Source organism: Aeromonas sp. ASNIH7 (assembly GCF_002903485.1).
GTDB lineage: Bacteria > Pseudomonadota > Gammaproteobacteria > Enterobacterales > Aeromonadaceae > Aeromonas > Aeromonas caviae.
Genome location: NZ_CP026226.1, coordinates 4,755,206 through 4,811,825, shown reverse-complemented (window position 1 = coordinate 4,811,825; position 56,620 = coordinate 4,755,206). Strand labels below are relative to the sequence as shown.

At 62.0% G+C, this 56,620-nt stretch carries 46 protein-coding genes, 4 tRNA genes, 3 pseudogenes and 1 riboswitch (2 of these 54 cut by a window edge); of the genes and pseudogenes, 27 read left to right on the top strand and 26 right to left on the bottom strand.

Annotation, left to right across the window (positions count from 1 at the left end):
* Positions 1-822, top strand: partial view of a LysR family transcriptional regulator gene (locus C2U47_RS22480; RefSeq protein WP_010675004.1) — the 3' portion only. 81 nt of this gene lie to the left of the window's left edge; 822 of the gene's 903 nt are visible here — the last part of the coding sequence; its start codon lies beyond the left edge, outside the window; the stop codon is at positions 820-822.
* 66 nt (positions 823-888) lie between these two features.
* Here the strand turns inward: C2U47_RS22480 and ribA are convergent, their stop codons facing one another.
* Positions 889-1,482 (bottom strand): GTP cyclohydrolase II, encoded by a 594-nt coding sequence (ribA, locus tag C2U47_RS22475; protein ID WP_010675003.1) that lies wholly within the window; start codon positions 1,480-1,482, stop codon positions 889-891.
* A gap of 263 nt (positions 1,483-1,745) precedes the next feature.
* On the opposite strand from ribA, the gene cmk reads away from it, so the two are divergent.
* The 6 genes from cmk to pyrF all read left to right on the top strand — a co-directional run bounded on the left by cmk (position 1,746) and on the right by pyrF (position 7,016).
* Entirely contained in the window at positions 1,746-2,438 is a 693-nt protein-coding gene (gene cmk / locus C2U47_RS22470) for a (d)CMP kinase (RefSeq protein WP_010675002.1), read from the top strand.
* Between the two features lie 93 nt (positions 2,439-2,531).
* Positions 2,532-4,202 carry a 30S ribosomal protein S1 gene (rpsA, locus tag C2U47_RS22465; protein ID WP_010675001.1) on the top strand — a complete coding sequence of 557 codons (1,671 nt, stop codon included), beginning with the start codon at positions 2,532-2,534 and terminating at the stop codon, positions 4,200-4,202.
* A gap of 92 nt (positions 4,203-4,294) precedes the next feature.
* Complete coding sequence (gene ihfB / locus C2U47_RS22460; RefSeq protein ID WP_005299934.1) at positions 4,295-4,579, top strand: integration host factor subunit beta; 285 nt, start codon at positions 4,295-4,297, stop codon at positions 4,577-4,579.
* A gap of 156 nt (positions 4,580-4,735) precedes the next feature.
* Positions 4,736-5,020, top strand: a complete 285-nt coding sequence (locus C2U47_RS22455; RefSeq protein ID WP_010675000.1) for a LapA family protein — start codon at positions 4,736-4,738, stop codon at positions 5,018-5,020.
* Positions 5,021-5,029: 9 nt separating this feature from the next.
* Complete coding sequence (lapB, locus tag C2U47_RS22450; protein WP_010674999.1) at positions 5,030-6,196, top strand: lipopolysaccharide assembly protein LapB; 1,167 nt, start codon at positions 5,030-5,032, stop codon at positions 6,194-6,196.
* A 121-nt stretch (positions 6,197-6,317) separates the two neighbouring features.
* On the top strand, positions 6,318-7,016 hold the full coding sequence (gene pyrF / locus C2U47_RS22445; RefSeq protein ID WP_010674998.1) for an orotidine-5'-phosphate decarboxylase: 699 nt from the start codon (positions 6,318-6,320) through the stop codon (positions 7,014-7,016).
* 86 nt (positions 7,017-7,102) lie between these two features.
* On the opposite strand, the gene rrtA is transcribed toward pyrF, so the two are convergent.
* Positions 7,103-7,681: a rhombosortase gene (gene rrtA / locus C2U47_RS22440; protein ID WP_223937785.1), complete on the bottom strand. Its 579-nt coding sequence runs from the start codon at positions 7,679-7,681 to the stop codon at positions 7,103-7,105.
* Between rrtA and C2U47_RS22435 the strand changes: the two genes are divergently transcribed.
* The 5 genes from C2U47_RS22435 (at position 7,647) to C2U47_RS22415 (ending at position 10,555) form a co-directional block, all read left to right on the top strand.
* Positions 7,647-8,300, top strand: coding sequence for a tRNA-uridine aminocarboxypropyltransferase (locus C2U47_RS22435; RefSeq protein WP_174217460.1), 654 nt, complete (start codon positions 7,647-7,649; stop codon positions 8,298-8,300). The genes rrtA and C2U47_RS22435 overlap by 35 nt on opposite strands.
* Positions 8,301-8,322: 22 nt before the next feature.
* Entirely contained in the window at positions 8,323-9,030 is a 708-nt protein-coding gene (queC, locus tag C2U47_RS22430) for a 7-cyano-7-deazaguanine synthase QueC (protein WP_010674995.1), read from the top strand.
* A gap of 61 nt (positions 9,031-9,091) precedes the next feature.
* A complete protein-coding gene (gene queE / locus C2U47_RS22425; protein WP_010674994.1) occupies positions 9,092-9,763 on the top strand; it encodes a 7-carboxy-7-deazaguanine synthase QueE in 672 nt (223 codons plus the stop codon).
* Between the two features lies 1 nt (position 9,764).
* Positions 9,765-9,995 carry a DUF3820 family protein gene (locus C2U47_RS22420; RefSeq protein WP_010674993.1) on the top strand — a complete coding sequence of 77 codons (231 nt, stop codon included), beginning with the start codon at positions 9,765-9,767 and terminating at the stop codon, positions 9,993-9,995.
* Positions 9,992-10,555 carry a cob(I)yrinic acid a,c-diamide adenosyltransferase gene (locus tag C2U47_RS22415; RefSeq protein ID WP_103261928.1) on the top strand — a complete coding sequence of 188 codons (564 nt, stop codon included), beginning with the start codon at positions 9,992-9,994 and terminating at the stop codon, positions 10,553-10,555. The genes C2U47_RS22420 and C2U47_RS22415 overlap by 4 nt, the downstream gene beginning before the upstream one ends.
* 77 nt (positions 10,556-10,632) lie before the next feature.
* Here the strand turns inward: C2U47_RS22415 and C2U47_RS22410 are convergent, their stop codons facing one another.
* Complete coding sequence (locus C2U47_RS22410) at positions 10,633-11,031, bottom strand: H-NS family histone-like protein (RefSeq protein WP_010674991.1); 399 nt, start codon at positions 11,029-11,031, stop codon at positions 10,633-10,635.
* A gap of 317 nt (positions 11,032-11,348) precedes the next feature.
* Positions 11,349-11,520: riboswitch (Lysine riboswitch) on the top strand.
* 87 nt (positions 11,521-11,607) lie between these two features.
* Here C2U47_RS22410 and C2U47_RS22405 point away from each other — a divergent pair.
* Entirely contained in the window at positions 11,608-13,188 is a 1,581-nt protein-coding gene (locus C2U47_RS22405) for a Na+/H+ antiporter NhaC family protein (protein WP_010674990.1), read from the top strand.
* 85 nt (positions 13,189-13,273) lie between these two features.
* A complete protein-coding gene (locus C2U47_RS22400; RefSeq protein WP_010674989.1) occupies positions 13,274-13,855 on the top strand; it encodes a thymidine kinase in 582 nt (193 codons plus the stop codon).
* Between the two features lie 70 nt (positions 13,856-13,925).
* Here the strand turns inward: C2U47_RS22400 and C2U47_RS22395 are convergent, their stop codons facing one another.
* On the bottom strand, positions 13,926-15,263 hold the full coding sequence (locus C2U47_RS22395; RefSeq protein WP_010674988.1) for a flavohemoglobin expression-modulating QEGLA motif protein: 1,338 nt from the start codon (positions 15,261-15,263) through the stop codon (positions 13,926-13,928).
* A 155-nt stretch (positions 15,264-15,418) separates the two neighbouring features.
* Between C2U47_RS22395 and C2U47_RS22390 the strand changes: the two genes are divergently transcribed.
* Together C2U47_RS22390 and C2U47_RS22385 are read left to right on the top strand one after the other, a co-directional pair.
* On the top strand, positions 15,419-15,874 hold the full coding sequence (locus C2U47_RS22390) for a YbjN domain-containing protein (protein WP_160839247.1): 456 nt from the start codon (positions 15,419-15,421) through the stop codon (positions 15,872-15,874).
* A 249-nt stretch (positions 15,875-16,123) separates the two neighbouring features.
* Positions 16,124-16,211: transfer RNA gene (locus C2U47_RS22385), tRNA-Ser, on the top strand.
* A 306-nt stretch (positions 16,212-16,517) separates the two neighbouring features.
* Here C2U47_RS22385 and C2U47_RS23585 read toward each other — a convergent pair.
* Positions 16,518-16,640, bottom strand: a complete 123-nt coding sequence (locus C2U47_RS23585) for a hypothetical protein (protein ID WP_258057335.1) — start codon at positions 16,638-16,640, stop codon at positions 16,518-16,520.
* Between the two features lie 456 nt (positions 16,641-17,096).
* On the opposite strand from C2U47_RS23585, the gene C2U47_RS22375 reads away from it, so the two are divergent.
* The 3 genes from C2U47_RS22375 to C2U47_RS22365 all read left to right on the top strand — a co-directional run bounded on the left by C2U47_RS22375 (position 17,097) and on the right by C2U47_RS22365 (position 20,928).
* A complete protein-coding gene (locus C2U47_RS22375) occupies positions 17,097-17,855 on the top strand; it encodes a MurR/RpiR family transcriptional regulator (protein ID WP_029314645.1) in 759 nt (252 codons plus the stop codon).
* Between the two features lie 118 nt (positions 17,856-17,973).
* Positions 17,974-19,482: a PTS transporter subunit EIIC gene (locus C2U47_RS22370; protein ID WP_010674984.1), complete on the top strand. Its 1,509-nt coding sequence runs from the start codon at positions 17,974-17,976 to the stop codon at positions 19,480-19,482.
* A gap of 42 nt (positions 19,483-19,524) precedes the next feature.
* On the top strand, positions 19,525-20,928 hold the full coding sequence (locus tag C2U47_RS22365; RefSeq protein ID WP_233735842.1) for a 6-phospho-beta-glucosidase: 1,404 nt from the start codon (positions 19,525-19,527) through the stop codon (positions 20,926-20,928).
* A gap of 322 nt (positions 20,929-21,250) precedes the next feature.
* Here the strand turns inward: C2U47_RS22365 and C2U47_RS22360 are convergent, their stop codons facing one another.
* The 6 genes from C2U47_RS22360 to C2U47_RS22335 form a co-directional block, all read right to left on the bottom strand.
* Positions 21,251-22,471 (bottom strand): DUF1254 domain-containing protein, encoded by a 1,221-nt coding sequence (locus C2U47_RS22360; protein ID WP_010674982.1) that lies wholly within the window; start codon positions 22,469-22,471, stop codon positions 21,251-21,253.
* Between the two features lie 96 nt (positions 22,472-22,567).
* Positions 22,568-24,085, bottom strand: coding sequence for a DUF1254 domain-containing protein (locus C2U47_RS22355; RefSeq protein ID WP_029314641.1), 1,518 nt, complete (start codon positions 24,083-24,085; stop codon positions 22,568-22,570).
* A 330-nt stretch (positions 24,086-24,415) separates the two neighbouring features.
* Entirely contained in the window at positions 24,416-26,590 is a 2,175-nt protein-coding gene (gene katG / locus C2U47_RS22350; RefSeq protein ID WP_010674980.1) for a catalase/peroxidase HPI, read from the bottom strand.
* A gap of 521 nt (positions 26,591-27,111) precedes the next feature.
* A tRNA-His gene (locus C2U47_RS22345) sits at positions 27,112-27,187 on the bottom strand.
* A 46-nt stretch (positions 27,188-27,233) separates the two neighbouring features.
* Positions 27,234-27,310 (bottom strand) — tRNA-Arg (locus C2U47_RS22340).
* Positions 27,311-27,346: 36 nt separating this feature from the next.
* A tRNA-Pro gene (locus tag C2U47_RS22335) sits at positions 27,347-27,423 on the bottom strand.
* A 203-nt stretch (positions 27,424-27,626) separates the two neighbouring features.
* On the opposite strand from C2U47_RS22335, the gene folD reads away from it, so the two are divergent.
* Positions 27,627-28,484: a bifunctional methylenetetrahydrofolate dehydrogenase/methenyltetrahydrofolate cyclohydrolase FolD gene (gene folD / locus C2U47_RS22330; protein WP_010674955.1), complete on the top strand. Its 858-nt coding sequence runs from the start codon at positions 27,627-27,629 to the stop codon at positions 28,482-28,484.
* An 85-nt stretch (positions 28,485-28,569) separates the two neighbouring features.
* On the opposite strand, the gene C2U47_RS22325 is transcribed toward folD, so the two are convergent.
* From C2U47_RS22325 to C2U47_RS22315, 3 genes and pseudogenes are all read right to left on the bottom strand, one after another.
* The gene (locus tag C2U47_RS22325) at positions 28,570-29,733 is read right to left on the bottom strand and encodes a trans-sulfuration enzyme family protein (protein WP_010674954.1); all 1,164 of its coding nucleotides are present in this window, start codon (positions 29,731-29,733) and stop codon (positions 28,570-28,572) included.
* Positions 29,734-29,825: 92 nt separating this feature from the next.
* Positions 29,826-30,853 (bottom strand): annotated as a pseudogene (locus tag C2U47_RS22320) (isopenicillin N synthase family dioxygenase).
* Positions 30,854-31,194: 341 nt separating this feature from the next.
* Positions 31,195-31,833, bottom strand: coding sequence for an NAD(P)-dependent oxidoreductase (locus C2U47_RS22315; protein WP_010674953.1), 639 nt, complete (start codon positions 31,831-31,833; stop codon positions 31,195-31,197).
* Positions 31,834-31,933: 100 nt separating this feature from the next.
* Between C2U47_RS22315 and C2U47_RS22310 the strand changes: the two genes are divergently transcribed.
* Positions 31,934-32,833 (top strand): LysR family transcriptional regulator, encoded by a 900-nt coding sequence (locus C2U47_RS22310; protein WP_010674952.1) that lies wholly within the window; start codon positions 31,934-31,936, stop codon positions 32,831-32,833.
* Positions 32,834-32,949: 116 nt separating this feature from the next.
* On the top strand, positions 32,950-33,849 hold the full coding sequence (locus C2U47_RS22305) for an AraC family transcriptional regulator (RefSeq protein ID WP_029314618.1): 900 nt from the start codon (positions 32,950-32,952) through the stop codon (positions 33,847-33,849).
* Here C2U47_RS22305 and C2U47_RS22300 read toward each other — a convergent pair.
* Together C2U47_RS22300 and C2U47_RS22295 are read right to left on the bottom strand one after the other, a co-directional pair.
* Positions 33,846-35,414: an EAL domain-containing protein gene (locus tag C2U47_RS22300; RefSeq protein ID WP_010674950.1), complete on the bottom strand. Its 1,569-nt coding sequence runs from the start codon at positions 35,412-35,414 to the stop codon at positions 33,846-33,848. The two genes, C2U47_RS22305 and C2U47_RS22300, sit on opposite strands and share 4 nt — an antisense overlap.
* Complete coding sequence (locus C2U47_RS22295; RefSeq protein ID WP_010674949.1) at positions 35,404-36,927, bottom strand: sensor domain-containing diguanylate cyclase; 1,524 nt, start codon at positions 36,925-36,927, stop codon at positions 35,404-35,406. The genes C2U47_RS22300 and C2U47_RS22295 overlap by 11 nt, the downstream gene beginning before the upstream one ends.
* 426 nt (positions 36,928-37,353) lie before the next feature.
* On the opposite strand from C2U47_RS22295, the pseudogene C2U47_RS22290 reads away from it, so the two are divergent.
* Positions 37,354-39,497, top strand: a pseudogene (locus C2U47_RS22290) (TonB-dependent siderophore receptor).
* Between the two features lie 38 nt (positions 39,498-39,535).
* A complete protein-coding gene (locus C2U47_RS22285; RefSeq protein ID WP_199766830.1) occupies positions 39,536-40,348 on the top strand; it encodes a siderophore ferric iron reductase in 813 nt (270 codons plus the stop codon).
* 73 nt (positions 40,349-40,421) lie between these two features.
* Here the strand turns inward: C2U47_RS22285 and C2U47_RS22280 are convergent, their stop codons facing one another.
* Positions 40,422-41,357, bottom strand: coding sequence for a LysR substrate-binding domain-containing protein (locus C2U47_RS22280; RefSeq protein ID WP_039041273.1), 936 nt, complete (start codon positions 41,355-41,357; stop codon positions 40,422-40,424).
* Between the two features lie 161 nt (positions 41,358-41,518).
* Between C2U47_RS22280 and metE the strand changes: the two genes are divergently transcribed.
* Positions 41,519-43,783, top strand: a complete 2,265-nt coding sequence (gene metE / locus C2U47_RS22275) for a 5-methyltetrahydropteroyltriglutamate--homocysteine S-methyltransferase (RefSeq protein ID WP_199766829.1) — start codon at positions 41,519-41,521, stop codon at positions 43,781-43,783.
* A 239-nt stretch (positions 43,784-44,022) separates the two neighbouring features.
* On the opposite strand, the pseudogene C2U47_RS23820 reads toward metE, so the two are convergent.
* Positions 44,023-44,178 (bottom strand): annotated as a pseudogene (locus C2U47_RS23820) (glycosyltransferase family 9 protein); the annotation flags it as partial.
* Positions 44,179-45,164: 986 nt separating this feature from the next.
* Here C2U47_RS23820 and C2U47_RS22265 point away from each other — a divergent pair.
* The gene (locus tag C2U47_RS22265) at positions 45,165-46,286 is read left to right on the top strand and encodes an HPP family protein (protein ID WP_010674943.1); all 1,122 of its coding nucleotides are present in this window, start codon (positions 45,165-45,167) and stop codon (positions 46,284-46,286) included.
* Positions 46,287-46,329: 43 nt separating this feature from the next.
* Here the strand turns inward: C2U47_RS22265 and C2U47_RS22260 are convergent, their stop codons facing one another.
* The gene (locus tag C2U47_RS22260) at positions 46,330-48,261 is read right to left on the bottom strand and encodes an amidohydrolase (protein WP_010674942.1); all 1,932 of its coding nucleotides are present in this window, start codon (positions 48,259-48,261) and stop codon (positions 46,330-46,332) included.
* Positions 48,262-48,444: 183 nt separating this feature from the next.
* Here C2U47_RS22260 and C2U47_RS22255 point away from each other — a divergent pair, with 183 nt between their 5' ends.
* Positions 48,445-49,143, top strand: coding sequence for a TetR/AcrR family transcriptional regulator (locus tag C2U47_RS22255; RefSeq protein WP_010674941.1), 699 nt, complete (start codon positions 48,445-48,447; stop codon positions 49,141-49,143).
* A gap of 62 nt (positions 49,144-49,205) precedes the next feature.
* On the opposite strand, the gene C2U47_RS22250 is transcribed toward C2U47_RS22255, so the two are convergent.
* The 7 genes from C2U47_RS22250 to nrfE all read right to left on the bottom strand — a co-directional run.
* On the bottom strand, positions 49,206-50,459 hold the full coding sequence (locus tag C2U47_RS22250; RefSeq protein WP_010674940.1) for a D-amino acid dehydrogenase: 1,254 nt from the start codon (positions 50,457-50,459) through the stop codon (positions 49,206-49,208).
* Positions 50,460-50,612: 153 nt separating this feature from the next.
* Positions 50,613-52,133 carry a cryptochrome/photolyase family protein gene (locus C2U47_RS22245; protein WP_010674939.1) on the bottom strand — a complete coding sequence of 507 codons (1,521 nt, stop codon included), beginning with the start codon at positions 52,131-52,133 and terminating at the stop codon, positions 50,613-50,615.
* The gene (locus C2U47_RS22240) at positions 52,133-52,273 is read right to left on the bottom strand and encodes a DUF2256 domain-containing protein (protein WP_010674938.1); all 141 of its coding nucleotides are present in this window, start codon (positions 52,271-52,273) and stop codon (positions 52,133-52,135) included. The genes C2U47_RS22245 and C2U47_RS22240 overlap by 1 nt, the downstream gene beginning before the upstream one ends.
* Before the next feature lie 162 nt (positions 52,274-52,435).
* Positions 52,436-53,356, bottom strand: coding sequence for a serine hydrolase (locus tag C2U47_RS22235; RefSeq protein WP_029314613.1), 921 nt, complete (start codon positions 53,354-53,356; stop codon positions 52,436-52,438).
* A gap of 350 nt (positions 53,357-53,706) precedes the next feature.
* The gene (nrfF, locus tag C2U47_RS22230) at positions 53,707-54,897 is read right to left on the bottom strand and encodes a heme lyase NrfEFG subunit NrfF (protein WP_103261924.1); all 1,191 of its coding nucleotides are present in this window, start codon (positions 54,895-54,897) and stop codon (positions 53,707-53,709) included.
* Positions 54,894-55,481 carry a DsbE family thiol:disulfide interchange protein gene (locus tag C2U47_RS22225; RefSeq protein WP_103261923.1) on the bottom strand — a complete coding sequence of 196 codons (588 nt, stop codon included), beginning with the start codon at positions 55,479-55,481 and terminating at the stop codon, positions 54,894-54,896. Before C2U47_RS22225 ends, nrfF begins: the two co-directional genes overlap by 4 nt.
* A protein-coding gene (gene nrfE / locus C2U47_RS22220; protein ID WP_103261922.1) for a heme lyase NrfEFG subunit NrfE crosses the window boundary here: on the bottom strand, positions 55,478-56,620 show its 3' portion. It continues 819 nt past the right edge of the window; 1,143 of the gene's 1,962 nt are visible here — the last part of the coding sequence; the start codon falls outside the window, past its right edge; the stop codon is at positions 55,478-55,480. Before nrfE ends, C2U47_RS22225 begins: the two co-directional genes overlap by 4 nt.

Genomic DNA, 56,620 nt, shown 5'->3' with positions numbered 1-56,620 from the left:
GCCCAGCCTGCCGTCAGCATGGCCATCGCCAAGCTGGAGCAGCAGCTCGATCTGCGGCTGTTTGACCGGCAGGACCGCAGCGTGCGCCTCACCCCGGAGGGAGAGGTCCTCTGCCGCCACGCCGAACGGCTGCTGCGCCAAATGCACCAGGCCGAGGCCGAGATGGCCGAGCTCAAGGGGCTGGAACGGGGGGAGGTGCGCATCGGCATCCCCTACATGATGGGATCCTATTACTTCCCGCCAATCCTGATGGCGTTCAAGCATCGCTACCCCGGCTTGAAGATCCGGGTGGAGGAGGCGGGCACCCGGGAGCTGCTCAGCCGCATGGTGGATGGCAGTCTGGATCTCGCCATCCTCATCACCAGCGATCTGCCACCGGCCCTCGAGGGGGCGCAACTGCTGCGGGAAGAGATGCTGATGGTGGTGGGGGAGGAGCACCCGCTGCGCGGCGCTGAGTCGGTCTCGCTGCCACAGTTCTTCGGCCAGGAGCTCGCCATGTTCCGGCGAGGCTTCTACCACAGGGAACACATGGAGGTGTTGGCGCAGGGGTTGGGGGTAGAGCCTGACATCGCGTTCGAAAGCAATCTCATCCCGCTGCTCAAGGCGGTGGTGCGTCAGGGATTCGCCGTGACCACCTTCCTGCGCATGGCGCTGGAAGAGGAGCCGGCCCTCACCGGCATCCCTTTTTCACCCCCTATCTTCCTGGATCTCTGCGTAGCCTGGCGACGGGGGGATCCGCTCTCCATGGCGAACCGGGCATTGCGGGATTTTTTGCTGGCACAAGGGGATGTTTCTCACCATTGCGCTACAGATACTCAATGATTGAGTGGTATCACCAATAAAAACGCCTCCAATCTGGAGGCGTATGCTGACAAGGTGGATGCAACCTTATTTCTTGAACAGGTGATCCAGCTTGTTTGCCTTGGTGGAGAGATAAAACTCGTTGTGGGGATTGCGACCTTCCTGAAGGGGCACGCGCTCCGCCACCGGGATGCCAAAGGATTCCATCGCCTTCAACTTGCGCGGGTTGTTGGTCATCAGGCGCAGGGACTTGACCTCGAGCGCCTTGAGCATGTCGGCGCAGATGGTGTAGTCACGCATGTCGGCGGCAAAGCCAAGCGCCACGTTGGCCTCCACGGTATCGGCCCCCTGATCCTGCAGATGATAGGCCCGGATCTTGTTGAGCAAGCCGATGCCTCGCCCTTCTTGACGGACATACAGCAGGACGCCGCGGCCCGCCTTGGCGATGTTTTCCAGAGCGGCCTGCAATTGGAAGCCGCAGTCACAACGCAGACTGAACAGGGCATCCCCGGTCAGACACTCGGAATGAATGCGTCCCAGCACGGGTTCGCCGTCTGCGATATCGCCCATCACCAGCGCGGCATGATCCTTGCCTGTGCCGGTTTCCTGAAAACCAACCAGCGTGAAAGTGCCCCAGGGGGTCGGCAACTTGGATTTGGCCACGAGGGTAACGCTGCTCATATGGTTGCTCCTGACTACAGCTGCTTAAAAAAGGGCGGCCAGTTTAGCGCGCATTGTCCGGAACAACCATAAGAACAAAACCTTGCGTGAGAAGTGGGTTAACCCGATTGGTCAGAATAGGTGCAATCACGACGACTTTTGCGCAATTGTGTGCCCTGACAACTGCCAGAGACGGCGCATTCGGGTATAATCGGCGCCCATTAACCCATCCCGACAGGGATGTGTGCAACCAGTCAAGATGCCGAGTGCGCAGGAGAAACGTTATGGCTCAGATGGCCCCCGTGATGACTATTGATGGCCCAAGTGGAGCAGGAAAAGGCACCTTGTGCCAGTTGCTGGCTGAAAAACTGGGCTGGCACCTGCTCGATTCCGGTGCCATCTACCGGGTGCTCTCCCTGGCAGCCCTGCATCACGATGTGGAGCTCGATTCCGAAGCCGCATTGGTTCCCCTGGCCGCCAATCTGGATGTGCAATTCCAGGTAGAAGGGGCGCTGGTCAAGGTGATCCTCGAAGGGGAGGATGTTTCCCGTACCATTCGTACTGAAGAAGTGGGCAACGCGGCCAGCAAAATCGCGGCGTTTCCCCGGGTACGTGAAGCCCTGCTGCGCCGTCAGCGTGCATTCCGCCAAGCCCCCGGTCTCATCGCCGACGGTCGCGACATGGGTACAGTGGTTTTCCCCGAGGCGGATGTGAAGATTTTCCTCGACGCCAGCGCCGAGGAGCGGGCCCAGCGCCGCTATAAGCAGTTGCAAGATAAGGGCTTTGATGTTAACTTTGAGCGTCTTTTAACCGAGATTCGGGAACGTGACGATCGCGACAGAAATCGCGCCGTCGCTCCCCTGAAACCCGCGGAAGATGCTCTTGTTGTAGACTCAACGTCCATGACCATAGATGAAGTGCTGGCAACGGTGCTTGCCTATGCAGAGCAACAACTTGGTGATGTCAGCGCAAACTGATGTCAGTCGTCTGCACCAAGGATGGCGCAGATAATTTAAAACAACCCCGCTTGTGCCGGATTGCAAGTGGATGTTTCATTTGTGACATAAACAATGATCGAATCTTTTGCTCAACTCTTTGAAGAGTCCCTGAATGCCGTTGAAACCCGTCAAGGTTCCATCGTCAAGGGCACTGTCGTTGCTATCGAGAACGGTTTCGTACTGGTTGATGCCGGTCTGAAATCCGAGTCTGCTATCCCGGCTGAAGAATTCAAGAACGCCATGGGCGAGCTGGAAATCAACGTAGGTGACTCCGTTGACGTGGCTCTGGACTCTATCGAAGATGGTTTCGGCGAAACCAAGCTGTCCCGCGAAAAAGCCAAGCGCCACGAAGCCTGGCTGCAGCTTGAAAAAGCTTACGAAGAGCAAGCTACCGTTATCGGTATCATCAACGGCAAGGTCAAGGGTGGTTTCACCGTTGAGCTGAACGGCATCCGTGCCTTCCTGCCGGGTTCTCTGGTTGACGTGCGTCCGATCCGTGACACCGCTCACCTGGAAAACAAAGAACTCGAGTTCAAAGTCATCAAGCTGGACCAGAAGCGCAACAACGTTGTTGTTTCCCGTCGTGCCGTGATCGAGACCGAGAACACCTCCGAGCGTGAAAGCCTGCTGGCCAACCTGCAAGAAGGTCAAGAAGTTAAGGGTATCGTCAAGAACCTGACCGACTACGGTGCATTCGTAGATCTGGGCGGTGTTGACGGCCTGCTGCACATCACCGACATGGCGTGGAAGCGCGTTAAGCATCCTTCCGAAATCGTCAACGTTGGCGACGAGATCGCTGTCAAGGTTCTGAAGTTCGACCGCGAGCGTACCCGTGTATCCCTGGGCCTGAAGCAGCTGGGCGAAGATCCCTGGGTTGCTATCGCCAAGCGTTACCCGGAGACCACCCGTCTGTCTGGCCGCGTGACCAACCTGACCGACTACGGCTGCTTCGTTGAAATCGAAGAAGGCGTGGAAGGCTTGGTACACGTATCCGAGATGGATTGGACCAACAAGAACATCCACCCGTCCAAGGTTGTCAACGTTGGCGACGTGGTTGACGTGATGGTTCTGGACATCGACGAAGAGCGTCGTCGTATCTCCCTGGGTCTGAAGCAGTGCAAATCCAACCCGTGGCAGCTGTTTGCCGAAACTCACGCCAAGGGCGACCGTGTTTCCGGCAAGATCAAGTCCATCACTGACTTCGGTATCTTCATCGGTCTGGATGGCGGCATCGACGGCCTGGTTCACCTGTCTGACATCTCCTGGAACAACCAGGGCGAAGAAGCCGTGCGTGAATTCAAGAAGGGCGACGAGATCGAAGCCGTTGTTCTGCAAGTGGACCCGGAGCGTGAGCGCATCTCCCTGGGCGTCAAGCAGATCGAAGAAGACCCGTTCAATAAGTACCTGTCTGACAACAAGAAAGGTGCTATTGTGAAGGGCAAGGTTACCGAGGTTGATGCCAAGGGTGCCGTGATCGAACTGGCTGACGGCGTAGAAGGCTACCTGCGTGCCTCCGACGCTGCTCGTGACCGCGTAGAAGACGCCACTCTGGTGCTGTCTGTTGGTGACGAAGTTGAAGCCAAATTCATGGGCGTTGATCGCAAGAACCGTACCGTAAGCCTGTCTGTCCGTGCCAAGGACGAGGCTGACGAGCGTGTTGCCATCGACAGCCTGAACCAACAAGAAGAAGTTGTGTTCAGCAATGCCATGATGGAAGCGTTCAAAGCCGCCAAGGGTGAGTAATCCTTGATGCAAGAAAAGGGCGGCATTGCGCCGCCCTTTTTTATCTTGGCAAAATGATTATTGCATGTGATCGGGGAAGGAGATTTAACCTTATGACCAAATCAGATCTCATCGAACAACTGGCAGCCAGCCGCATGCATATGCCGGCCAAGGATGTCGAAGCCGCTATCAAGGAGATCCTTGAGCAGATGGCATCGACCTTGCAAAACGGCGACCGGATTGAAATCCGAGGATTTGGCAGTTTCTCGCTGCACTATCGTGCGCCCCGCGTGGGTCGCAACCCCAAGACCGGGGACAAGGTTGAACTGACCGGGAAATATGTCCCGCACTTCAAACCTGGCAAAGAGTTGCGCGAACGCGTCAACATCATCGAATAATGCAGAAAACGGCATACCTGAGTATGCCTTTTTCATTTTTATGTTCTGGAGTCTGCCCGTTGTCGGGTTTCTCACACTCTTTTCCCATTCGCGCTAGAGTCTGCCTGTGATTTTAAGGATAATCAGTCACTCATTCGCTACAGACAGGGAGCTCCCATGAAGCGTATCTTGGCCCTCATTCCACTGGTGCTGGTGTTTGTCCTGACCCTTGCCATCGGTTCTCAAAATGGTCAGCTGGTGCAGTTCAACTACTTGATCGCCCAGGGGGAGTTCTCGCTCTCCATGTTGCTGGGGTTCTTCTTCGCCGGCGGTTTTCTGCTGGGCTGGCTGGTATTTGGTCTGCTGTTCCTGCGTCTCAAACTGCAAAATCGCACCCTGAACCGAACCATGCGTCGTCAATCTCGCGAGTTGGAGCTTGCCCGGTCGACAACCAAGGAATAATGTCCCTCGATGCTTGAACTGCTTTTCCTGCTGTTGCCCATCGCCGCCGGTTATGGCTGGTACATGGGCCGCAGGAGTGTTCGCCAGGACACCCAGCAACAGAGTAACCAGTTTTCCCGCCAGTACGTGGCGGGCCTCAACTATTTGCTCTCTGACGAGTCGGACAAGGCGGTGGATCTCTTTATCCAGCTGCTGGAAGTCGACAGCGAAACCATCGAAACCCACCTCTCCCTCGGCAACCTGTTCCGTCAACGGGGCGAGGTCGATCGCGCCATCAAGATCCACCAGAACCTGGTCGCCCGTCAGCTGACCCGTGAGCAGCGTCAGCTTGCCTTGCAGGAGCTGGCCCGTGACTTTCTGGCTGCCGGATTGCTCGATCGGGCCGAAGCACTCTGGAAAGAGCTGTGTGATGACAGCGATTTCGAAGAGACGGCTCTGGCACAGCTCCTGATCATTCATCAGCAGTTGCGTGACTGGGACAATGCCATCGCCGTGGCGGTGCGTCTGCAGAAATTCCAGGGCAAGAAACTGGCCGAGCCCATTTCCCACTTCTATTGCGAACAGGCGGAGAGTGCCTTGCGCGATGGCGACAAGCCTGCGGGCATCGCCAAGCTCAAGCGTGCGCTCGGTGCCCACCCGGCCTGTGCCCGCGCCAGCCTGCGGCTGGCCGATCTGGCGATGGAGGAGGGCAGGTTCGAGGATGCGGCCAAGGAGCTCCTGCGGGTGTTCGAGCAGGACATCGACTTTGCCTCCGAAGCCATGCCAAAACTGCTCGAATGCTATCGCCAGCTTGGTCGCAGCCAGGAGCTGATCCCGCTGCTTGAAAAAGCGGTAGAGGATCATGCGGGGGTCAGCGTGACCCTGGCGCTGGCCAATCTGGTGGAGGCCCGCGATGGGTTGAGTCAGGCCCGTGCGCTGGTGCTGCGCCAACTGCGTCGCCACCCCTCCATGAAGGGGTTTTATCAGCTGGTCGGTTTCCAGTTGGCCAGTGCCGAGGAGGGGCCTGCCAAGGAGAGCCTGGAGCTGCTGCAACAGTTGGTCGGTGAGCAGATCAAGATCAAGTCGACCCACAAGTGCCGTCAGTGCGGCTTTGCCACCCATTCGCTGTTCTGGCAATGCCCTTCCTGCCGGCAGTGGGGCACCATCAAGCCGATCCGAGGGCTGGATGGGGAGTAAACGCCAGCGAGGCCAACACGCCCGGGCGAGCACGGATACCCAAGAATTTCAGATGCCAGCGTGCAACCGGGCCCCGGCTCTGCTGCGCCTGGCTGTGGCATAACAATCCATAGGAAGTGACATGCAAGACCCCAAAGTACTGGTCGCGCTGGATTATCAGCACGAAGCCGACGCCTTTGCCTTCATTGAGCAGATCTCACCGGCCCAGTGCCGCCTCAAAGTAGGCAAGGAGATGTTTACCCTGTTTGGTCCCCAGTTCGTTCGTCAACTGGTGGCCAAGGGGTTCGACGTCTTCCTGGATCTGAAATTTCACGACATTCCCAACACCGTCGCCAAGGCGGTGGCGGCCAGTGCGGAGCTGGGCGTCTGGATGGTGAATGTCCATGCCAGCGGTGGCGAACGCATGATGCGTGCCGCCAGAGAGGCGTTGCTGCCATACGGGGACAAGGCGCCCCTGCTCATCGGGGTAACCGTGCTGACCAGCATGGAGCAGTCCGACATGGCGCCCCTGGGTCTGGATGTGACGCCGGCAGAACAGGTGATCCGCCTGGCCACCCTTGCCAAGGCGGCCGGGCTGGATGGTGTGGTCTGCTCCGCGGAAGAGGCGAGTGTGCTGAAGGGGCTGCTGGGAGCCGAATTCAAGCTGGTGACGCCGGGCATTCGTCCGAGCGGATCGGCTGCCGGTGATCAGCGCCGCGTCATGACGCCGCTGGCAGCGGTGGAGGCGGGGGCGGATTATCTGGTGATCGGCCGTCCTATCACCCAGTCCTCGGATCCCGCCGCCGTGCTTGGGGCGATCAATGCCGAGCTTTGCCGGTAACGGCGTAATGGGCGAATGAGCGCAGGCCGGATCCCAGATCCGGCCTGCTGCATTTTGGCCGTGGGCTGGCCCTGCCTATAGGGAGTTCAGGAGTGGACGGCCTGGGTGTCCAGACGAATGGGGAAGAGGCCGAGCAGCAGGCCGGCGAGTGCGCCGATGAAGTGTGACTCGATGTGCACCCTGGCACCGATCAAGGCGGAGACAGGGCTCTCGCCGGCACTGTAAAAGTCCACACCGAGCTTGATGGCGACGCCCGCCAGCATCAGCCAGCCGGAGTGACGGCGAAAGCGGATGTCCTGCATGGCACCCCATACGAACAAGCCGTGCAGCAGGCCGGAGAGTCCCATGTACCACTGGGTTTGCGGGCAGCCCCACCAGATGCCGAGTCCGACCGCCGTTCCCAGCAGCAGCAACAGCACGGGCAGGCGCCATCCCGTCAGGTACTCCTGAAACAGGCTGTAGAGCACGGCCAGACCGCTCAGGTTGAGCAGCAGGTGCCATCCATTGGTGTGTGCCAGATTGCCTGTTATGATGCGCCACCCTTCGCCCTGGGCGATCAGGTCGCGATCGAAGGCGAGCTGATGATTTGGCACGGTGAAAAAGAGCAAGGCAGTGACGAGCGAAAGCGCGATGACCCAGAGCAGACCCGATTTTCCTGACAACATGAAGCAGCCCAACGACAAAGAGAGCCGATACTGTACACGCTGTACCCGGGCCCTCAAAGCGTGCCTGTGCGATTATATTCAGCGGGTGCCGAACCTGGCTGCGCTCCATATTCTGCAACACCCTGCCGAAGTAGGTCACCCCAAGGGGACGGCTGCGTTGCTGGCGGCGTCCCTGACCGATGTACGCATTCATGTGGGAGAGGATTTTTCCGACGACGAAGGGCTCAATGCCCTGCTTGCCGACCCCGCTGTCCAGTGCTACGTGCTGTGGCCCGATGAGGAGGCCCTGACCCTGATAGAGGCAAGGGAGCATCTCCTGAGAAGTGGGCGCACCGTGCGAGCCCACTTCATCCTCCTCGATGGCACCTGGCGCAAAGCCTATCGCATGTTGCACAGCTCGCCTGCACTGCTCGGGTTGCCGCGGATCTCCCTCGGCGCCATTGCTGGACAATATTCCATTCGCAAAAAGCCCTTTGAGGAGGCATTGTCCACCCTGGAAGCGGGCTACCATCTGTTGTCCCGGTGGGAAGGAGAGCCTGAGCGCTTCGCCCCGCTGATGACCCTGTTTACCCATTTGAACCGGCAGTGGCATGACTTTGCACAAGGCCGCCGCCGTTGAGTTGCCCAGAGGAGTGAAAAACATGAAAAAAGCCGTCGTGGTCTTCAGTGGTGGGCAGGACAGCACCACCTGTCTGGTGCAGGCACAGGCCCGCTATGACGAAGTGCATGCCATCACCTTCGATTACGGCCAGCGCCATCGGGCGGAGATTGACACCGCCCGCCATCTGGCGACGGCGCTCGGGATCGCCGCCCACAAGGTAATGGATGTGACCATGCTCGGGGAGCTGGCCATCTCTGCGCTGACCCGGGACGACATACCGGTGAGCTTCGAGCTTCAGGAGAACGGCCTGCCCAACACCTTCGTACCGGGACGCAACATCCTGTTCCTGACCCTGGCGGCCATCTATGCCTATCAGGTGGGTGCCGAAGCGGTGATCACTGGGGTGTGCGAGACCGACTTTTCCGGTTATCCCGATTGCCGCGACGACTTCGTAAAGGCGCTCAATCAGGCGGTCTCCCTGGGGCTGGATCGCCCCATCCGCTTCGAAACCCCCCTGATGTGGCTCGACAAGGCCGAAACCTGGGCGCTGGCGGATCATTACGGTCACCTCGATACCGTGCGTCACCAGACGCTCACTTGCTACAACGGAATCCAGGGAGATGGTTGCGGGGCCTGTCCGGCCTGCGAGCTGCGTCGCCGTGGCCTGGATCACTATCTGGCTGACAAGACCGGCATCCGTGCCAGACTTTACGAGAAGAGTGGACTGGGCGAGAAAAGCGGATCCTGAGCCTGTGCCTAGCCCGGGTTTGGGGTATAATCCGCCCCTTTTGCAGCAAGTCGTGACCAAGATGCACTACCCAATCAACGAGATCTTCCAGACCATCCAGGGGGAGGGGGTATTTACCGGCCTGCCCGCCATCTTCGTTCGCCTTCAGGGCTGCCCGGTGGGCTGCCCCTGGTGCGATACCCGCCACACCTGGGTGGTGGACCCCGAGCGTGAGGTGGCCCCTGGCGAGGTGCTCGATCGTTCCAATGAGTCCGACGGCTGGAGCAAGATGAGCACGGAAGATATCCTGGCCAGCTTTACCCGGCTCGGTTACCGGGCCCGTCACGTGGTGTTGACCGGTGGTGAGCCCTGCCTCTACGACTTGCGCGAGCTCTCTTCGGCCCTGGTGGCATCGGGTTATCAGGTGCAGATCGAAACCAGCGGGACCAGCGAGGTGCTGACCCATGAGCAGACCTGGGTGACTGTTTCCCCCAAGATCGGCATGAAGGGTGGGTTGCCGGTGCTGGTCTCTGCACTGGAGCGGGCCAACGAGATCAAGCACCCGGTGGCCACCGAGCACCATATCGAGGAGCTGGATGCCCTGCTGGCCACCGCCCGGCTGCGCCCCGATGTGATGATTGCGCTGCAACCCATCAGCCAGAAAGCCAGGGCCACGGAGCTGGCCATGGCGACCTGCATCGCCCGTAACTGGCGACTCTCCATCCAGACCCATAAATACCTGAATATCGATTGATATGGATGGACTCAGCGATGAGCGCATCTTGCTGATGCTGGCCAGCAAGATGCCTTACGGGAAATACAAGGGGCGGCGCATCATCGATATTCCCGAACCCTATCTGGTATGGATGGCGCGAAGCGGTTTTCCGGCCGGTATCCTGGGCCAGTCTCTGGCACTGGCCTACGAGGTAAAGCTCAATGGACTCGAGTCCATGATTATTCCCATTATTAACAGGATGTCAGAATGAGAATATATACAAGGCAAGGGGACAAGGGGCTCACGCGACTGGCCGATGGCACTTCCTTGGCCAAAGACGATAAACGTGTCGAGACCTATGGCGCCATCGACGAGCTGAATTCCCAAATAGGCTTGTTGATGGCTGAAATACCCGTCGGGGAGAGCACACTCCTGGCCGATCTCATATTGTTGCAGCAGGAGCTGTTTGATCTGGGCGGGGAGCTGGCATTTTCCAGTGAATCGCAAACGGATGCGCTGTGGCAGGTGAATGAGGCTTGGACGAACAGGCTCGAGCAACAGATCGATGCCTACAGTGCCGGGTTGCCGGTGCTGCGCAATTTTATTTTGCCGAGCGGTTCGCGGGCGGCGGCCCAGGCACATGTGGTGCGTACCCTGACCCGTCGCTGTGAGCGCCTGCTGCTTGGGTTGAGCCACGTAGAGCGGGTGAATCCGGCCGTTTTGCCCTACCTCAACCGGCTGAGCGACTGGTTTTTCACCATCGCCAGATACCTGCTGGTATCGTCGGGTACCCCGGAGATCCTCTGGGTCAAGGCGGCTGACAGAGGCTGACCACCGCTCGAAGCAGCAATAAAAAACCTCGCCTTGCGAGGTTTTTTATTGCTGTGGAAAGGGGCCTGATATTGCAGTCAGATGGCAAAGGCTTCCACAGATTTGCCTTCAGCAACGGCCTTGGCAATGACCGAGGGCATGCGGCCCTGACCGGTCCAGGTTTTTTCCACGCCATTGTCAAGATAACGATATTTGGCGGGGCGGGGCGCACGTTTGCTGACCTTGGTATTCTCGGGAACCACGGTGTTGACCAATTCGGCGGGATCGATCCCTGCGGCCCTCAGCATTTCGGCATATTCGGCAATTTTCTTTTGATGCTCTTCACGGGCCTGGCGTTCGGCGGATTCATCTTGTCGACGTTCATCGACGATGGCGGAGAGCTTTTCCAAGCCTTCTTCCAGTTGTTCCAGCGTCAAATCGCGGCAAACTGCACGCAGGCTACGGATATTCAACAGCACTTTCAGAAATTCGTTCATATTGGCTACCACGCGAGCAAAATATTAAGGGAAGAACTGGTTTTTCGATAATTTATAGGGGTGTTTGGCACCAAGTCAAGCCTGCCCAAATAATTAATTAGGCTGATAAATTAAGTCTTGAAATAGATATGAAGGATATTTTTATCCGTTTGACGGGCCAGCATCTTCGAATGGGTTCATGTCAGATGAAAATATCGCCAGTAGAGTCTTTGATGAACCATTTGACTATCTTTGAAGATGTGGGTGCCACAGAAACCTTGAAATTTAATCAAAAAACTTGCTATCACCCGGCGGCTCGATAAAATGTGGCGCGAATACCTTTAAGTAGAGGCGCGCTGCCTATGAGTAACCGAGCGGAGGGTGATGCCTGCGATGCTCGATGAAAGGAGTCGGCGCCGAAGTGACCAGGCCATCATACCGGGTTGCTGGTTCTGCATCTAATAGGTGCAGGACTGCCATAGTCATCCACTATGGAGCGCTACCTGAAGGGGCTGAGGAGTATACCCTCCCCATGGGTTTTGTTTCTTTGATCCTCTCGGTAGATCTCCACCTGTTGTCTTTAGGTGCAAAGAGATCATGGACATCGTTCATTACGCCGACTCCGGTTGGTCCGTCGTTCCCCCCCTGCTGGCCGTTGCGCTGGCGATCATCACCCGCCGCGTCCTGGTGTCGCTGGGGGTGGGCATAGTCGCAGGCAGCCTGCTGCTCAACCAGTTTTCTCCCCTTGCGTCCCTGCATTACATGCTCGACACCGTGCTCAGGATCTTCTGGGTCGACGGTGCGCTCAATCGTGACAACGTCAACATGATCCTCTTCATGTTGCTGCTGGGCGGCCTCATCAGCCTGATGAGCGTCTCCGGTGCGACCCGGGCGTTTGCCGAGTGGGCGGAGCGCCGCGCCAAGACCCGCAAGGGTGCCAAGTCCCTGACCGGTCTGATGGTGTTCGCCTTCTTCATCGACGACTTCTTCCACAGTCTGTCGGTGGGGGCCATCTGCCGTCCGGTGACCGATCGCTTCCAGATCTCCCGCGCCAAGCTGGCCTATCTGCTGGACTCCACCGCCGCGCCGGTCTGCGTGCTGATGCCGGTCTCCTCCTGGGGGGCCTACATCATCGCCCTCGTCGGCGGCATCATGGCGGCTCATGGTCTGACCGACCAGAGCCCCATCTCCGCCTTCGTCGAGATGATCCCCATGAACCTCTATGCGGTGTTCACCCTGATCATGGTGCTGGTGGTGATCGCCTTCCAGCTCGACATCGGCCCCATGCGTCAGCATGAGCAGTGGGCATTGGAGGGCAAGCTGTGGGACGAGTCCAAGGGGCGCCCCATCGGGCTCGACATGGAGAGCCCGGAGGAGAGCAATGGCGGCATGATTGACATGGTGCTGCCCATCCTGACCCTGACCTTGGCCACCGTCTATTTCATGATTGACTCCGGGGCTGCGGTGCTGGCCGACAAGGGGCTGCCGTTCAGCGTGCTCGGCTCCTTCGAGAACACCAATGTCGGCTCCTCCCTGGTCTATGGTGCCCTGTGCAGCCTGGTGGTCTCCATCGGTCTGGCCATGCGCCTCAAGCTGGGGGCAAGCAACTGGATGAAAGCGGCTCCGCAGGGGATCATGGCCATGCTGCCCGCCATCAACATCCTGCTGTTCGCCTGGACCATCGGCGCCGTGGTGCGCGATGTGGAAACCGGCAAATACCTGGCCTCCCTGGCCAATGGCAATCTGCCGGTGGAAGTGCTGCCCGCCGTGGTTTTCGTGCTCTCCTGCGCCATGGCGTTTGCCACCGGCACCAGCTGGGGTACCTTCGGCATCATGCTGCCGCTGGCCGGCGACATGGCGGCCGCCAGCGACATCAGTCTGATGCTGCCCATGCTGGCCGCCGTACTGGCAGGGTCCGTGTTCGGGGATCACAGCTCCCCCATCTCCAGCACCAGCATCCTGTCTGCCACCGGGGCCGGTTGCCATCACATCGATCACGTGATGACCCAGCTGCCCTATGCCCTGGCCATCGCCTTTGGCGCTGCGCTCGGCTACCTGGTGATGGGGCTGATGCACTCCGCGCTGGCCGGTTTCACCGTGAGCGGGCTCTGGTTCCTGATCTTCTCCGGTTACCATTTGCGCAAAGCCCGGGCGTATAGCGCCGTGGCAGTTGCATAAGAGAACAAGGGGCCTGCGGGCCCCTTGGTTTTGGCAGGGGCTTTGGTTAGCATGCGCCCCATCACTCCCGTTTCGGAACCCCATCATGGCTTCACTGCACTACAAATTTGCCACCATGAACTCAGGCAAATCGACCCAGCTCATCCAGGCCCACTTCAACTATCTGGAGCGTGGCATGTATCCGCTGGCCATGACGCCCGCCATCGACGATCGCTTCGGTGCCGGCGTCATCAGTGCCAGGGTCGGTCTTGAGCTGAAAGTGGAGGTGTTCAGCGACAGCTGCGATCTCTTCGAGATGGTCAAGGCGCGCCACGCAAAGCGGCACATCGATGTCTTCATCGTTGACGAGGCGCAGTTCCTGACCCGTGAGCAGGTCTACCAGCTCGCCCGCATCGTCGACGAGCAGGACATTCCGGTGATTGCCTATGGTCTCAAGACCGATTTTCGCGGCGAACTGTTTCCCGGCTCCTACCACCTGCTCTGTCTGGCGGACAAGTTCGAGGAGCTAAAAAGCATCTGCTGGTGCGGCAACAAGGCCCACATGAACTCGCGGGTCAACGAGGCGGGGCAGGTGATGCGCGACGGTGAGCAGGTGGAGATCGGCGGCAACGATCGCTATGTGTCGCTCTGCCGCAAGCACTATCTGGAAGGGCGGGCCTTCAAGTAACCCGTGGCTGGCTCGTGCAGCCTGGACATCAAAGAGGGCGCCCATCTGGCGTCCTCTTTGTCTATGGGAGTCAGTCGATCTCGATGTCGACAGGGGCGATGATGGGGTCGGCCGCCGGCAGGCGGTGGAAGAGCTGGCGAAAATGCTGTTGTACCCGGCCTATGTCCACCAGGGACATGCCGGAGGCGAAGCCGAACCAGACGTAGAGCCCGGTGAGGTCGCGAAACATGGGAGGGAGGTAGCGGGGGGCGTCGATGAGCCCCTCCAGATAGTGCTGATAGAGCACGGGGATGTCGTCCAGGGTCACCTTGCCGACGAACAGCATGGGCAGGATCTCCGGCACCCCCTCCAGCACGGCGCTGCGAATGAAGTTCACCGTCTCCACATAGCCCTTCACATAGGAGAGATCCTTGGTAAAGCAGGCGCCCCCCTCGACCATGCCTCCGCGAAACACCCGCTGGGTGATCTTGTAGGCGTCGTGCTCGCTGGCCCCCTTGGCCACGAAGTGGCGGAACACCTCGATGAAATCGGCGCCACGCTCCGCCATGTCGATGGCCATGACCCGATCCGAGATGCGCTTGGCCCTGTCCGGGAAGGAGCTGAACGTGAGGGTCTCGATGAGTACTGCCAACCCCTCCTGACAGGCGGTGATGCGGGGCGAGCCGGCACCGAGCCAGGTGGCGTAAGATTGCTGGCGGCCGTTGAGGGTGGTGCCGACGTGAACCCAGCCTTCGTGTACCTCCAGCACCTGCAGATCGAGTTCCGAGAAACGGGCGTGGGAGTTGAGCTTGATGTAATCCCCCCCGGCGGCGGCATCGGAGACGATGCCATCGCTGAGCTTGACCTGGACTGTGCCGTCGCTGAAGTAGCTCGACAGCTTGCCTTGCAACCTCGCCACCGCGGCTTCCCCCTCGAACTCCTTGGGGTAGGGGCGCACCAGATGGCGGGCGCCGGGCAGGGAGAAGATGTCGCACAATCTGGCCCCCAGCTCCTTCAGGGTCTTGCGATCCCCGCGCAGGTGATCGCTTGCCGAGCCGTAGAGCCGCTGACTGTAGCGCTGAAAGTCCGGCTGCCCGCGCTGGCGCAGCATCTCGATGACCACCATGTACTGATCCACCGTCTCTTGCAGGATCCGGCCGAGATCGTCCTGGGGGCCGAGGCGCCGGCGGATCCTGTCCCTCAACTCCTTGAGCTCAAGGTACTTGTTGCGGGGATCGAACCCCAGGGGGAGGGATTCATAGAAGTGCCTGTCGATGGCGGGCAGTGCCTTGCCGCCACTTGCCAGAAAGTCGCTTTGCAGGTGACGGGGCCATTTGATGGCATCCAGGATGCGGATGGGTTTTTGCAGGGCGAGCAGTTCATCCGAGAGGGATTTGAGGTGCAGGCGATACTTTTCTTGGATGGTCATCGGGCTCTTTGGAGGCGAGTGCGCTACGAGAATGGCTGAGTATAGGCACAGGGCCTGTCAAAAAGAAGCGAGACGACGGGGATCCGGCCTGTGTGCTTTTGGTTGTCTGAAAATTGGTTTAGACTGCGCCCCTTGATCTCTACCGTGTCGTGAAAATGATGAATATCCCCAGCTCTGAAATGATAATGCGTTGGTTGCAACAGGCCCGGATCGAGCACTATGTGTGCGATCAGTGTCATGGCATCCACATGGTCTCCCTGCAGTCCGTCGAGGGCATCCAGGAGAGCCGGATCTTCGTGGAAGAGGAAGGGCTGCTGTTCTCATCCGAGCTGGAGGTGCGCCCCTCATCGCTACTGCCCCTGGTGGCCGAACTGGGTCGTCTCAACATGCAATATCCGTCCCTCAAGGTGTTCCTCGACATCATCGATGACAACCTGCCACGCCTCGTTGTGGGTCACACCGTCTTTACCAAGGCGGGTCTCACCGTCGAGCAGTTCCTGCTGTTCGTTGAAAGCACCACGGCAGCCACCCATGAAGTGGTTTCCGAATGTGAACGCCTTGGCTTCCTCAATCTGCCGGAAATCCAGGTCGCACCGGAATCCGTTCACTGACTTCAGCACCTGAACTGTGCGTTTAATGTGCGAACGGTTCGCTGCGGCTAAAAAGCCGTTGACGGCGGCGGGGCTTTCCCCTAAATTACGCCCCGTTCCGGCGCAACAGCGCAGTGAACCCGTGTTGGCTGAACACGTTAAACCACAGACCAAAATTTGGTGGGATGTCCGAGTAGCTGCCCACCGACGAAGTCGGCAAGAAAGCACGCGTAGCGTGCTCCGAAAGCCACTTCAAAGAAGTAAAAATTTGGTGAGGTGTCCGAGTGGCTGAAGGAGCACGCCTGGAAAGTGTGTATACGGCAACGTATCGAGGGTTCGAATCCCTCCCTCACCGCCAAATAAAACAAAAGGCCCTGTCGCAAGACGGGGCCTTTTGTTTTTCCGGTAGCCGGCAATCTGGTCTCTACCCGGTATCGACAGGCGGGTGGACTAGCCCGCTTGGACAGCCGAAGGCTGCCCGCAGGGCGAGCGCCAGGGATGGTGCGAGTCAATCCCGACCCAGCACCAAATTAGAAAAACCGACCTCAGGGTCGGTTTTTTGCTTTCTGAGCCAGCCGTACACACCCTTATTCCCGTCACGGTGTTATCTCTTCAGCTTGGAGATAGAGGGGACATTTCTGTACTTGTACTCCCGGGGCAGCCCTTAGTCGACAGGCAGCTCATCCGTTGCCATCTCATAGGCATCAAATTGCTCGGCAGGGATCGCCACGCGGCCCGGTTTCACAAACAGGGTCGCGATGGAAGGTGCGTTCAGCAATGACGACAAGATGGAATCCCTGGCGTCTACCCCTTCCTGCAATACAGTGAGCTGGACTACCGACAGTACGCCGTCCTCATGAGCCATTTCGAGGCATACGGCTGCACCGTGATCGCGGCACCATGTGCTCAGGCGCCTTGGGGGCGAAGCGTACAAATACGCTCACCCTCTGCTGGCATCGCGGGACTTGCTGATCCCATGGAGGGGTTGCTCACCGATAACCTGATATTGCGTGCCACTAATAGACACAATGACATTCGCTAAAAATTTAGGCTCCATGCAGAGCCTAAATATTCCTTCTCTCATCGAAGCCATGGGCAGATACGCGAAAATCTTGCCGGCGTGATTGTGATAGTAATCACAGTTCGAGCGTTTAGATTTATCCTTCCTCGACCGGGTCACTCCTTTTGTTACACTGCGTGACATCATCCTGAATAAGGACGCGGCTGCGCTCGGTGAATTACCATGTTTAATAATCAGTTGGTCTCAACATTAAATGCCTTCGAGTTCAAGGTATATAACTATGTAATAAAGAACCATCAGACGGTTATCTATATGACGGTCAGGGAATTGGCCGAAGCCTGTGATGTGTCGACCGCCACCATATTGCGATTTTGTAAGAAGATGAATTGCAGCGGTTATGCGGAATTCAAAGCCTATCTAAAAATGAATGCCGAGAAGCGCGGCGAAATATCGCTGCCACACGGTGCCAACGAGTTCCTCTCTTTTTTCAAGAGCATCAACAATGACGAATTCGACGCCTTGATCGCGAGCGCCGCCGAGCAGATCGCGGGGGCCGAGCGGGTGATCTTCGTGGGGGCGGGCAGCTCGGGCACGCTGGGGCGCTACGGGGCGCGCTTCTTCTCCAACATCGGCAAGTTCAGCAACCACATCGATGATCCCTACTACCCGGTCAACACCGACATGTACAAACAGGCGGTGGCGATCGTGCTCTCGGTCTCCGGGGAGACCACCGAGATAATCAAGTTGGCGAAGCAGTTTCTGTTTCATCACTGCAAGCTCATCACTATTACCAGCAATAATAAATCCACCCTGGCCCAGATGGCGGATTTCAATATTTCATATCATGCGGCCAGGCTGGTGGTCGACAATGAATATGATATTACCACCCAGGTGCCGGTGATTTATATCATCGAATCCATCGGTCGCCAGTTGGCAAACAAGATAAGTGCCGAGGTGTCACAGGGTGTGTCTTTTATGTAACAAGTAACAAAGCGGGTATTTTGTTATATCGTGACAAGGATGAATGCTTTCCCTACCATCGATTCATAACATTTGAATTGTTTCGATATTAATTAATAAATGGCAGGGAAGGATCATTATGGCAATAAACTATGCGGACTCGGCGAAACAGATCGTCGAGTTGATTGGTGGTGACAGCAACGTCATCAGCGTCACCCACTGTGCCACCCGGCTGCGGTTTGTCCTAAAAGAGATGGGACGGGTCGACAAGGAGGTGTTGAAACGGGTGCAAGGGGTCATCACCGTCATCGAGTCCAGCGGTCAGCTGCAGGTGGTGATCGGCAACCACGTCGGGGATGCCTATCGGGAAGTGCAAAAACGGGTGCAGATCGACGAAAACGCCGTGGTCGACGCCCCCAAGGTGGGTATGGTGAACCACCTGATGGACATCATCTCCAGCATCTTCGCCCCCTTCCTCTACCCACTGGCCGCCTGCGGCGTGTTGCAGGGGCTCATCTCCTTCTTCGCCGCCATCGGCTGGATGGACACCGCCAGCGGCACCTTCCGCATCCTCAACTTCGTCTCCTGGACCGGCTTTACCTTCCTGCCGGTGATGGTCGCCTTCACCGCGGCCAAGAAGTTCAACGTGAACCCCTTCACCGCCGTGATCGCCGCCTGCGCCCTGGTGTCGCCCGATTACATGAACATGCTGACCGCGAACAAAATCATCCTGGCAAACTCCGCGGATCCGGCGGTGCAAGCGCTGATGCAGTCGGCGATGGAGAACCCGGCCATCAACGAGGCCATCGTCAACCTGGTGGGGGTTCCCCTTAACAGCGCGCCGCTCAGCTTCCTCGGTCTGCCGGTGCAGTACCTGAGCTACACGGCCTCGGTGATCCCCATCATCCTGATGGTGTGGGCCATGTCCTATGTGCAGCGCTTCTTCGAGCGGATCCTGCCGGTGGTGGTACGCAACCTCTTCACCCCCATGTTCTGCCTCGCCATCATGGTGCCCCTGACCCTGCTGGCCTTCGGCCCCATCGGCAACCTCATCGGCGGCGCCATCGGTGGCATCTACAACACCCTCTATCACCTGAGCCCGTCCATCGCCGGCTTCGTGGTGGGGGCTGTCTGGACACCCCTGGTGACCCTCGGCGTGCACTGGGGCATCACCCCGGTGACGGTGGGCAACTACGCCACCCTGGGCTATGACACCTTTACCGGCCTGCAAGCCTCCGCCGTGTTCGGCATCGCCGGCGCCGTGTTCGGGGTCTACTTCAAGGCCAAGGATCCCGAGCTGAAAAGCGTGACCCTCTCGGCCGGCGTGACCGCCCTGTTTGGCATCACCGAACCCGCCATCTACGGGGTGGCCCTGCGCTTCAAACGCCCGCTCATCTGCGGCTGCCTGGCCGGTGCCATCGGTGGTACGGTCGCGGGAGCCTTCAACGCGGTCTCCTGGAGTTACTGCATCCCCGGCATCGCCGTGCTGCCGGTGTTCTTCAAAGAGGGCCACATGGCGCAGTTCCTGGGCTTCCTGCTCTCCATCGGCGTAGCCTTTACCCTGGGCGTCATCTTCTCCTGGATGGCGGGCTTTCAGACAGATGCCGAAATAAGCCAACCCCAGCCGCTGACATCCAAAGCCGTATAAGGAGCGACAAGTCATGAACAACGCATTACCGAAAGACTTTCTGTGGGGGGGGCGGTCGCCGCCCACCAGGTAGAAGGGGGCTGGGATCAGGGCGGCAAGGGGCTCAGCATCGTCGATGTGCTCACCAGCGGCGCCCACGGGGTGGAGCGCGTCATCACCGACAAGATTGAGGCCGGTCATCGCTACGCCAACCACGAGGCGGTGGATTTCTACCACCGCTACAGAGACGACATCGCACTGTTTGCCGAGATGGGCTTCAAGTGTTTTCGCACCTCCATCGCCTGGTCGCGCATCTTCCCGCTGGGGGATGAGGCCGAGCCGAACGAGGCGGGGCTGCGTTTTTATGACGACATGTTCGACGAGCTGCTGCGCCACGGCATCGAGCCTGTCATCACGCTCTCCCACTTCGAGATGCCGAACCACCTGGTGACCCAATACGGCGGCTGGAAGAGCCGCACCGTGCTGGACTGCTTCGTGCGCTTTAGCGAGGTGGTGCTGCGCCGCTACCAGCACAAGGTCAAATACTGGATGACCTTCAACGAGATCAACAACCAGCGCAACTGGAAGGTGCCGCTGTTTGGCTACTGCTGCTCCGGGGTCATCTACAACCAGGAGCCGAACCCGGAAGAGTGTATGTACCAGGTGCTGCACCATCAGTTCGTGGCGAGCGCCAAGGTGGTCAGTCTGGGCCATGAGATCAACCCGGGCTTGCAGATCGGCTGCATGCTGGCCATGGTGCCCCTCTACCCCTACTCCTGCCACCCGGACGATGTGATGTATGCGGAAATCGCCATGCGCGAGCGCTTCCTGTTCGGGGACGTTCACATGCGCGGCCATTACCCCGCCTATATCCGCAAGGAGTGGCAACGCAAGGGCTATGAGATTGTCATGGAAGCGGGGGATGAGGAGACGCTGCGGGCGGGCTGCGCCGATTACATCGGGCTGAGCTACTACATGAGCAACGCGGTGCGGGCCCACGGCGCCGGCACGGGCACCGCCTTGTCGGGCTTCGAGGGCAGTGTACCCAACCCCCATGTGAAGGCCTCAGAATGGGGTTGGCAAATCGACCCGGTGGGGCTGCGTTACACCCTGAACCTGCTCTATGGCCGCTACGAGAAGCCGCTGTTTATCGTCGAGAACGGCTTCGGGGCGCGGGATCAGAAAGACGAGCGGGGAGAGATAGACGATGACTACCGCATCGCTTACCTGCGCGCCCATATCGAGCAGATGAAGCTCGCCATCGTCGAAGACGGGGTGGATGTCATGGGCTACACCCCCTGGGGATGTCTCGACTGCGTTTCCTTCACCACAGGGGAGTACAGCAAGCGCTACGGCTTTATCCACGTGGACAAGAACGACGACGGCAGCGGCAGCTTTGCGCGCAGCAAGAAGCGCAGCTTCGACTGGTATCGCCAGGTCATCGCCAGCAACGGCGGGACACTATAACTGGGTGATTCAATATGCTGCCTTGATTAAATAAAACCTGTTATTGATACCGCAAAGTGCCATTTAACTATGTGGCTATGCAGGTTTTTTAATGTAAAGGCAGTGTAATATCTTCCCCTGACAAGGCTGGTGTGACATGTCGACACTGAGTTGTCGAGCCGTGGATCCCGCCCTTATCCGCAATAAGAAAAACCGACCTGATGGTCGGTTTTTTGTTTTGGCTGTTCTGCCTGGTACCGCTCAGACGCTGCCTTAGTTTGCCATCCCCCCTCGGATTTTGTCTGCCAGCCAGCGCGGTGAGCCCATGTGCCTTATTTCACCGCTATTTCACTACTTCCAGCACCGGCATCGGGTACTTGCCTTCGCGAATGGCTTTGTTCGGCCCATACAGCCGCATGATGATGTAGGCATCCTTCTCCGGAATGGGCAGCCAGTTCGGGTTGCTGGCATCCCCCTTGGCACTGAGCTCTATGGTGTACATACCATCCGGGCCCGGCTTGAGGGTGCGATCCCCACGGCTGTGGCGGTTGATGGTGTTATGGGCCATCAGCTTGTTATCCGTGCCGTAGACGGTGAAGGACCAGAACTGGCTGACCTCGGGCGCCTTGAAATGCATGCGGTATTGCTTGCCGTTGGCGCCGTTGATGCTCTGGCCATCGGATCCCTTGAGTGCCTGTAGATAGACGGACTCTTCCGGCGGTAGTCCCCATTGTCCGATCAGGGTGCCTTCGGCGAACAGATCGCGCTTCTGGTTTTGAAGCTCAGCCCGGGTGCCGAGCAGCCCTTCCGAGCTGGTCATCTTGGGCAGGAGCGCGTTGAGATAGGCCAAGCCCTGTTTCTCGCCTTGCTTCGCCGCGGCCATTTGCGCCGCGCTCAGCTTGGTGTTGCAGGGCGCGAGGCCCGTCTCCTTGTACTGCGCCAGCCAGTGCTTGTCGGCGGTGCCCATGTCCCCCTGACACAGCACGAAGTTGACCCGCTGCAACCAGTTGGTGCTCGCCGGATCCGGCCACTGGTGCTCGGTGGCTTTGGGCCCAGGCTGGCCGAGATAGGCCGACAGGGTGCGCACGTTCCAGTCATCCATGTAGCCAAGGGCGACCTTCTCGTCGTCCTTGCTGGTGGCCATGATGCGGCCCATCACTTTGAGGATGTCGGAGTCGACGCGGATCACCTCGGTGACGCTGGCCGGCGTCTCGCCTTTCCAGCTACGGGAGGCAAACATGAAGTGACCCCCCTTGGTGCCGTGGGTGCGGGAGCCGATCATCGAGGTGGTGTAATGGCCCATGTCCATGGTGTGCAGGATCCAGTAACGGCCCTTGTCCATGTCCGGCACGCTGATGATCACCGGCTCCGCACTGAGATCCAACCAGCCCTGCAGGTGCAGGGTATCGTTGTTGATGGTCGGGTGATCGGTGTAGGTATCGTCCGCCAGGTGGCGAATGTTCTGGAAGCGGTTCAGCGGGGTGTCGGTCTTGACCGCCGTTTCATAGAAGAACTTGTAGGCCTCATCCATGGAATAGCCGTAGATATAGGCATCTTGTGCCATTTTATCAGTGATTTGTGCCATGGCAGGCATGGCTGCGATACATAACACTGCCGCAAGGGATAGCTTTCTCATAAGTGCTCCACTCCTGTTCATGGTTTATGCGCGCTCGAAATCCGCCAGCTTGAAGGTCTTGTGGTTTAATTCGTCGGTCGGGCCATAGAAACGCATGGCCGGCAGCGGGCGTTTGCCACTGGTCGGGATCCAGTTGTTTTCCTTGCCTGGCGGGGCGGTCGGGCCCACGTAGAGGGTGATGCTGCCGTCCGGATTCTTGGCCATCTTGTCGAGATCGTAGGAGGAGAGGGTGGTGCGCCCGCTCTCGCTGTAGATAAAGGACATGGTGTCGCGGTTGTAGACCGTCAGTGCCCAGAACTGCTTGACCGGCATCTTGGCCGGGATGGTGAGCTTGTAGAGCTGACCGGCTTCCAGCAGTTTGCCGTTGTTGTCCGCGAGGCACATCAGGTACTGGGTGGCCGGGGTATCGCTCAGCGCCTTGGGCATATAGGTACACCAGAAGTACTCGGCGGCGCGATTGATGAGGTCGATGCGATCCTCATAAGTGAAGGTGAAGGTCTTGTTGTCATCGCTCTGCAAGAGGGAGGCGTAGTGCCTGTCAGGCCAGTAGCGTTTCTCCTTCGGGAAATTGTCATACCAATGCTGCATGTAGAACCAGGCATCGATGGCCGCCTGGCGCATCGCCTTGCGGGTTTTCTCATCCGGGTTGAATGAGGTGCCGCGACCTATGCCAAGGGAGGTGAGCATCCCCATCATCACCTTGTCCTGCTCGCGCACGGGTTCGACGCTGGCCACTGCATGCAGGTCGTCGAAGTGACGCTCGTCGTAGTAGGGCAGGGTCGGGTAGCGCTTGTTGCCCGGATCGACGAAGCGCTGGGTCGGCGGATTGCTCGCCTCGGAGAGAGAGTACATGCGCAGGCGCTTGGAGTAGTGATAGGCATCGTTCGTCGACTTGCCGGGCGCTGGCACAGAGCGAAAGGCAAACGCCACGCGATAATTCGGGGAAGGAACATGCAGATAGCCGGCCGGGATCGGCTCGCTGTAGCCGGGGGGCGTCAGCAAAAACTTGCCGCCCTTGCCTTGGTCGAGCCCTGCCGGGCCCACATCCGCGATGGTGAATTGCCAGGCATCGACAATCTGCCCATACAGGCTGCCATCCGGGCCCGCAGCGGGCACTTCCAGCACGGTGGGGCCGTGTTGCAAGTCGGTGAAGGCCGTGATGTAGGGGGTGGTGCTGTTGGCCGTGATGGCCTCGAGATGCGGGGTGGCAGGCTTGGCATAGGCGATGATGTCGTTGTCTTTGAGACCCAGATTGTCGAAGGCGGCGCGCCGGAAGCTGTAGATGGCGACCGCCGGCATGTTCCACAAGACAGCCTCGAAGGCCCGCTGGTACTTGATCTGGTACTCAAAATCTTCGACCGAGCTGACGGAGCCCGCTGGCGGCAGGCCACTCTCGGTTTCACCTGGTTGGCCGGCGCCATGGCGCAGTGGTGTCTTCAGTGACAACCCTTCGGCAAACGCCGGAGTCGGAAGTCTCAATGTCGTCAGACCGACGGCGGATCCCAGTGCTAGCTTGTAAAACTCTCTGCGTGTAATTGGCATTTAAACATCCTTGCTGATGTGGGTCGCTTCAATTCTATCCCGATGACTATAGAAGGATTCTTGTGAAGACTCGGGCCTGAGTGTCATACGTGAACATTTCATGGGACGGCGATCATGTCCACTCATTGAAATGGGGTTGTGCCCATGAAGGTGAGCGCGTCAGGCCCTGCTGGGGTATTTCCTGGTTTCCCGGGGCTGGGGGCATTGGCCATCTCCCCTTGCGGGTTGGTCGATGGCAGCACTCAAAGGGGAGGGATGGGACTCCCCTTTAGCATCGATAAAAAAGCCCGGTAGTGATACCGGGCTTGGTGGTCGAGCAGTGCTTTAGCCTCAGGCGAGGTCGAAGCGATCCAGATTCATCACCTTGGTCCAGGCCGCCACGAAGTCCTTCACGAACTTCTCCTTGGCATCCGCACTGGCGTAGACCTCCGCCAGGGCGCGCAGCTGGGAGTTGGAACCGAACACCAGATCGACCCGGGTTCCGGTCCACTTCACCTTGCCGCTCTGGCGATCACGGCCTTCATAGACTCCCTGGCTGCCCGCCGCCGGCTTCCACTCCGTGCCCATGTCGAGCAGGTTGACGAAGAAGTCGTTGGAGAGGGTACCCGGGGCGGCGGTAAAGACCCCGTGGCAGTTGCCCGCGTTGGTGCCGAGCACCCGCATGCCGCCCACCAGTACCGTCATCTCGGGGGCACTCAGGGTGAGCAGCTGCGCCTTGTCGATCAGCATGGTCTCCGCGAAGCCCGCGCACTCGCCCGCGTAGTTGCGAAATCCATCGGCGAGGGGCTCGAGCACCGCGAAGGAGTCCACATCGGTCTGGGCCTGGGAGGCATCCATCCGGCCCGGAGTGAAGGGCACGGTCACGGCGACACCGGCTCTCTTCGCGGCCTGCTCGACCCCCACGCCGCCCGCCAGCACGATGAGGTCGGCGAGGGATACCCGCTTGCCGCCGGTGGCGGAAGCGTTGAAGGTCTGCTGTATCCCGTCGAGGGCCTGAAGCACCTTCGCAAGCTGGGCAGGCTGGTTCACGGCCCACTCCTTTTGCGGAGCCAGGCGGATGCGGGCACCGTTGGCGCCGCCACGCTTGTCGGAGCCACGGAAGGTGGACGCGGAAGCCCAGGCGGTCGACACCAGCTCGGCTACGGACAGGGAGGCCGCCAGGATCTTCTCCTTGAGCAGGGCCACGTCCTTGTCATCGATCAGGGGATGATTGACGGCGGGGATGGGGTCTTGCCAGATCAGCTCCTCTTTGGGTACCTCCGGCCCCAGGTAGCGGGCGATGGGGCCCATGTCACGGTGGGTCAGCTTGAACCAGGCGCGGGCGAAGGCATCGGCGAAGGCCTGCGGATCCTCGTAGAAGTGGCGGGAGATCTTGCCAAACTCGGGGTCAAAGCGCAGGGTCAGGTCGGTAGTGAGCATGGTCGGCTTGTGGAACTTGCCCGGGATGTGCGCATCGGGAATGATCTCCGGGGCATCCTTGGCCACCCACTGCTTGGCGCCGGCTGGCGACTTGGTCAGCTCCCACTCGTAGTTGAACAGGTTTTCAAAGAAGTTGTTGCTCCACAGGGCCGGTGTCTTGGTCCAGATCACTTCGAGCCCGCTCGAGACGGTATCCTTGCCATGGCCGCTGCCGTAGTCGCTCATCCAGCCGAGGCCCTGGGCCTCCAGAGGCGCGGCTTCCGGCTCTGGCCCCTTGTGGGATTCGGGCGCGGCGCCGTGGGCCTTGCCGAAGGTGTGGCCGCCGGCGATAAGGGCGACCGTCTCTTCATCGTTCATGGCCATGCGACCGAAGGTGGAACGGATGTCCTTGGCCGCCTCCATGTAGTCACCGCTGGCGTTGGGCCCTTCCGGGTTGACGTAGATGAGGCCCATGTGGGTGGCCCCGAAGGGGGCCGTAAGCTCGCGATCGCCCTTGACCCGATCGGGATCGACCCCGAGCCAGGCAATTTCATCCCCCCAGTTGACGTCCTGATCCGGCTCCCACACGTCGGGCCGCCCACCGCCAAAGCCGAAGGTGCGAAAACCCATGGTCTCCAGGGCGACGTTGCCGGCGAGGATCAGCAGATCGGCCCAGGAGATCTTGTTGCCGTATTTCTGCTTGATGGGCCAGAGCAGGCGACGGGACTTGTCGATGTTGACGTTGTCAGGCCAGCTGTTGAGGGGGGCGAAGCGCTGTTGGCCACGGCCGCCGCCACCGCGACCGTCGGTGGTGCGATAGGTGCCCGCAGCATGCCAGGTCATGCGGATGAACTGGGGGCCGTAGTGACCGAAGTCCGCCGGCCACCACTCCTGGGAATCCGTCATCAGCTTGACCAGATCTTTCTTGAGTGCCTTGTAATCCAGGCTGGCGAAGGCCTTGGCGTAGTCAAAGTCCTTGTCCATGGGATCGGCGCCGGGGGAATGCTGATGCAGCAGATCCAGCCGCAACTGGTTCGGCCACCAATCTCGATTGGTTCTGCCGACGCCGGCGGTGTGGTTGAAGGGGCATTTGCTTTCTTCACTCATCTCTGTCTCTCCTTGGCAGTCATGTGCAATGCAGACAACTCAGTATGGGAACTTTTCCTGCAACCGGCGGGGCATGTGACAGGTTGGGCCTTGGACCGGCATCGGGGGGTTATCAATAACTCCTTATATTTCAGCTAATTGATTAAGGATGGGATGACCGTATTACGAAAAGATGAATCGGTGCCATCGAATTTGGCTGCTCCTGGACAAGGGATAAGAGAAGGAAGGAGCGCCCTGGCAGCCGTGTTATCAATCTTTTTATCCATAACACGAGGGATCAGACCTGGACTTGCGCTGGGTCATGGCATGAGGAGGGCTTGTCTTGAGCGGGGCAGAAAACCCCATTTTTGTGACGGCGGTCCGGATTGCGTCCTGAGCAGGACGCCGAGCGCCAGAGGATGGGGTGGGGGCGTTGCGCCAAAAAGCGGACGGCGCAGAAACAAAAAGACCGGCCAGTGGCCGGTCCAAACAGACAGCGTGCTGCTGTCTCATCAGGCTGATCCCAGCCTGGAGGGGAATAATGGGGTGGCTGATGGGGCTCGAACCCACGACAACCGGAATCACAATCCGGGACTCTACCAACTGAGCTACAGCCACCACTGAAATCTGCCTTCGATACAGCAATCAAACTCATCAGTATCGATGGCGCGCCCTGCAGGATTCGAACCTGCGACCCACGGCTTAGAAGGCCGTTGCTCTATCCGACTGAGCTAAGGGCGCGTTGTATCAAGAAATCCGGGGATTTCCCGATGAACCTGGTCGGTGATAAAGGATTCGAACCTTTGACCCTCTGGTCCCAAACCAGATGCGCTACCGGGCTGCGCTAATCACCGAAAATTCGCCATCCAGCATACCTTCGGCGGCACCACTGGGCAACGGGCGGGCATCATACCCAAGCGCCAAAGTCAGCGTCAACGACTTTTTCCACCAGTAAATTCAAGTGCCTACTTATTGCCCTCCCTGCGAGAGCCGCTAACACCCGCGCCAAAAAAATGCGACAATGCGCCGCAGTTGAACACATGGTGAGTGAAGAACGATGTCTGCCAAAATCATTGATGGAAAACAGGTTGCGCAAACGATTCGCAATCAGGTCGCAGCGCAAGTCCAACAGCGGTTGGCGCAGGGGAAACGGGCACCGGGTCTGGCGGTGATCCTGGTGGGGCTGGATCCGGCCTCCCAAGTCTATGTGGGCAGCAAACGTCGCGCTTGTGAAGAGGTGGGATTTGTCTCCCGCTCCTATGACCTCAGCGCCACGGCGACACAAGCGGAGCTGCTGTCCCTGATCGACCAGCTCAACGAGGATCCGGAAGTGGACGGCATCCTGGTGCAGTTGCCCTTGCCGGCCCACTGCGATACCACCCAGGTACTGGAGCGCATTCGTCCCGACAAGGACGTTGATGGCTTCCATCCCTACAACGTGGGTCGTCTGGCCCAGCGCATCCCGGCGCTGCGACCCTGCACCCCCAAGGGGATCATGACCCTGATCGAGACCACAGGCGTCAAGACCCACGGTCTGCATGCGGTGGTGGTCGGGGCTTCCAACATCGTGGGGCGCCCCATGACGCTGGAGCTGCTGCTGGCCGGTTGCACCACCACCACCTGTCACCGCTTCACCCAGGATCTGGAGACCCAGGTGCGCCGGGCCGACTTGCTGGTCGTGGCGGTGGGCAAGCCCAACTTCATTCCGGGGGAGTGGGTCAAACCCGGTGCCCTGGTGATCGACGTGGGCATCAACCGCCTTGCGGACGGCTCCCTGGTGGGAGATGTGGAGTATGAGACCGCGCGCAATCATGCCGCCTTCATCACGCCGGTACCGGGGGGCGTGGGCCCCATGACGGTCGCCAGCCTGATGGAGAACACCCTGAGCGCCTGCCAGGATTACCACGACGCCTGATGAGGGCGCCGGGCAGAAAAATAGAAAGGGAAGGCATTGCCTTCCCTTTTTTTATTGCGTCACTCCCCCGGATCGCCACTGGATATCAGAGGAGGGCCAGGGCGGCGGCCAGATCGGCAATCAGATCGTCGGCGTCTTCCACCCCGATGCTGAAGCGGATGAGATCGTCATTGACCCCGGCGGCGAGGCGGCTCGCCTCGTCCATGGCGGCGTGGGTGGTGCTGGCCGGATGGCAGGCCAGGCTCTCGAGATCGCCGAGGCTCACCGCCTGCACGAAGAGTTGCAGGTTGTCGAGCAGGGTAGCGCTGCGCTCAAACCCCCCTTCCAGCTCGATGCTCACCATGCCGCCAAAGCCGCTGGCGAAGGCGCCGAGGGCATCGTGGCCCGGATGGCTGGCAAGGCCCGGGTAGATCACCTTCTTCACCGCCGGGTGGGCATCCAGGAACTCGGCCACCTTCTGGGCGTTGTGCAGGTGGGCATCCATGCGCAGGGGAAGGGTCTTGACCCCCCGTTGCAGCAGGTAGGCCTCCTGCGGGCCGATGGGAGAGCCGATGTGCTTGAGGGCCACGGTGCGAATCGACTTCATCAGCTCATGACGACCCGCCACCACCCCGGCGATGATGTCGCCGTGACCGCCCAGATACTTGGTGCCGCTGTGCATGACGATGTCGATGCCAAGCTCGAGCGGGCGCAGCAGGTAGGGGGTGAGGAAGGTGTTGTCACATACCGTGATGGCGCCCACCTTGCGGGCCGCCTCCACCACCACCCGCGGATCCACCACCTTGAGGGTGGGATTGGTCAGGGTTTCGAACAGTACCACCTTGGTGGCGGGGCGGATGTTGGCCAGCAGCGCCTGATCGCTCTCGTAGGCGGTGATCTTGATGCCGGCGCGGCTGAAGGTCTGCTTGAGGAAGGCATCGGTGCCGCCGTAGAGGGGGCCGATATAGGCCACTTCATCACCGCTGTCGGCCAGGGCATACATGATGGCACTCACCGCCGCCATGCCGCTTGCCACCACCAGTGCCTCATCTGCACCTTCGAGGGCTGCCAGCTTCTGCTCCAGCTCGGCGGTGGTGGGGTTGCCAAAGCGGCTGTAGATGAAGCCGGGAGCCTGACCGGCGAAGCGCTCCTTGCCCGCCTGGGCGTTGAAGTAGCTGAAGGTGCTGCTCTGGTAGAGCGGGGTGGTGAGGGCGCCGGTCTGGGGATCGATCCGCTGGCCGCTGTGCACGCTCATGGTCTTGAATTTCATTTTTGTACTCCGTCATTGCCAGGCTGTTGCCCGACTGCTTGTGTTATCCGGGGCGCCGTCGCGCCCCTTTTCTAATGTCGTGTGGCGGGTTGTCAGACTAGCGCTGGCTCGCGCTGCGGCTCGCCTGCATAGTGGCGGGCCGCCACATCCGGGTGGGAGCGCAGCCTCCCCTTGAGCACGTTTTCCCCCACCTGATAAAAGAGCGGGTTGGCGGGATCGCTCTGGGGCCCTTCGGCCAGCGCCGCCAGCTCGGGGGAGAGGCTAAGCAGTGGCACAGTCGCATCCAGCCTTGCCGCCATGAAGAAGGCGCAGGAGAGGCGCGATACCCCGGGAGGCGGGCTCACCACCCGGTGCAGGGTGGCCTTGAGGTAGCCGTCGGACGCGAGCTCCAGCAGCTCGCCGATGTTGACCACCAGGGCGCCCGGCAGGGGGGGCGCGGGGATCCAGCCATCTGCCGTCTCCACCTCGAGCCCGGAGTGATCGTCCTGCATCACCAGGGTCAGGTAGCCGGGATCCTTGTGGGCACCTACCCCCTGACCACTGCTGCCTTCCGGTTGTCCGGGGTAGTGAATGAGCTTCATGTGCTGGTAGGGGGCACCGCGAATGCTCTCATCAAATACTCCGGCGGGCTGCCCCAGCACCTCTGCGAAGGCATCCAGCAGGGTGAGGGTGATGTCGCTCAGTCGATCCTGCCATGCCAGCAGCCGTGTCTTCATCTCGGGCAGGGCGGCGGGCCACTGGTTGGGGCCGATGAGGCGCTGCCAGGGTTCACGAATGTGCGCCACAGGCAGGGCCTGGGCCTCGTTCATGATATCGAACTGCTCCCGCAGATCCGGCCGTGCCCGGGTGGCTCTGCCCCCACCTGGTTGTAGCCGCGAAAGTGGGGGGAGTGGACCATCTGCACCGCCAGTTTTTCTTCAAGTGGCAGGGCGAAGAAGCGGGCGGCGAGCGCCAGGGTCTCCTGGCGCGCCGATTCGCTCAGATCATGGCCCACCAGATAGAAAAAGCCCACTTCGCGGGCGGCCTGGCCAAGCTGCGCCAGCATCTGGCTGCGTGCAGCCGGGGTGCCCTTGAGGGCGGCGAGATCGATGATCGGCAATGATGGGGTGGTCATGGGCATCTCCTCACTTTCCGTGAACGGGGTCTGCGTGCCCCGGCGTGCGGGGTGTTGCGAAACCGGGGCGCACTCTTCTTGAGTGGCGCCGTTTGGGTTGAGGGTGATGCTACTGTTCGAGGTTATAAGGTGGAAGCAACAAAATATTCTTAGTTATATACAAAATTCGAAATGGAATTCGGACTTGAGCGAATGGAACGAGCAACGGGCGGCTCAGGCGGCGATCTGCCGTACCGGGTGAGAGCGACATTGGCGTGACGGGATAGACGCGGGAGAGAAAAGGCGGAGGGAGGCATCCGCCTCCCTCCGTGGGACTGTCATGGGAAGGGTTGCTGGCGCGCCTTTCCTCAATAACCCAGGGTGAAACGCTGGCGCAGGTGAGCCGGTGCTTGCACCTCGTTCAGCACCCCGTCCGCCAGATCGCCGACCGTGATCCCGGCGGGCTGCTCGCCGCTGAACAGCACCTGATCCGTGCCAAGGCGGTAACCGCCGCGCTTCTCGCCGGGTTCGAGGAACACGGGTGGGGAGACGAAACGCCAGTCGAGGGTGGTTTCCCGGCGAAGGGCGGTGAGACCATCCCGGGCCGCGAGGGCCCCTTGCTTCCACTCTGCCGGGAACTCCGGGGTGTCCACCAGCTGCACGCCCGGGGCGATTTCCAGACTGCCGGCACCGCCGACCACCAGCAGCCAGCTCCCGGCGTCGTTGGCGGCGGCCACGATAGCGCTGGCCCCCTTGAGGTACTGATCGTAGATGTCCGTGGCACTCCAGCCCGGGTTGTAGGCACTGATCACCCGATCGTGCCCCTTGAGCACCTTGGCCAGTGCCTGGCTGTCCTGGGCGTCCACCGCCACGGCGGTGACTTGCGGGTGAGCGGCGACCTTGCTCACGTCACGCACGATGGCGGTGACCTGATGACCGCGGCTGACGGCCTCCTGGAGGATGGCTGAACCGACAAAACCGCTGGCACCGATGAGGGCAATCTTCATGGGAATTCTCCTTCACTGTGGGAATGGGGCTATCCTACGCCCCCGAGTGTGATTTAATAATCCACTTAAAATTGCATTCACTTGTAAGCAGGGCTTCATAATGGATCAGCTCAGACGCTACGCCATCTTCGCGGCCGTGGTGGAGGCGGGCAGCATGACCGGCGCCGCCAAGGCCCTCGGCATGACCCCGTCCGCCGTCAGCCAGCATATCAGCCAGCTGGAGAGCCTGCTCGGCCTCACCCTGCTGCACCGCTCCACCCGCCGCCTCAGCCTGACCGAGGCGGGGGAAGTGGTGTGGCAGGGTTGCCAGTCGTTGCAGCAGACCCTGAACGACACCGAGCTGCGCCTCTCGGAGGTGCGCGACAGCCTGCTCGGAGAAGTGCGGATCACCGCGCCGGTGGGGATGGCGGGCCAGCCCCTGGCGCGGGCGCTCTCGCCGCTGCTGCAGGCGCACCCGGGCCTGGGCATCCAGATCATTGCCGACGACGAGAAGCGGGATCTCATCAAGGATCGCATCGACGTGGCGCTGCGGGTCGGCACGCTTGAAGATTCCACCCTGGTGGCGCGCAGACTGGGTCAGACCCGGATGCTGCTGTGTGCCTCGCCCGCCTATCTGGCACGCAAGGGCACGCCGCGCAGCCCGGCGGATCTGCTGGCCCACGACTGGCTGGCCTCGGACATGCTGGGGGGTGGGATACTGCTGCTGGACGAGAAGGGGGAGGCCCACAAGATCAAGCCCAAGCCCAGGGTGCTGTGCAACAACGTCTTGCCCCTGCGCCAGTTCACCCTGGCAGGGCAGGGGATTTCGCTGCAACCGGAAGGTGAAATAGAAGAAGATATCGCCACCGGTCGATTGCTCGTGCTGCTGCCGGGCTTTTTGGCCCCTCCCATGGAGATCCATGCCATCACCCCCCAGCGGGAGATCCCGGAGAAGGTGCGGCGGGTGATCAGCGCCCTTCGCAGCCACTTTGCCGAGCATGGCCAGAGCCGTCTACCCTGAGCGGGGCGGGATGAATAGCCAGGCGGTGCGCCGGCCTTGCGGTCGGCGCGACACCCCTGTTTAATGTGGCCCTCCCGGGCCAGAGCGCCCTCTGCTGGCGTGGTCTCAAGCGCATCATGACACCGACTTCTCCCCACCCACTCCGTGAGCCGGCACCCGAGGCGCGCGCCCACCTCATCCGCATCGAGCGAGTGCTCGACTACATCCATGCCAATCTGGATCAGCCGCTCTCCCTGGAGGCGCTGGCCCGGCAGAGCTGCTGGTCCCGCTGGCAGTTGCAACGGGTATTCCTGCATGAGACGGGCCAGACGGTGGCTCACTATGTGCGCGAGCTGAAGCTGAGCATGGCGGCGGAGGCGCTGCTCTCCACCCGGCTGCGGGTGCTGGATGTGGCGCTGGATCACGGGTTTGGCTCGGAAGTGAGTTTCAGCCGCGCCTTCAAGCAGCAATTTGGCTGCTCGCCGCTGGCGTATCGCAAGCGGGGCCTGCGGCTGGGGTTGCGCACGCCCCTGGTGCGGGCGGCGGTCCCCCGCTCTGCCTCTCCCAACCTGGTGCAGGTGCGCATAGAGAGCCTGCCGGCGTTCACCTTGCAGGGAGTCAGTGGCACGATCCGGGGGTTGTTCGATGCCTCACCGGATTTTCAGCAGACGGTGCCCGCCATCTGGCGAGCGCTGCGCGAGACGGGGGCGCTGGACCTGTCGAGGGAATGGCTGGGGGTGGTGGGTGTATCGGGGGCAGGGGAACGGCTGCCTTACTGGGCCGGGGTGACCACGACGGCGCCTACGCCCCCCGGCCTGTCGAGTCTCAACGTGCCGGCTCAGGAGTATGCCGTGCTCACCCACAAAGGACCCATTGCCCAGCTGGGGGAGAGCCTGCACTGGTTCATCCTGCACTGGCTGCCGGAGTCGGCATACTGGGGGCTGGACGGTTTCGAACTGGAGCGCTATGCCCCCGGCTTTGACGGCCAGCAGCCCGACGCCACCATGGAGTACTGGCTGCCCGTCGCCCCTCGTTAGGGAAGGAGGCTCACCCCGGCATGGCGCCGGGATGGCTCCGGGCGTGTGGCGCTGGTCAGGAGATCAGTGAACTGGGCCGGTGGCAGCGGCTTGGCGAAGTAGAAGCCCTGCAGGTAGTCGATGCCATAGTGGCGTGCCATCTCGGCCTGTTCCTGGGTCTCCACCCCTTCGGCGACCAGAGCCAGCCCCATGCGATGGGCGAGATCCAGGATGTTTTCGACGATATGGCGGGAGGGGCCTTCCTCTTTCATTCCCTTGATAAAGCTGCGATCGATTTTGATGATGTCCACATGGAACATCTGCAGATAGCAGAGGCTGGAGTGGCCGGTGCCAAAGTCATCGATGGCGATGAGCACGCCCAGCTCGTCCAGGGCATCGAAGATGGCGCGGGTCTGCTCGTCCGCATCCACCATCTCCCGCTCCGTCACCTCGAGCACCAGACGCAGATCCTGACCCGGGAAGGCGCGAAGAAAGTCGCGGCACTCGGCGACGATGTCCTGGTTTTTGAAGTGCTGGGCGCAGACATTGACGGCGACGTGAAAGCCGAGGGGCAGCCTGTTGGCCACCCCGACCAGATAATCCCGGGTCTGGGCCATCAACTGGCGAGTCATCGGCACTATGTAGCCGCACTCCTCCGCGAGGGGGATGAAGTGGTTGGGGGCAATCATCCCTTGTGTGGGATGACGCCAGCGCATCAGCACTTCACAACCGCGCAGGCGCCCCTGCCTGTCCATCACGGGTTGCAGATGGGGGATGAACTCCCGGGCCGCCATGGCTCTGGCAAGCTCGCTGCGAGGGGAGCCGCTGCGCCCCCTCAGATAGAAGGTGAGCAGCCCCAGCAACAGCGCCAGCACAGGGGCGGCAAGCAGGTTCTCCTGGTTGTACGCCCAGGCAAACGCCAGCACTTCCTTGTAACCGTTGAGCGCCACCAGGCGATAGGGATGAGCGGTGGGCTCGCTTTGTTGCAGACGCTGTCCCCCTTCCAGCAGGCGGGCTGCGGGCAGGGTCCTGCCGTGGCCATCGAGGGCCTGGTCCCCGAGGAGGAAGAAGAGGTTGTCCTCTCCCATCACGGCCTGCAAGGCGCCGAAGATGTGGAAGCCGTCCAGCTCCACCAGCAGGGTGCGATCGCCGGATGGCTGACGGTAGAGGATGGCGGTCTGCCCGGTGATGGGGCTGTGTCTGGCGAGGATCAGCGTCTGGTTGCCCGCCGGGCCACGGGGAATATCCCGGGTGAGGATGGGCCTGTGCAGGGTGGTACAGCGCAGTTGCTGCCCCTCCAGCACATAGAGTGCCCGCGCATAGGGGGAGGCGGTGATGAGGTCGCGCAGGGCCAGTTGCTCATCCTGGCAGCGGCCCATGGCGAGGGGGCGGGCGGCCTTAACCAGGGACTGACCGTCGTTGATGGCACTCTCTATCATGGCCCGGGCATGGTTCAGGCTGCGCGCGTTGTCCTTGCGAAGGCCGCTGGCCGCCTGCAGGAGGTTGAGGGCGGTGAGGCCGACCAGCAAGAGGAGCCCGAGCACGATGGCCAGACGCAGACGCTGTGCCAGGGGATCAGTCGGCATGGTGCACCCGATTCTTGCCGGCATCCTTGGCCTGATAGAGCGCCTGATCGACCCGCGCCAGCAGTTGCTCGGCGGACTCCTGTCGCCACAGTCCCAACCCGGCAGAGAAGGTCACCACCAGTTCCGGTTCGCGCCATGACCGCTGTGCCACCTGGGTGCGCCACTGTTCAATCAGCCTCCGTGCTCTGACGCTGTCCTCCCCGGGAATGATGATGGCCAGCTCCTCGCCGCCGTAGCGATAGAGGGTGGCCTCCTTGCCTGCAATCTGCCGCCCTTTCCGGGCCACCGCCCACAGGACGTCGTCACCGACCGGGTGGCCGTGGGTGTCATTGATGGATTTGAAGTTGTCCAGATCGATCAACCCCAGGCAGAAAGGGCGGCCGGCGATCAGCTGGTCGTCGAGTGCCTTGTCAAAGCAGCGGCGATTGAACAGGCCCGTCAGGGCATCCGTGTTGGACGCCTCCACGGCTTCCTGCATCTGGCGATGGCCGTTCTGGATCTCCTGGCGCAACTGATCCCCCGGTTTGCCCGCGTGGATGCGTCCGGCGCGCATCAGGGCGATGATCTCGAAGATCATCTTGCTGAGCACATGACGCAAGGACCACCAGCAGAGCAGGCAGATCAGCATGCAGCCCACCAGGGTGATCTGGAGCTGGTGGGACTCGCGGCTGCTTACCTCCTTGAACCTGGCATCGCTGACGGCATAGATGACGAACCAGTCCGGGTTGGAGAAGGAGTGGTAGTAGAGGTGGGTCTGGCGCTTTGCATCGAAGAGGTGGTCGGCGCCGTTGGTCATCTGCTCGATGAGCCGGCGGTCCACGCGATGGCGAAACAGGTTCCCCACATCCGAGTGCAGCAGGATGTCGCCTGCCCGATCGACCAGGTAGAACTCCCCCTTGAGAGGGCTCATGAGCTGACGCAGGGGATAGCTCATCTGCTCGAGATCCACGTTCATGGCCAGGGTGCCGAGGAAGAACCCCTCCTTGTCGAGCAGGGGGCGGGAGACGGAGACGCTGCGGCTCTTGTCATCGAACTTGCTGGTGTAGTGGTCGGTGTAGTGCACGAAGAGGGTTCGCACGGCGGCCGCGAGAAACCAGGGGCGCTCCCTGGCATCAACGTGCTCCTCGACCGGCAGATGGGGGATGGCGTTGAACCGCCCCTGCGGATCGGCGAGCAGGATGCTCTTCACATAGGGGGTGAGCGCCAACGTTTGCATCAGGGAGAGGCTAAGGGGCGTATGATCCTCATTGAGGAAGGCATCCAGGCCTGATTCATCGATGACACTGCCCGTTTCGTTGAGGACATGCTCCAGTGACTTGAACTGTGGCTCGATGGACTGGGTCGCCATGTTGTGCACGAACATGGCCGCCACCTTGTGGTACTTGCGCTCGGCAGAGGTCCGGATGCTGACACTGACGGCCATCAGGGCGATAAGCAGGGTCAGGATGATGACTCCGAAGGTGACGTTGAGCTGGGTATCGCAGTGCAGATTTTGGTGGGCGGTCTCATTCATAGGCGTGTGCTGATGGCTTGGTATTGTCTCAATCAGGGCTGATAAAAGGGTGGGCATGCTATCGCCTCCTTTATCAATAGCGATTGACCAGGATCAACAAGGGGAGGGAGAACGCGACCATACTTATCTGATGAGTGTGAATATGGTGGTGAAAATGCCGCCATGTTCTGAATATGTGATGGTTACTTTCTAATTGGCTGTGCAAGTGAAGGCGGTGTCCTTCATCAGGCGGCCATGATGAGCCCTCCCTGAGAGCCTCGACGGCGTCGCCATGTTGCCTCCGATAGCAGATGGCATGCCTGCCACCCTCGCTTTCCCCGCTTCCGCGCCAACATGCCCCAAATTGTTAATATCGGGGCAAAATAGAACAATAAAATGCAAATGATATTTGTTACTATTCACATGCAGTAAGTAATCGAGGATCAGATGCAGCTTGTTCACCCCCCTTTGACCCTGGTCGCCGTGACCATCTCCACCCTGCTTGCAGGCTCTGTACAGGCCGCCGCGCCCGAAAGCCAGGATACGGCCACCGCCGACGAGACCCTGACCGTGCTCGGCCAGACCTATCGCAACACCGCGACCAAGACCCGGCTCGACCCCATCGAGACGCCCCAGGCCATCTCGGTGGTGGATGGGGAGACCCTGTCGCTGCGCGGTGTCAGTTCGGTGAGCGAGGCGCTGCGCTACGTGCCCGGTGTCAACACCGAGCTGCGGGGCGGGGCGGTCAACCGGCTGGATCTGTTCAACATCCGTGGCTTTGACAACTACCAGAACTTCTATGACGGCCTGCTGCTCCAGTACAACGACTGGAACCTGCAACCCCAGATAGATCCGGTGGCCATCGAGCAGCTGGAGGTGTTCAAGGGGCCGACATCGGTGCTCTATGGCAGCATGCCCCCGGCGGCATGGTCAACCTCATCGCCAAGCGCCCCCAGCGGGAGAGCAAGCACAACGTGAGTGTGGCGACCGGCACGGGCACCCTCAAGGAGATGACCCTCGACAGCACCGGTGCCATCAACGAGCAGCTCGCCTATCGGCTGGTGGGACTGGCCCGGGAGAAGGATGGCCAGGCGGTGACCTCGAAGGAGGAGCGCTATGTCTTTGCACCGTCCCTGGACTGGCAGCTCGGCGAGCGCACCCTGCTGAACCTCAACCTTTACTACCAGAAGGATCCCGAGGCCGGCATCTACACCACTGTGCCCGCCAGCGGCTCGGCCAAGTCCAACCCCCTGGGGCAGCTTGGCAGCGACACCTTCCTTGGTGACGAGAACTGGAACGAGTACAACCGGGATGTGACCCTGCTGGGCTACAAGCTGAGCCACGACTTCAACGAGCGCTGGCAGGTGCTGCAAAATGCCCGCTATATGGATGCGTCTGCCTATCAGCGCAACACCTACAACGCGGCCCTGGCGGCGGACAACCGCACCCTGGCCCGCAACGCCTATCTCACCGATGAAGACTCTCGCGGCGTTGTCATCGACAACCAGCTGGCGGGCAAGGTGCAGACGGGCTCTGCCCAGCACAACCTGCTGCTCGGGGTCGATTACCAGTACCTGGATGCCCATATCCTCTACCGGGATACCCTCGACTACTCGGCGCCCAGCATCGACATTTTCAACCCGAACCATAGCCAGATAGTCCCAGAGGCACTCACTTTCAACTACCAGGATAAAAAGGTGATTCGTCAGTCCCAGACCGGCGTCTATCTGCAGGATCAGGTGCGCCTCGATCGGCTGGTGGCCATCGGCGGCGCCCGCTACGACCGCTACCGGATGGACACCGACAGCCGGACCCTCTATCAGGGGGCGGACAGCCAGTCCCTGGCCCACATCGATCAGGACAACCTCTCCTTCCGCGTCGGCGCTCTCTATGAGCTGGATGGCGGCTTCTCCCCCTATGCGAGCTATGCCGAGAGTTTCGAGCCGGTGCCGGGGGCGGACAAGCAGGGTCAGGCGTTCAAACCGGCGACCGGTCATCAGTGGGAAGGGGGCGTCAAGTTCCTCTCCGACGACATGAGCAAGACGGCGACGCTGTCGGCGTTCCACATCACCAAGAAGAATGCCCTGGTGACGGATCCGGACAATGTCTACGGGCCCAAGCTGCAGACCGGGGAGACGGTCTCCAGGGGCATCGAGCTTGAGGGGAGAGCCGATCTCACCAGCCAGCTGGATCTGGCCCTCAACTACACCCTGATGGACATGGAGATCACGCGCGATACCACCACGTTGCAGGGCAAGACGCCGGTCTGGGTCCCCAGACAGATGGCGTCGCTGTGGAGCAACTACTACCCCGGCGGCAACCTCGAGGGGATACGAGTGGGCGCCGGCCTGCGCTACGTGGGGGAGGCCGAGATGGATGCCGCCAACACCGACAAGGTACCGGACTACCTCCTGATGGACATGTCCGCCTCCTACGATCTCGCCGCCCTCAGCGCAAGCCTGAAGGGGGTAGGTGTATCGCTTGGCGCCAGCAACCTGTTCAACAAGACCTACTACTCCTGCTACGACCAGAACAACTGCTGGTTCGGGGCCGAACGAAGCGTGGAGGCGCGACTCAAATACGCATTCTGACCTTGCGCCCCGGCACGCGCCCGGGGCCCTTTCAACGAATGGGCGAGGAGAGGGCGCGCGGTGTGCCGCGCGGCCTTGGCCGGGAGAAAGCGGACGCGGAACGCGCCCTCGTCTCGGATCACCAGGCCCTGTTCGCGGCGGCGGCCAGCCTGATCCCGTCCCTCAAGGGGAACCTGGTGGCGGCCGGTGACGTACGCCCGCCACTGACTGATGCCGCCGGAGCGACGTCGGCCGAGGTGGCCGCAGCCCTCCATGCGCACTGGCAGCAGGCACACCCGGAGGCGGGGCCCGCCTACTGGCTCACCCGCAGCTGGGGCATGCTCTGCTGGCAATCCATCTATCTCGCCATGGTGGCCGTCTATCGCCATCAGGCCATGCCTGCCCTCGACAGGTTGGGACAGGGGCATGAGGCAGGCGTGGTGTCGGGCTTTACCCTGCCGGCCGAGCCCATGATCAGAGGGGAGGTCGGCGTGTTGATCAAGACGGCCGGGGAGCGACTCCAGGCGCACTGGCAGGGGCAGTTCACCCTCCTTGGGACGGCGCAGCGGCTGCGCCCCGGTTTCGTGCGCCCGCTCCTGGCGGACGATCTGCTGGCGGCCCTGGTGCGGGTACCCGATTTCTTCGGGGAAGTGAGTCGGGAGGAGGTGAGGGCCCATGCCCCCCTCTGGCTTGAATCCTGTGGTCTGCCGTCGGCACATCTGACGGGTTGGCGCGAGGCGGGGCTGCCCCGGGACGAGGCCTTCCCGGGCTATGTGCGCCAGCGCTGCTGCCTGCACTACAAGCGCCGGGATGGGGAGCTTTGTGGCAACTGCCCACGAAGGCTGGGTGGGGCGAGGGGTGACGAGTGCTGATACCCGACTCTTCGTCTTCGCGGGCAACCCGTGATGAAAGCCGCCTGATCATGGCGGCTTTTTTGTGCCCGGCTTACTGGGCCGCCATCCGGGTGCGAATGCGCTCGAACAGGCTCTGCAGGCAGGCCTGATCTTTGTCGGCGGCGCGCACGGCGCCATACATGTGGCGGCGAATGCCCTCCCCGAGAGGGCGCGCCTCAAGCAGGCCCTGGCGCACGAACTCCTCGCTGGCCCAGCGGGGCAGGGCGGCGAGTCCGAGCCCGGCGGCGGCCATCTGCAGCATGACCGAGGTGTTGTCCACCGGTTTGCAGCGGGCGGGCTCCACCCCGGCCGGTTGCAGGAAACGGCTGAACACGTCCATGCGCGCCCGCTCCACCGGGTAGACCAGCAGCACCTCCGGCCGCAGATCGTCCGGTGCGATGCGCCGCTGCTGGCAGAGGGGGTGATCCGGCGCCATCACCAGGGTGAGATCGAAGGCGAACAGCGGCTCGAAGTGAAGATCCCCGCGGGCCTGCACATCCGAGGTGAGCAGCAGGTCGAGCTGGCCGCCAAGCAGGGCACTGATGGCATCGAAACCCGGCACCGACTCCACCTCCAGATCCACGCCGGGCCACTGGCGGCGAAAGTCCGGCAACAGCGGGAGCAGCCACTGGATGCAGCTGTGGCAATCGAGGGCCAGATGCAGCCTGCCCGCCTCGCCGCTGTGCAGGGCGACCAGCTGGCGCTCGGTCTGGGCCAGGGCGGGCAGCACCTGACGGGCCAGGGCCAGCAGATGCTGGCCTGCCGCCGTCAGCACCAGAGGGCGGCTTTTTCGAAGAAACAGCTCCAGATTGAGGCGGGTCTCCAGCTCCTTGAGCTGGTGGGAGAGGGCGGACTGGGTGAGGTTGAGGGTGAGCGCGGCCCCAGCCAGGGACCCTTGCTCGGCCAGGGCGCTGATGGTCTTCAGGTGTTTGAGATCGATGCCCAGATTGCTGCTCTGAGGGGGGCTGGATGGGGTGGGCGCGACCATGGCACTGCTCCTTTGTGCGTCAGTTGAGAAATTCTTGAGAGCCAGTTGAAGAGGATTCAATAGCCAAGGTCACCTTATCTTGTCATTTTGGATGTGTAAACATCTGGATGGCCAAACAATCCAGATCCTCATCAGATAAACGAGCATAAGGAATGGAACCTATGACCTGCGCACACACCCTGGGCTTTCCCCGTATCGGCGCCAAGCGCGAACTGAAATTTGCCCTCGAATCCTACTGGCGTGGCGAAACCACCCAGGCCGAGCTGGTCGCCGTGGGCAAGAGCCTGCGTGAGCGCCACTGGCAGGCCCAGCGTACCGCCGGGGTCAACCTGCTGCCGGTGGGGGATTTTGCCTGGTACGATCAGGTGCTGGGTACTAGCCTGCTGGTGGACGCCGTGCCTGCCCGTCACCGCCACGGCGACACCGACCTCGACACCCTGTTCCGGGTGGCCCGTGGCCGTGCGCCGACCGGCCCGGCGGCGGCCGCTGCCGAGATGACCAAGTGGTTCAACACCAACTACCACTACCTGGTGCCGGAATTTTACCGTGACCAGCGCTTCAAGCTGGGCTGGAGCCAGCTCTTTGACGAGGTGGAAGAGGCCAAGGCCCTTGGGCTGCCGGTCAAGGCGGTGTTGCTGGGCCCCGTCTCCTACCTGTGGCTTGGCAAGGAGAAAGAGAGCGGCTTCTCCCGCCTCGAACTGCTGGATCGCCTGCTGATCGTCTACCAGGAGATCCTGGCCAAACTGGCGGCCCAGGGGGTGGAGTGGGTACAAATCGACGAACCGGCCCTGGCGCTGGACCTGCCGGACGAGTGGCGCCTGGCCTACCTCAAGGCATATGAGCGCCTGAGCGGCCCCTGCAAGCTGCTGCTCACCACCTACTTCGGGTCCGTGGCCCATCAGCGCGACATCATCACCAGTCTGAAGGTGGACGGCCTGCACCTGGATCTGGTGGCTGCCCCCGAGCAGCTGGAGAACCTGGTCCCGCACCTGCCGGCCCAGTGGGTACTCTCGGCGGGTGTCATCAATGGCCGCAACGTCTGGCGTGCCAACTTGGCCAAGCTGGCGCCGACCCTCAAGGCCTTGAAAGAAAAGCTTGGCGAGCGCCTCTGGGTGGCCTCCTCCTGTTCCTTGCTGCACAGCCCGGTGGATTTGACCCTGGAGCACGAGCTGGATCCCCAGACTCGCAGCTGGTTCGCCTTCGCCCTGCAAAAGTGCTATGAGCTGGGGCTGCTGTCCGACTACCTGGACGGTGGCGCCCTGGACAAAATCGAGGCTTACAGCCAGCCCATCGTGGATCGGGAGTCCGACAGCCGGGTTCACAAGAAAGCGGTGCAGTCACGACTCGCCAGCCTGACCAACAGTGACTTCGATCGCCAGAGCGCCTACCCGGTGCGTGCCGACGCGCAGCGCTCGGATCTGAAGCTGCCGCTCCTGCCCACCACCACCATCGGCTCCTTCCCGCAGACCTCTGAAATCCGGGTGCTGCGTCAGGATTGGCGTGCCGGGCGCATCGATGACCAGGCCTACGAGGCGGGCATCCAGGCCCAGATCAAGGATGCGATTGAGCGCCAGGAGGCCATCGGGCTGGACGTGCTGGTGCACGGCGAGGCCGAGCGCAACGACATGGTGGAGTATTTCGGGGAGCTGCTGGATGGCTTTGCCATCACCCGCTTTGGCTGGGTACAGAGCTATGGCTCCCGCTGCGTGAAGCCGCCGGTGATCACCCGTGACATCGACCGTCCGACCCCCATGACCCTTGAGTGGACGAAGTTTGCCCAGAGCCTGACCGACAAGCCGGTGAAGGGCATGCTGACCGGCCCCGTGACCATTCTCTGCTGGTCCTTCCCGCGAGAAGACGTGAGCCGCGAGCAGTCCGCCCTGCAGATTGGCCTGGCCATTCGCGACGAGGTGGCTGACCTGGAAGCCGCCGGCATCAAGATCATCCAGATCGACGAGCCGGCGATCCGCGAAGGGCTGCCCCTGCGCAAGCAGGATCACCAGGCCTATCTCGACTGGGCGGTGCGCGCCTTCCGCCTGAGCGCAAGCCCGGTGGTGGACAGCACCCAGATCCACACCCACATGTGTTACAGCGACTTCAACCTCATCATCGAGGCGGTGGCGGCGCTGGACGCGGATGTGATCACCATCGAGACGAGCCGCAGCCAGATGCAGTTGCTCGAAGCGTTCGAGCGCTTCAACTACCCCAACGAGATCGGCCCGGGCGTCTACGACATCCACTCGCCGAACGTACCGAGCCAGGGCTGGATTGAAGACCTCATCCGCAAGGCTGCACAACAAATCCCGGCAGACCGGCTCTGGGTGAACCCGGACTGCGGCCTCAAGACCCGCGGCTGGGAAGAGACCACCGCAGCCCTGAAGGTGATGGTCGATGCGACCCGGGCGCTGCGCGCCGAGCTGGCCTGAGGGCTTCCATTCACCCGGACGAGCGCCCGGTGAGTGTCACCAAGACGAGAGAGGGAAGGCGACAGCCTTCCCTCTTTTTTGCATGGCCGCTCCCTAGAGGGGATCAGGGCGGGACGGGGGGCGGGCAGGTAGCGGGTGGGGGAAACCGACATCGTCACCGGGTGAGGGGCGCTTGCGAGCGCCTCGGCCAGCCACTGGTGGTCGAGGGGAATGGCATTGCGATCCTCGATCACCAGATTGAGGTGCTGGGCGCCCAGGCACCCGTAGCGGGCGGGGTCGGTCTGGGTAAAGAGGCCAAGACAGGGCACACCGCTGGCGGCAGCCAGGTGCAGGGGACCGGTGTCGGCGCTGACGAAGAGGGAGAGGCCGCCCGTGAAGCGGGCCAGCTCCCCCATGTTGCCAAGGGAAACGTGCACGTCCCCGAGCAGGTGCTCGGGGGCGGCGGGATCCGCGAGCTGGATCAGCAGGGCATCCGGGCTGTGACGGCGCAGATCCCCAAGCAACCGCTGCCACTGGGGCTGGGAGAGCCCCTTGCCCTTGCGGGCGCCGGTGAAAAAGCCGATCAGGGGACGGCCAGGATGGGCTCGTCGCAGCGCACTCAAGGCCGGGCTTGGCCCCTGCAACAGGCTGCCAAGGGGGATGGGGTCGGCCGGATTGCCCGGTATGCCGAGCAGTTGCAGGGGCTGGTGGGCGTAGTGGCACTCACTGTCCGGAGCCTGCGGACGCGGGAAGATGAGATCCCCATGGCCATCGTCGAAGCCGCATTTCTCACGGGCCTGTACCCAGGCGGCGATGAAGTGATCCGTACTGGAGGCGAAGGGGACGTAGACCCTGTCGTAGTGCTGGCGGCGCAGACGCGAGAGTGCCGAGAGGGCGCCCGGCAGGTGTCTGCCCTGCAACCGGATCTGATGAATGTGCCGCAGGGGCAGATCGGCCAGGAAGGGGAGCAGGGTGGTGGGGCTGCACACCAGCTCCAGCTCGGCGTGGGGATGGGCGCGATGAAGCTGGTGCAGGAAGGGCAGCAGGAAGAGGTTGTTGCCGATGCGGTTGGTGCTGCGAATGACCAGGATCCGGCGGGGGGCCTGCGAAGAGGGCGGCAATGCGCTGCGACTGGCAAGCCAGCCGAGCAGGGTTCGCTCCAGTCCCGCTGTCCAGACCCGGCGTTGGCCGTCGAAGCGGCGCAGGGCATCGTTGAGGTGAGTCATACCGTTGGGCTCCAGTGTTGGGATGGCGTAAAGGGTGCCAGCGGACTCTTAAGACAATGTTAAGAAGGGAAAAAGCGTGCGGATGATGGCCATGGCGGAGCGGGTGCTGGTGCGGGACGGGGGAAAGTGGCTAGAATTGCGCATTTGAAATAAATGTTATCGCCAGCGGGAGCACCATGCAGTTCAGGGATTTTTTGCCGGTATCGACCAATACCAGCGTCAAAGAGAGTTGTTACGGCGCCCTTGGCGCCCTCATCGGCTTGCTCGGCACCGCCTTGCTGTGTCGCTGGGGGCTGGGGCTCGAGGTGCACTGGCTCATCGCCCCCATGGGGGCCTCCGCCGTGCTGCTGTTTGCCGCGCCCGCCAGCCCCCTGGCCCAGCCCTGGTCCATCCTTGTGGGCAACGGGATGTCGGCCCTGATGGGGGTATTGAGTGCGAGCCTGGTGCCGGACATGGCTATCGCTTCGGCCCTGGCGGTGATGCTGGCCATCGCCGCCATGTTCCTCACCCGCAGCCTGCACCCGCCCGGCGGCGCCGTGGCCCTGACCGCCGTCATCGGCGGCGAGGGGATCCGGGCGCTCGGGGTCGGCTACGTGCTGCTGCCGGTGCTGCTCAACTCCCTGTTGCTGCTGAGTCTGGGCTTGCTCTACAACCGCGCTCTGGGGCGTCGTTATCCCCATGGCGGCAAGGCGGCGCCCAATCGCCACCAGACGGCGGATCCCCAGCCGAGTGCCCGACTCGCCACCCAGGACATCGACTTTGCCCTGCAAAAGCACGGGGAACTGCTGGACATCAGCCGCCAGGATCTGCAGGAGCTGCTGCAGGAGGCCCAGTTGCACGCCCTGCGCGAGCGGGTGGGGACGGTACGGTGCCAGGATGTGATGTCGCGGGATCTCGTCGTGACGACGCCACAGGCGCTCGCCATGGAAGCGTGGCATCTGCTCTCCCACCACCAGATCAAGGCGCTGCCGGTGGTGGATGAGGGGGAGAGGCTGGTCGGCATCATCACCCTGCACGACCTGATGATCGACCGGGCGGGTCACCAGCCGAGGGCGAAGGAGGCCCTTGAGCAGCAGCAGGTCGCGGATCTGATGACCCGGGAGGTGCAGACGGCGCGGCGCTACCAGCCTCTCTACGATCTGGTGGAGGCCTTCTCCGACGGGGGGCTGCACCACATGCCGGTGGTGGAGGGGGAGCAGCTGGTGGGCATCATCACTCAGTCCGACATGGTGGCGGCCCTGTTCACCCTGGCCCTGCAACCGGGTCAGGTGGAGGAGGCGCACGCCTGTGAGCAATGAGAATGAGCCATAAGACACGGGCCCCTTGCGGGGCCCGTGTCATTCAGGGTCTGGGATAGACGGTCTCCCCCATGAAGACCGTCTGCTCGACCTGGGTATCGGCGATCAGTTCCGGGGTGCCGGCCTTGACCAGGGCGAACAGGTCCCTGTCCAGCACGATGAAGTCCGCCGACTTGCCCGCCTCGATGGAGCCGGTGATGTCGCCCTGACGCACCGCCCTGGCGCCGTTGATGGTGTAGGCGGCCAGCATTTCGGCCAGCGAAGTGCGCTGACTGGCCCTAAAGTCGTCGCCGCTGCCGGCCGCCTGCACGATGCCGGCGGCCATGTTCTCGAACGGACGCGGATCCCGGCTGTCCACCGGGGCGTCGCTGCCCGCCACCAACACGGCGCCGGCCTGGCGCGAACGCTCGACCGGGTAGAGGGCGTCATGAAGATAGCCCATGGGATCGTAGATGGCCTCGCTCAGGGACTGCCCTGCCTTGGTTGGCTGGATGAAGGGGCTGACCAGCATGTCATAGGCAAGCTGGGGCGTGGTCCAGGCATAGGTGAAGGTGAGGTAGAGACCCAGCTCGCCGAGGCGCTGCTGATCGTCCGGGTGCACTACCTGCAGGTGGGCCAGGGTGTGGGGAATGCCGCTGTTGCCGTTGCTGGCGCGGGCCGCCTCCAGGGCATCGAGGGCCACCCGGGTACTGCGATCGCCGATGCTGTGCATGTGGATGCCAAACCCGGCCCCATCCAGCGCCGTGACGTAGCGCGTCAGATCCGCCTCCTTGTAGTTGACGATGCCGTTGCTGCCCGCATCCTCGCTGTCGGCGGTGATGCTCACCTCTCCGCTGGCGGGATCCAGGGCCAGATGGGGATGCTGGTAATTCTCCAGCATGCCGGCATTGGGCAGGAAGGGGGGGCTGGTGAAGGGATCCCCCTCCAGCACGCCGTCGAGGAAGATCTTGACCGCATCGGCCTTGATGAGGGGGTTGCCTGCGAAGGCGTCGCGCACTTGGTTCGCCTTGGCCAGGTGCCCGTCGATGTCCAGCTTGCCGCTGTAGTCATCCTGGTTGAAGCAGGTGGCGGCGGTGACGCGCATGTGCAGCAGATCCTGGTCCTGCATCTTGAGCAGCCGACCCCGGATGAAGTCGTTGGCGCAGGCATCCTGCACCCCCGTGATGCCGCGGGACGCCATCAGCTCGGAGATGGCGGGGAGTATCTTGTCATACTGGGCCGCTGCCTGTTCACCCTCCGCGCTCAGCACCCCGGTGTCGGGGACCGCAATGGCGCTGCGGGCCGCGTCCCGGACCACGCCGGTTGCGAGATCCACATAGGGGATGAAGGCCTCGAACACGCCGCCTGGAGCCAGGGTGGTGGCATTGAAGCCGACCACATTGCCCTCTTCGTCCTGTGCCTGCGCCAGCGCCTGGGAGTTGTAGCCGCCGGCATGGCCGTCGACCCCGGCCAGCATCACGGGGTTGTTCGGCGCCGCCGCATCCAGGGCCGCCAGCAGGGTGGCATGGGTGGCGGTGGGGGTGTTGCCGTCATAGGGCGACCACTGGTTGACCACCAGCCACTCCCCGGGAGCCGGGGCGTAGCGGGGCAGGCACTCGCCGATCTTGGCCGCCAGCTGATCCAGGTTGACGCTCTGGCCGTCCAGATCGCACATGTCCAGCGCCACGGTGCCGAGCAGGTGGATGTGGTTGTCGTGCAGGCCCGGCAGCACCATTTTGCCTTGCAGATCCACCACCTGGGTCGCACTGTTTTTCAAGGCCTCGGCCCCTTCGCGAGTGCCCACGTAAGTGAACTTGCCCCCTTGCACCACCATGGCCTCGGCCTGGCTGCGTTGCCCATCCTGGGTGTGGATCTTGCCGTTGAGATAGAGGGTGTTGCCGGGCGGTGGCTCACTGCTGTCTTGCTGGCAGCCGAGCAGGCCACCTAGCAGCAGGGCGATGGTGCCCAGCCTGAGATTGGGGTGTTTGCTATCCATAGCACGCTCTCCTTGGGTTAATTGCAGTTCTTACTGCAGATATGAGCACCTATGGTTATTGCAGCTATTCTGAAAAATGCCAGCGATTACTGCACTTTTTTTGACTTGTGTTTACCTTGTCTCATCATGTAGTTATGAACACCAGTTGCCCCTTGGGGGCGGACACCGCATCGGGGGAAGAGAATGTCACAACACGTGCTGCCGGCCGAACTTTGCATGCGGCGCCAACCCAGGCAACTGCGCAGCCAGGAGGTGGCGAGCCGCATCGAGCAGGCCACCCTGGCCCTGTTGCAGGAGCAGGGGTTTACGGCCCTCAACACCAATGCCATCGCCGCCCGCGCCGGGGTGGGCATCAAGTCGCTCTACCATCTCTACCCCAACAAGGAGGCCATTATCTGCCGGCTGGCCATGGACTGGCTGGCGGCGGTGTGCGAGGCGCAGGAGCGCATCCGCGAGCAGGCCGACAGCTGGCCCCAGACCCTGCTGCTGCTGGATCAGGCGCTGGAGGCGCTGGATGAGCGCTTCGTCGGGTATGGGGCGCTGTGGCAGGCGATGGATCTCATCCCCGCCCTGCACGGGGTCGAGCAGGAGCACGAGGGACGCCAGATTGCGTTCTGGTCCGAGCGGCTGCGCCACTTTGGCTGTCGCTGGCCCGAGCCCGAGCTCACCACCCTGGTGCGCTACTTCTATCGGACTGCGGACGTGGCCAAGCAGTGCACCAAGGGGCAGGGGGAGGCGGGCAGCGCGCTGTGGCAACTCCATAGACGCTGGAGCGAGCAGCTGATGATGGCGGCCATCGAGGAGGCGGATCCCGCCCGGGTCTGGCAGTCGATGCCGGGGCTGGCGCCGGGTTGCCAGACCCCTGCGAAGAGGAGCGAATAGAAGGGGGGCGAATAAAGAGAGGGAGTGCCAGGCACTCCCTCTCTTGTCCTCGGCGCGGCGGGTCAGCCGTAGCGGGCCAGGGTGAGCCCCTCGTCGCTGATATCCGGGGTATTGCCCGAGATGAGATCGCTGAGCAACTGGCCCGATCCGGCCGCCATGGTCCAGCCCAGGGTACCGTGGCCGGTATTGAGCCAGAGCCCGGGAATGGGGCTTGGGCCGACCAGGGGTGTGCCGTCCGGCGTCATGGGGCGTAGCCCGGTCCAGAAGGTGGCCTGCTCCAGATTTCCCCCCTGGGGGAAGAGATCCCTCACCACCATGGCCAGGGTATCGTGGCGTCTGGGGTTGAGCGCCAGGTTGAAGCCCGAGAGTTCGGCCATGCCGCCCACCCGGATCCGTTCGTCGAAGCGGGTGATGGCGACCTTGTAGGTCTCGTCCAGCACAGTGCTGCGCGGCGCGCCCTCGGCATCCGTCATCGGCAGGGTGAGGGAGTACCCCTTGACCGGGTAGACGGGGAGCTCTATCCCGAGGGGGCGCAGGAAGCCGGTGCCATAACTGCCGAGGGCACAGACGATGGCGTCGGCCTGGAAGCGCTGCTCGCCGGCACGGACCGCCACGGCGCGTCCCTTCGCGATCTCGACCTCGTCGATGGCGCAGTTGAAGACGAAGCTCACCCCGAGCTTGCGAGCCTCGTCCGCCAGGGCCTGGGTGAAGCGGAAACAGTCACCGGTTTCATCTCCCGGCAGGCGCAGGCCCCCCACCACCTTGCCACGCACCCTTGCCAGGGCGGGCTCGACCTCCTCGCAGCCGTCGGCATTCAGAGACTGATAGGGGACGCCGTACTCCTCGAGCACGGCGATATCGCGCTGGCTGGCATCGAGCTGGGCCTGACTGCGAAACAGTTGCAGGGTGCCGAGCTGGCGCCCTTCGTAGTCGAGCGCGAGCTCGCCCCGCAACTGCTTCATGCAGTCGCGGCTGTATTCGGCCAGCCGTACCATGCGCCCCTTGTTGACCGCATAGGCCGCTGGCGTGCAGTTGGCGAACATCTTCAGCATCCAGCGCAGCTGGAAGGGGTCCGAGGTGGGCCGCACCGTGAAGGGGGCGTGCCTTTGCAGCAGCCATTTGGCGGCCTTGAGGGGAATGCCGGGGGCAGCCCAGGGGGAAGCATAACCCGGGGAGATCTGACCCGCGTTGGCATGGCTGGTTTCAAGGGCCACCCCGTCACGCCGCTCCAGCAGGGTCACCTTGTGACCGGCCTTGGCCAGATACCAGGCGCTGGTCACACCGACCACGCCACCACCGAGTACCACTATGTCCATCTTGTCTCTCCTTGACTGGGGCCTCCACCTTAATCAGCCGCCACAGGATATTCAACTGGTGTCGATGTCATTGGTGGTTATCGCTATTCACATTTTGTTAACTGGCTCTCAATGTTGTCATTTGCTCATTTTCTGGCATGAAATCCGGTCGATTCAGAGCCGTTCCAGGTGGAGCAGATGATGCTTTGCCGTCGTCAGGATGGCTTGCTGCTGTTCTGTGGTTTGGCCATCCCAGTTGGCATAGGGCAGGGCGAGGCGAGGGTTGTTGCCAAGTTTGTCCCGGTTGCGCCAGAGAAAGTGCCAATAGAGGCTGTTGAAGGGGCAGCTGTCCGGCCCGCTGCGGGCCTTCACCTGATAGTGACACCCCTTGCAGTAGTGGCCCATCCGCTCGAGATAGGCGCCGCTGCTGGCGTAGGGCTTGCTGCCCATCAAACCGCCATCGGCAAACTGGCTCATGCCGCGGGTGTTGGGCAGCTCCACCCACTCGATGGCGTCCACATAGATGCCCAGATACCAGGTATCCACCTCGTCAGGGTGGATCCCCGCCAGCAGGGCGAAGTTGCCGGTCACCATCAGCCGCTGGATATGGTGGGCGTAGCCGTGCTCCAGAGACTGTCGAATGGCGTGACGCACGCAGGCCATGCTGGTTTCTCCATTCCAGAAGAAACCGGGCAGGGGTCGTTCGGCCCCGAGAAAGTTGGTGCGCTGATACTCGGGCATCTTTTCCCAGTAGAGGGCGCGGACAAACTCGCGCCAGCCGAGGATCTGGCGGATGAACCCCTCCACCTGCGCCAGGGAAATGGTGGCCTGATTGGCCTGCCAGTGAGCTTGCGCAGCGCGGATCACCTCGAGGGGATGGAGCATCTTGCTGTTCATGGAAAACGACAAGCGGCTGTGGAACAGGCTCCAGCCCCGCTCGCTCAGGGCGTCCTGATAGCGACCGAAGTGGGGCAGGCAGTGTGCAAGGAAGTGTTCAAGCAGTGCGCGGCTCTGGCGCCGGGTGACGGGCCAGGGCAGGGCGTCGGCATCGGCACTGCCAATGGTGGCGACGCCGTGGCGGGTCAGCATGGCATCGATGTCGCTCACCTCGTTGGCAAAGGTGAGGGGCGCCGGGATGGGTTGGCTCGCCGGCAATTTGGCGCGATTCTCGGCATCGAAGTTCCAGCGCCCCCCAAGGGGCTGGCCGCGTTCATCGAGCAGCACCCGGTACTGCTTTCGCAGGGCGCGGTAGAAGAATTCCATCCGGCTGTGGGGGTAGCGTCGCCAGCCATCGCGGGGGGTGAGAAAATGTTCGCTGTCCACCTCAGCGGTCGGGATGGCAAGGCCTGAGGCCCACTGGGTCAGCTGGCTTGCAAGGCGCCACTCGTCCGGGCTCTGCCAGGCGAAGCGATCGGCCTGATGCGCTTCGAGCTGAGCCGCCAGCAAGCTCGGCAAATCGGGCCAGGGGGCGCTCTCATCGAGAGTCAGGTAGCAGACCCGGTGGCCCGCCTTGGTGAGGGCGGCGGCGAAGGCACGCATGGCGGCAAAGAAGGCGAGCACCTTCTGGCGATGGTGACGGCAGTAGTCCGTCTCCTGGCGCAGCTCCGCCATCAGGTAGCAGACAGCGGGATCCTGCGTGCGAAACCAGCTGTGACCTGCGTTCAGTTGATCCCCGAGAATGAGGCGCAGCTCCATCAGGGGTGCTCCTTCCGACGACGGCAGCGTTCGCTGCAATAGCGCACTTCCTGCCAGCAGCGGGCCCACTTGCGCCGCCAGGCAAAAGGACGCAGGCAGACGGGACAGATCTTCTCGGGTAGATGGGATTTGAGGTGCATGTGGCGGCCCTGTTGATGCCCTTGGTTTCTCTCTGCCTCCTTAACGAAGCACCATACGGTCGGGATCACCGGGGGAGCAGAAAGAGGCAGCAGGGGGTGATTGCCACTCATGAAAAAGGCCCCCGAACCTGCCGGTACGGGGGCCCTCTTTATCCTTTGCCGTTACTGGCTGCTGAAGAGCCTGGGCTGGGGAGTGGACTGCGCCGTCAGGGTCATGCGGCCCGAGGTTTCCAGCCAGCTCTTGATCTTTCTGGCATCGGCGACCCGTTCATCTGTGGTGTTGGCGTGAAGCAGCACCATGACCACGGGCTCGTTGTTGACCCGGGTTCCCATCACCAGGCAGCGCCCCGCCTCGCGGATATAACCGGTCTTGGAGACCAGAATGGGCCAGCTTCCTTCCCGTACCAGGCGGTTGGAGTTGAGGTAGTGCAGCTGGCGCTTGCCGTTGCGTACCAGACGCTGCTCGGAGGCAGTGTACTGGCGGATCAGCGGGTAGGTGGATGCGGCAGCAGCCAGTTTGGCGAGATCGTGTGCGGTGGAGACGTTGCGGGGGTTGAGCCCGGTGCTGTCGGCGAAATGGGTGCTCCACATGCCGAGCATGCGGGCCTTGGCATTCATTGCCTCGATAAAGGCTTTGCGGCCACCCGGGTAGTGCCGTCCCAAGGCGGAGGCGGCGCGGTTTTCAGAGGACATCAGTGCGATGTGCAGCATGTCGGCGCGGCTCAGGCGCGAGCCCACCGCGAGGCGCGACCCCGTGCCCTTGAGTCTGTCAACGTCATCCATGGTGACGGTGAGGGTCTCGTTGAGGCGCTGATTGCCATCCAGTACCACCAGCGCTGTCATCAGCTTGGTGATGGAGGCGATGGACATCACCCGGTTGGCGTTGCGCTCTGCCAGTGTCTCGCCGGTTTTCGGGTTGACGACCACGTAGGCATCGGATCTCAGCGGCAGGTTGCTGCGGGGTTCGAGCAGGCTGTTGGTGGAAGAAGAGGTCGCAGAAAACGGGTTGGCATGGGCGCTTTCCATGCTGGCGGGAAGGAGGAAGGCGCCGAGCAGCAAGGGAAGAAAAGGACGAAGGTTCATGATTTGACTCTACTACGACTCACAGGGACATTTGGCTAAGTTATATGACGGTAATTGACGCTTCACAACGTCTGGTGGCCGGATATTTCCATTTTATGGGCCAGCGCACCTTGAAATCCCCCGCATCGGGGCTATTAGGCCCGATAAAGGGAGTCATAGAGGCCTGTCAGGCCATGCCAGACACGCCACCACGGGGGCGCACTATATGCTGGCGAGGAGCGGGATGACGACTCTTTTTGCACCTTTCGGCGCCTTGGGATGATGAAGGGGTCGTTAATGGCGACCATGGCGATAAAAACGGCGCCCGGCAGGGAAGATGGCCCGCTGCATTATCGCCGTTTTGCCCCGCTTCATCCTCCCATCATCCTTGCGGTCTGAATGGCCTCGATCAGTGCGGTCCGGTTGATACGGGGTCGCTCTTCATCGAGCAGTTGCTGCCACAGCGCAATGGCCTGGCTGTAGCGACCATGCAGGAAGTGATCGGAGGCGAGCAGCATCAGGGCGCTCACCTCGCCTTTGTCCTGCTTGAGGGCGCTATCCAGCAGGCGGGTTGCCTCGGGAGTCAGCTGCTGGCCCGCCTGATAGTAGAGCACGGTAGCCTGTGCGGCTTGAGTCGCCGCGCTGGCGCCCCCTTCTTGCAGGGCGAGGCGCTGGTAGGCGAGCAGGGCGTTGTCGTACTCGTCCCGATACAGATACAACTGGCCGAGCGCCGCCCAGCCGTCGAGATCGGCGGGGTTGGCTTGCAGACGCTGGTGCAGGGCGCCCAGCTCCTTGTCCTGCAGATCCCGCGGGCTCAATCCCGCCAGCGGATCGGGGCGCGACTGATAAGCCTGCCACGCCTGATAGCGGCCGGTGCCGGCATAAATACCGGCCATCAGCGCCAGCAGCAGGCCCCCAAGCAGTATCCAGGTGCGCAGCCAGAGCTGCGGACGAGCGGTGCGATCTCTTACCAGCCGCTCGCGCAGGGCCTGCTCGGCGGTTGGGGTGGCGTTGGCGAGGCGGGCCAGCTCCAGCTCCCGGTAGAGGCGGCTGTGGGGGGCAAGCCCCGCCTGCTGCTCGGCCATGATCAGCCGGTTCAGTTCGGCCCTGGGGTCGTGGGCGAGCACCCCCTCGGCTCTGTCGCCGACAAGCGGCACCCGCGCCGGTTGCCGGCGATGCAGGCTCCTGCGCAGGCGATTGAGGGCCAGCAACAGCAAGAGGGCGGGGCCGCCCCACAGCAGCGCCGTGCTGCGCTTGAAGGGGGGATCGTAGCGCACGAAGTCGCCGAAGCGCTCCGTCATGCGGGCGATCACCTGCTCATCAGACTGCCCCTCGTCCACCCAGCGGTAGACTTCGAGCCGCAGATCCCGGGCGATGGGGGAGTTGGACTCCACCAGGTTCTGGTTCTGGCACTGGGGGCAGCGCAGGGCGCGGGCCAGCTCCTGAGCGCGGGTCTGCCGCTCGGGGTGGCGAAACTCATAGGTGTCGACCCCGCTGGCAAGGGCCCCGAGGCTCAAGGCCAGCAAGAGCGGCGCGATCAGGGCGTGGCCGAGACGGCTCATGGCTTGCTCTCCTGCACTTGTTTCTCTACTTCTCTTTCCACTTCGGGCTGGCTAGCGGTGTTGCTGCGGGCCTCGGCAAGTAGAGGGGCAAACTGGCGTTGCCAGATCTCCCGGGTGAGCAGGCCGGTATGACGGGTCAACAGGGTGCCGTCGCCGGCGAAGAGATAGGTCTCCGGCGTGCCGTAGACGCCTAGCTCCAGTGCGAGTCGGCCGTCGGGGTCGGCCAGCACGGCGCGATAGGGGTTACCCGCCTCGGTGAGCCAGGCGCGGGCGGGGTCTCCCTTGTCTCGGTAGTTGAGGCCATAGAGGGGCACGGCGCTGGCCAGCTCACCCAGCAGCGAATGCTCGGCGCGGCAGTTGGGGCACCAGCTGGACCAGACGTTGAGCACAAAGGGCTCCCCCTTGAGTGCCGCGGTGTGGATGGGGGCGCCGCCAAACAGATCGTCACTCTGCCAGGCGGGCAGGGTACGCCCTGCGACGGCCTCATCCTGGCTGTAGGGGTTGTTGCCAAGGCCGAGCCAGAGCAGGGCACCGAGCCCCAGGGTGAGCACGAGCGGCACGAACAGGCGCAGACGGGCGTTCATAAGGACTCCTGTTCAAGCCGAGGGGAGGGGGCGGTCGCTGGCGCAGGATGGTTAGCCAGCAGCGGTCGGCGGGCGAGCAGGCGCAGGGCGCCGCCCGTCATCATCAACAGGCCGCCGAGCCAGATCCAGCGCACCAGCGGCTTGTAGTGAAGCCGCATGGCATAGGCGCCGGGTCCCATCTTCTCGCCAAGCACCACGTAGAGATCGCCAAACAGCCCCCACGCGATGCCGGGCTCGTTCATGTTCATGGTGCGCACGCTGTAGTGACGCCGCTCCGGGGTGAGCCGCGCCACCTCTTTACCGTCCTTGTGCACGCTAAGCGTGATGCGCTGGGCGGTGTAGTTGGGGCCGATGATCGGCTCGCTCCCCTCATAGCGAAACTCGAAGGCGCCGAGCCGATAGGGCTGGCCTGCGGCGAGTACCGCGCCCCCCTCCTGACTGTGGTGACTCACCTGCGCAATGCCGAGGGCGCACACCGCCACCCCGAGGTGGGCCAGCAGGCTGCCGAACCGATTGAGGGTGAGCTCGCGCAGGGCGACCGGTTGCAAGAGCGGGAGCAGCAGGCTGGCCATCAGCCAGAGGCTCAGCACGTTGGCCGCAAGCCCCAGCCAGCTTGCCCGCAGCGGCTCGGGATAGGCTAGGCTCAGCAAGGCGCCCCCCAGCAGGCCGAACAGGCATGGGAGCAGCACCTTGATGCGGCGCTGGGCTGCCAGATGCTGCCAGCGAAGGCGCGGCAGTTGGGTCATGAGCGCCATCAGGCAGAGGGCCAGCGGCACGAAGATGGTATTGAAATAGGGGGCGCCCACCGAGAGTGAACCCAGATGGAGCGACTGGAACACCATGGGGTAGAAGGTGCCGAGCAGCACGCTGGTGCAGGCCACGCTGAGCAGCAGGATGGCGGCGCCGAGCAGTCCCTCTTTTGACAGCAACCCAAAGCGGGCATAGGGGGCGCGAATGTCCGCCCGCAGGGCAAACAGGGTGAGGGCGCAGGTCAATAGCAAGCCGAGCAGCAACAAGAGGGTGAGGCCGCGGCTGGGGTCCACCGCAAAGGCGTGTACCGAGGTGAGCACCCCGGAGCGCACCACGAAGGTACCGAGCAGGCTCAGCGAAAAGGTAAAGATGGAGAGCAGCAGCACGGC

What these genes read in the sequence shown, in the direction of transcription:
- folD (WP_010674955.1), top strand. Translation starts at nt 27,627, where the DNA reads ATGTCTGCCAAAATCATTGATGGAAAACAGGTTGCGCAAACGATTCGC.
- pyrF (WP_010674998.1), top strand. Translation starts at nt 6,318, where the DNA reads ATGCAAGACCCCAAAGTACTGGTCGCGCTGGATTATCAGCACGAAGCC.
- ihfB (WP_005299934.1), top strand. Translation starts at nt 4,295, where the DNA reads ATGACCAAATCAGATCTCATCGAACAACTGGCAGCCAGCCGCATGCAT.
- C2U47_RS22240 (WP_010674938.1), bottom strand. Translation starts at nt 52,273, where the DNA reads ATGCACCTCAAATCCCATCTACCCGAGAAGATCTGTCCCGTCTGCCTG.
- metE (WP_199766829.1), top strand. Translation starts at nt 41,519, where the DNA reads ATGACCTGCGCACACACCCTGGGCTTTCCCCGTATCGGCGCCAAGCGC.
- C2U47_RS22375 (WP_029314645.1), top strand. Translation starts at nt 17,097, where the DNA reads ATGTTTAATAATCAGTTGGTCTCAACATTAAATGCCTTCGAGTTCAAG.
- C2U47_RS22420 (WP_010674993.1), top strand. Translation starts at nt 9,765, where the DNA reads ATGGATGGACTCAGCGATGAGCGCATCTTGCTGATGCTGGCCAGCAAG.
- C2U47_RS22255 (WP_010674941.1), top strand. Translation starts at nt 48,445, where the DNA reads ATGTCACAACACGTGCTGCCGGCCGAACTTTGCATGCGGCGCCAACCC.
- C2U47_RS22355 (WP_029314641.1), bottom strand. Translation starts at nt 24,085, where the DNA reads ATGCCAATTACACGCAGAGAGTTTTACAAGCTAGCACTGGGATCCGCC.
- C2U47_RS22400 (WP_010674989.1), top strand. Translation starts at nt 13,274, where the DNA reads ATGGCTTCACTGCACTACAAATTTGCCACCATGAACTCAGGCAAATCG.
- C2U47_RS22265 (WP_010674943.1), top strand. Translation starts at nt 45,165, where the DNA reads ATGCAGTTCAGGGATTTTTTGCCGGTATCGACCAATACCAGCGTCAAA.
- C2U47_RS22455 (WP_010675000.1), top strand. Translation starts at nt 4,736, where the DNA reads ATGAAGCGTATCTTGGCCCTCATTCCACTGGTGCTGGTGTTTGTCCTG.
- C2U47_RS22410 (WP_010674991.1), bottom strand. Translation starts at nt 11,031, where the DNA reads ATGAACGAATTTCTGAAAGTGCTGTTGAATATCCGTAGCCTGCGTGCA.
- nrfF (WP_103261924.1), bottom strand. Translation starts at nt 54,897, where the DNA reads ATGAGCCGTCTCGGCCACGCCCTGATCGCGCCGCTCTTGCTGGCCTTG.
- C2U47_RS22280 (WP_039041273.1), bottom strand. Translation starts at nt 41,357, where the DNA reads ATGGTCGCGCCCACCCCATCCAGCCCCCCTCAGAGCAGCAATCTGGGC.
- C2U47_RS22405 (WP_010674990.1), top strand. Translation starts at nt 11,608, where the DNA reads ATGGACATCGTTCATTACGCCGACTCCGGTTGGTCCGTCGTTCCCCCC.
- rpsA (WP_010675001.1), top strand. Translation starts at nt 2,532, where the DNA reads ATGATCGAATCTTTTGCTCAACTCTTTGAAGAGTCCCTGAATGCCGTT.
- C2U47_RS22245 (WP_010674939.1), bottom strand. Translation starts at nt 52,133, where the DNA reads ATGGAGCTGCGCCTCATTCTCGGGGATCAACTGAACGCAGGTCACAGC.
- C2U47_RS22415 (WP_103261928.1), top strand. Translation starts at nt 9,992, where the DNA reads ATGAGAATATATACAAGGCAAGGGGACAAGGGGCTCACGCGACTGGCC.
- C2U47_RS22260 (WP_010674942.1), bottom strand. Translation starts at nt 48,261, where the DNA reads ATGGATAGCAAACACCCCAATCTCAGGCTGGGCACCATCGCCCTGCTG.
- C2U47_RS22310 (WP_010674952.1), top strand. Translation starts at nt 31,934, where the DNA reads ATGGATCAGCTCAGACGCTACGCCATCTTCGCGGCCGTGGTGGAGGCG.
- C2U47_RS22250 (WP_010674940.1), bottom strand. Translation starts at nt 50,459, where the DNA reads ATGGACATAGTGGTACTCGGTGGTGGCGTGGTCGGTGTGACCAGCGCC.
- C2U47_RS22360 (WP_010674982.1), bottom strand. Translation starts at nt 22,471, where the DNA reads ATGGCACAAGATGCCTATATCTACGGCTATTCCATGGATGAGGCCTAC.
- rrtA (WP_223937785.1), bottom strand. Translation starts at nt 7,681, where the DNA reads ATGTTGTCAGGAAAATCGGGTCTGCTCTGGGTCATCGCGCTTTCGCTC.
- C2U47_RS22395 (WP_010674988.1), bottom strand. Translation starts at nt 15,263, where the DNA reads ATGACCATCCAAGAAAAGTATCGCCTGCACCTCAAATCCCTCTCGGAT.
- C2U47_RS22305 (WP_029314618.1), top strand. Translation starts at nt 32,950, where the DNA reads ATGACACCGACTTCTCCCCACCCACTCCGTGAGCCGGCACCCGAGGCG.
- katG (WP_010674980.1), bottom strand. Translation starts at nt 26,590, where the DNA reads ATGAGTGAAGAAAGCAAATGCCCCTTCAACCACACCGCCGGCGTCGGC.
- C2U47_RS22285 (WP_199766830.1), top strand. Translation starts at nt 39,536, where the DNA reads ATGGGCGAGGAGAGGGCGCGCGGTGTGCCGCGCGGCCTTGGCCGGGAG.
- C2U47_RS22435 (WP_174217460.1), top strand. Translation starts at nt 7,647, where the DNA reads ATGACCCAGAGCAGACCCGATTTTCCTGACAACATGAAGCAGCCCAAC.
- ribA (WP_010675003.1), bottom strand. Translation starts at nt 1,482, where the DNA reads ATGAGCAGCGTTACCCTCGTGGCCAAATCCAAGTTGCCGACCCCCTGG.
- C2U47_RS22370 (WP_010674984.1), top strand. Translation starts at nt 17,974, where the DNA reads ATGGCAATAAACTATGCGGACTCGGCGAAACAGATCGTCGAGTTGATT.
- queE (WP_010674994.1), top strand. Translation starts at nt 9,092, where the DNA reads ATGCACTACCCAATCAACGAGATCTTCCAGACCATCCAGGGGGAGGGG.
- C2U47_RS22225 (WP_103261923.1), bottom strand. Translation starts at nt 55,481, where the DNA reads ATGAACGCCCGTCTGCGCCTGTTCGTGCCGCTCGTGCTCACCCTGGGG.
- C2U47_RS22235 (WP_029314613.1), bottom strand. Translation starts at nt 53,356, where the DNA reads ATGAACCTTCGTCCTTTTCTTCCCTTGCTGCTCGGCGCCTTCCTCCTT.
- C2U47_RS22315 (WP_010674953.1), bottom strand. Translation starts at nt 31,833, where the DNA reads ATGAAGATTGCCCTCATCGGTGCCAGCGGTTTTGTCGGTTCAGCCATC.
- C2U47_RS22295 (WP_010674949.1), bottom strand. Translation starts at nt 36,927, where the DNA reads ATGAATGAGACCGCCCACCAAAATCTGCACTGCGATACCCAGCTCAAC.
- C2U47_RS22325 (WP_010674954.1), bottom strand. Translation starts at nt 29,733, where the DNA reads ATGAAATTCAAGACCATGAGCGTGCACAGCGGCCAGCGGATCGATCCC.
- queC (WP_010674995.1), top strand. Translation starts at nt 8,323, where the DNA reads ATGAAAAAAGCCGTCGTGGTCTTCAGTGGTGGGCAGGACAGCACCACC.
- lapB (WP_010674999.1), top strand. Translation starts at nt 5,030, where the DNA reads ATGCTTGAACTGCTTTTCCTGCTGTTGCCCATCGCCGCCGGTTATGGC.
- C2U47_RS22300 (WP_010674950.1), bottom strand. Translation starts at nt 35,414, where the DNA reads ATGCCGACTGATCCCCTGGCACAGCGTCTGCGTCTGGCCATCGTGCTC.
- cmk (WP_010675002.1), top strand. Translation starts at nt 1,746, where the DNA reads ATGGCTCAGATGGCCCCCGTGATGACTATTGATGGCCCAAGTGGAGCA.
- C2U47_RS22390 (WP_160839247.1), top strand. Translation starts at nt 15,419, where the DNA reads ATGATGAATATCCCCAGCTCTGAAATGATAATGCGTTGGTTGCAACAG.